The sequence below is a fragment of the Streptomyces sp. NPDC037271 genome (assembly GCF_055603605.1).
The window spans coordinates 1-55408 of sequence record NZ_JBVJVN010000035.1; the positions used below are offsets into that span (position 1 = coordinate 1).

Below are 55408 nucleotides of genomic sequence, written 5' to 3' on the forward strand. Positions count from 1 at the left end.
CGAGGCCCGCGAGGCGGACCTCGGCGTCGCCTCCGGCAACGGCAAGGGGCAGATCTTCGTCAAGGGCGAGGTCATCAAGACCGTCCCCGAGTCCAAGATCGTGGAGACCCTCATCGAGGAGGCCATGAAGATCGCCGAGCAGATGGAAGCCGACGGCGTCACCTCCGGCGAGCCCTCGGTCTCCGTCGCGGGCTGAGTCTCATCGGGCCGAACCGCCCTCTCCTGCCGCGTCGCCCCGGGGGGCGGCGCGGCATATGCATGCCAGGTACAGTGCGGGGACCAGCAGATCTCAGGGTGAGGCCCCCGCACGTGTTGACGCAGACCACCTCCCGCGTGCTCGAACCGAGCGACCTGGACGCCGCGCTCGCCGTCCTCGACCGCGAGCCGGTCGCGAACGCCTTCGTGACCGCCCGGGTGCAGATCGCCGGCCTCGACCCGTGGCGGCTCGGCGGCGAGATGTGGGGCTGGTACGAGCACGGCATGCTGACCTCCCTCTGCTACGCGGGCGCCAACCTCGTCCCCATCTGCGCCACCCCGCGCGCCGTCCGCGCCTTCGCCGACCGCGCCCGGCGGGCCGGCCGCCGCTGCTCCTCGATCGTCGGCCCCGCCGACACGACCGCCCAGCTGTGGCGGCTCCTCGAACCGGGCTGGGGCCCGGCCCGCGAGGTCCGCGCCCGGCAGCCCCTCATGGTCACCGACCGCGTGCCCGCCGACATCGCCCCCGACCCCTACGTCCGCCGGGTCCGCAAGGACGAGATGGAGCGGATCATGCCGGCCTGCGTGGCGATGTTCACGGAGGAGGTCGGCATCTCCCCGATGGCCGGCGACGGCGGCCTGCTCTACCAGGCCCGGGTCGCCGAACTCGTCGGCTCCGGCCGGTCCTTCGCCCGCTTCGACACCGACGGCAGGGTCGTCTTCAAGGCCGAGATCGGCGCCGCCACCGACCGTGCCTGCCAGATCCAGGGCGTATGGGTGGCCCCCGAGTACCGGGGCAAGGGCCTGGCGGCACCGGGCATGGCAGCGGTCCTGCGCTACGCCCTGGCGGACGTCGCCCCAGTGGCCAGCCTGTACGTGAACGACTTCAACACGGCGGCACGAAGGACGTACCGGCGGGTGGGCTTCCAGGAGGCCGGCGCATTCATGAGCGTCCTGTTCTGAAACGCCCCGGGCACGCGGGGCCCGCACCGCCACGTGACTCCACGGCGCAGGCACGGCGCGTTACAGTCCCTCCGCCTCTGTCGTGTGACGTGGTCCACTACGGCCCGTCCGCCCCCGGCGTGCAACGTGACCAGCCACAGCCCCTCCGCCCCCGGGCGTACATCCGGAACACCCCTGTAGGCTCCCGAACATGGACGTCGTGATCGGCCCACTGGACCTCGCCGCGCACGTGGACGAGGCCCTCGCGGTCCAAGCCGCCGCGTTCGGACTCGGCCCGGACGAGGTGGCCGTCCGCCGCCAGATCGTCCTGCGCCACATGACCCACCCCGGCGCGAGAGCTCTCGGCGCCACCGCCGGAGGCGCCCTCGTCGGCTTCGTCTACGGCATGCCCAACGACCGCGCCCACTGGTGGTCCACCGTCGTCGAGCCCTACCTCCGCGCCCGGGGCAACGACGCCTGGCTCGACGACTCCTTCGTCATCACCGAACTCCACGTCCACCCGGCCCACCAGAACCGCGGCACCGGCCGCTCCCTGATCACCACGATCACCGACAGCGCCGCCGAGCCCCGTTCGATCCTCTCCGCGATCGACACCGAGAGCCCCGCCCGCGGCCTCTACCGCTCCCTCGGCTACCAGGACCTCGCCCGCCAGGTCCTCTTCCCCAGCGCCCCCAAGCCGTACGCCGTGATGGGCGCCCCGCTGCCCCTGCGCCGGGCCTAGCCGGGCATAACCGATTTCCGCCGGGCTGGACCCCCCGGTTAACCTCCTGCTGTTACCCTCCCCCGCTCTCGGCGGCGCTCGAGCGGGGGGACCCCCAGCAGCAGGAGACACGAGAACCATGGCCAACGCACCGGTCCAGCGCATGTCGAAGTTGATGGCGAAGACGCTGCGCGACGACCCGGCGGACGCCGAGGTCCTCAGCCACAAGCTGCTGGTCCGCGCCGGGTACGTGCGCCGCACCGCAGCCGGCCTGTGGAGCTGGCTGCCCCTCGGCAAGAAGGTCCTCGGCAACGTCGAGCGCATCGTCCGCGAGGAGATGGACGCCATCGGCGCCCAGGAGGTCCAGCTCCCCGCCCTGCTGCCGCGCGAGCCGTACGAGGCCACCGGCCGCTGGGACGAGTACGGCCCCGAGCTGTTCCGCCTCCAGGACCGCAAGGGCGGCGACTACCTCCTCGGCCCCACCCACGAGGAGATCTTCACCCTGCTGGTGAAGGACCAGGCGTCCTCCTACAAGGACCTGCCGGTCATCCTCTACCAGATCCAGAACAAGTACCGCGACGAGGCCCGCCCCCGGGCCGGCATCCTGCGCGGCCGCGAGTTCCTGATGAAGGACTCCTACTCCTTCGACGTCGCCGACGAGGGCCTCGCCGAGTCCTACGCCCTGCACCGCGCCGCCTACCAGCGGATCTTCGAGCGCCTCGGCCTCGACTACCGCATCTGCGCCGCCACCGCCGGCGCGATGGGCGGCTCCAAGTCGGAGGAGTTCCTCGCCCCGGCCGGCGCCGGCGAGGACACCTTCGCCGACTGCCCGAACTGCGACTTCGCCGCCAACACCGAGGCGATCACCTACGCCCTCCAGCCCGTGGACGCGGCGGACGTGCCCGCCGCCGAGGACATCCCCACCCCCGACACCCCCACCATCGAGACCCTCGCCGCCTCCCTCGGCGTCGAGGCCTCCGCCACCCTGAAGAACCTCCTCGTCAAGGTGGACGGCGAGATCGTCGCCGTGGGCGTCCCCGGCGACCGCGAGGTCGACATGGACAAGGTCGAGGCGCACTTCGCCCCGGCCGCCGTCGAACTGGTCACCGCCGAGGACTTCGTGGGCCGCCCCGACCTGGTCCGCGGCTACGTCGGCCCGCAGGGCCTCGGCGAGAAGGTCAAGTACATCGCCGACCCCCGCGTGGCGCCGGGCACCGCCTGGATCACGGGCGCCAACAAGGAGCACACGCACGCCAAGAACGTCGTGGCCGGCCGCGACTTCGAGGTCGACGCGTACGTCGACGTCGTCGTGGTCCGCGAGGGCGACCCCTGCCCGAACTGCGGCACCGGCCTCAAGCTGGACCGCGCCATCGAGATCGGCCACATCTTCCAGCTGGGCCGCAAGTACACCGACGCCCTCAAGCTCGACGTCCTCGGCCAGAACGGCAAGCCGGCCCGCGTCACCATGGGCTCCTACGGCATCGGCGTCTCCCGCGCGGTGGCCGCCCTCGCCGAGCAGCACGCCGACGACAAGGGCCTCGTCTGGTCCAAGGAGGTCGCCCCGGCCGACGTCCACGTCGTCGCCGCCGGCAAGGCCCTGCAGACCGAGCTGGCCCTGGAGGTCTCCGACAAGCTGGCGGCCGCCGGCGTCCGCGTCCTGGTGGACGACCGCGCCGGCGTCTCCCCGGGCGTCAAGTTCACCGACGCCGAGCTGATCGGCGTCCCGCAGATCCTGGTCGCCGGCCGCCGCTCCGCCGAAGGCGTGGTCGAACTGAAGGACCGCCGCACCGGCGAGCGCGAGGAACTGACGGTCGAGGAAGCCATCACCCGCCTCACGGCCTGACCCCGAGCCCCCAGGAGGCGCCCAGGACCGACGGGCGCCCCCTGCGGGCGGGGCACGACCACGGCATGACGGCCGTGGCAACTCCGTCCTCCGCGGACACCGTTGCCGCCCACGGGCGTGGTGCCCCGTCCGACTCGCGGTGTCCCTGCCCACGGGCGTGGTGCCCCGTCCGACTCGCGGTGTCCCTGCCCACGGGCGTGGTGCCCCGTCCGACTCGCGGCGTCCCTGCCCACGGGCGTGGTGCCCCGTCCGACTCGCGGCGTCCCTGCCCACGGGCGTGGTGCCCCGTCCGACTCGCGGCGTCCCTGCCCACGGACGCGGCGCCCCGCCCGGCTTGCGACATTCCCGGCAGCCGACGCGGTGCCCCCCGACTGCTGGGGACGCCACAACACCGATGCCGGCCGGCGGTCGGCAGACGCCCCCGCGACACATACGGTGACGACCGGCGGCAGTGCGGCCCACCCGCCGCGCACGCCCCGGCGTCCTACAGCCAGCCCGCGAACTCCAGCAGCAGTTCCGCGTCCTGCTCCCGGCCCACCCGACGGGCCCGGACGCCCGACTCGACGGCACGGAACAGCGTCCAGCCGCGCAGTCGTTCCTGGTCGACCTCCAGCGACTCCGCGAGCCGCTTGATCCGCCGCCGGGTCGTCGACGCCCCCGACGGCTGGGCGATGAGGTCCTCCACCCGGTCCCGCACCAGCCGGGCGAGGTCGAAGGCGCTCTCGCCGACCACCGGGTCGGGGCCCACGGCCAGCCACGGCATCCGGTCCCCGGCGAGCACCTTGCTCTGCCGGAACGTCCCGTGCAGCAGCCGCTCCTCGGGCGGTGCGGCCAGCAGTTCCGCGCGGGCCGCGAGCGCCGCGTCGACCAGCGGCGCCACCTCGGGGTCGGCCACCGCGCCCGCCCGCATGGCCTCGGCCTGCCGCCCGGTCCGTCCGGCCACGGTCTCGAAGGGGTGCCCGGAGGGCGGCTCCACCCACAGCCGCCGCAGCGTGCCCGCGGCCTCCAGCAACGCCTTCGCCTCCGGCAGCGACCGCACCGATACGTCCGGATGCAGCCGCTCCAGCAGCAGTACGCCCTCCGTGGTCTCCGCTTCGCGCAGCTGTACGGCGCCCAGCCCGCCCCAGTGGGCGAGTGCGGCCCGCTCACTCTCCGGGCGGGCGCGGCGCGGGGCCAGCTTCAGCACCGCGGGCGTCCCGTCGGCCGTCCGCACCAGCACCACCAGGCTGCTGCGCCCGCCGGGCACCTGTACCCGCTCCACGGTCAGTTCCCGCAGCGCCACAGCCCGTTCCGCCGCTCCGGGCAGGTCCTCCAGCCAGTCGTCACCGTCCGGTGCCGTCTCGCCGAGTGCCCTGACCAGACGCCGCGGCGGTTCGAAAGCCATGCGCGAGCCGTTCCCTTCCCGTACGGGCAGCCGTACGTGTTACGCGGTCGGTGCCGCCGGAGTGGAAGCCGTATCCGAAGCCCGGTCCGACGCCGCGTCCGAGGCGGCGTCCGGCCTCGACGGGCTGCCGGCCCGCTCGGCGAGCCCAGGGAAGGCTACGCTGCCGCCCCGCCAGCGCACCGCCCGGACCGCCGCCTCGCGCAGCGCCCCGGCCGCCGCGGCCCGCCGGTCGCCCTCGGCCGCCCGCACCAGGTCGGAGTAGACCCCGGCCACCCGGTCCTCCAGCTCGGCCGCCAGCCGCACCGCCGCCGCCGGGTCCGGCACGTCGAAGGGCAGCGCGTACCCGGCCGCCGCGGCGACCGGCCTGCCCCCGAGACCGCGCACCTCGCGCTCCAGCGTGTCCCGCCGCGCCCGGTGCGCGTCGTACGCCGTCCGCGCCTCGGTGTGCCGTTCCTCGTCGATCCGTGCGCCGACGACCCCGTAGCCGTACACGGCCGCGTGCTCCGCCGCCAGCGCCGCCTGGAGGGCGTCCAGCGCCCGGTCCTTCGCCTCGCTCACCGGTCACCCTCCGTCAGCAGATACACGTGTGCGGCGCCGGCCGCGGCCACCGAGGCCAGCAGCCGCGCCAGTTCGCCCGGCACCCCCAGCAGCGCCTCGGCCCGCCGGTCGGCCAGCTCCCGCTCGGCGGTGGCGAGCAGGGCCAGGGCGTCCTCCTCGGACGCCGGCACGGTGCCGGGACCGTCCCCCGGACCCGCGGCCCGCGCGGACGCCGAGGGCGACGCCTCCGACGCCTCCGGTGAGGCCGTGCGTACGGCGCCGAACGCCTCCGCGTGCCGTACGGCCGCCGCGTGCAACGGCCGCAGCCGTTCCGCCAGCCCCGGATGGGCGGCCATCACCGCCGCGTACCGCCCGGCCAGCCCCTCGCTGTCCCGGGCCGCACGCGCGCGTGCCCGGTCGGCGGCCGGCGTACCGCCCTCCGTGCCGCCGGAGTCCGACCCGCCGGAACATCCGACGAGCAGGGCGGCCCCGGCGGCCGACGCGAGCAGGCTCCTTCTGCGCGGCCCCGAGGGCAGGCGCGGGGGTGAGACAAACGACACGGCAGACGTCCTCGACGGCTCGTACGGAAGCGACGGCAAAACGACGGGCGACGCGACGGGAACACGCGGTGCGGCCTGCCCGTGATCACGGTACCCGGGCCCCGTCCGGGCACCACTCATCGGCACCGCCGAGCCCGGGGTGGACGGCAACACCCCCTGGGACCGGATACCCTTTGACCAGACACGCGCACCGACCCACAACAGCACACGCGGCCGAGGAGTCACCCGGATGAGCACCACCCAGAGCGAGAGGCTGCGAGAGCTGCTGGAGCCGCTCGTCGCCTCCCAGGGACTGGACCTCGAAGAGATCGCGGTGGACTCGGTCGGCCGCAAGCGTGTGCTGCGTGTCGTCGTCGACTCCGACACCGGCGCGGACCTGGACCGGATCGCCGATGTGAGCCGCGCGCTCTCGGCGAAGCTCGACGAGACGGACGCGATGGGCGAGGGGGAGTACACCCTCGAGGTCGGCACCCCGGGCGCGGAGCGCTCCCTCACCGAGCACCGCCACTACGTGCGCGCCACGGACCGCCTCGTGCGGTTCCAGCTCCGCGAGGGCGGCGAACTGGTCGCCCGCGTCCTCGATGTGGACGACGACGGGCTCGACCTCGAAGTACCCGGAGTGAAGGGCCGCAAGGCCACCACCCGCAGACTCGCCTTCGGCGACATCGACAAGGCCCGCGTCCAGGTCGAGTTCAGCCGCAAGGACACCAAGAACAGCAAGAACGACAACGACACAACGGAAGACGAGGAGGCGTAGCCGTGGACATCGACATGAGCGCCCTGCGGGGCCTGGTACGGGAGAAGGAGATCTCCTTCGACCTGCTGGTCGAAGCCATCGAGTCGGCTCTCCTCATCGCCTACCACCGCACTGAGGGAAGCCGCCGGCACGCGCGCGTGGAGCTCGACCGGGACACCGGACATGTGACCGTGTGGGCGAAGGAGGACCCCGCCGACCTCGAGGAGGGCCAGGCGGCCCGCGAGTTCGACGACACCCCGTCCGACTTCGGCCGTATCGCCGCCAGCACCGCCAAGCAGGTCATCCTGCAGCGGCTGCGCGACGCCGAGGACGACGCGACGCTCGGCGAGTACGCCGGCCGTGAGGGCGACATCGTCACCGGCGTGGTCCAGCAGGGCCGCGACCCGAAGAACGTGCTCGTCGACATCGGCAAGCTGGAGGCCATCCTGCCGGTGCAGGAGCAGGTTCCGGGCGAGACCTACCCGCACGGCACGCGGCTGCGTTCGTACGTCGTCCGGGTGGCGAAGGGCGTGCGCGGTCCGTCCGTGACGCTGTCGCGCACCCACCCCAACCTGGTGAAGAAGCTCTTCGCCCTGGAGGTGCCCGAGATCGCCGACGGTTCCGTCGAGATCTCCGCGATCGCCCGCGAGGCCGGCCACCGCACCAAGATCGCCGTACGCTCCACCCGCTCCGGCCTGAACGCCAAGGGCGCCTGCATCGGCCCCATGGGCGGCCGGGTGCGCAATGTCATGGGCGAGCTGAACGGCGAGAAGATCGACATCGTCGACTGGTCGGACGACCCGGCCGAGATGGTGGCGAACGCGCTCTCCCCGGCCCGCGTCTCCAAGGTGGAGGTCGTGGACATGGCGGCCCGCTCCGCCCGCGTGATCGTGCCCGACTACCAGCTGTCGCTGGCGATCGGCAAGGAGGGCCAGAACGCCCGGCTCGCCGCCCGGCTGACCGGCTGGCGGATCGACATCCGGCCGGACACCGAGCAGCCGTCCGAGCAGTCGTCGGAGCGGTAGTCCGACCTGCCGCCGACGGGGCGCGGGGAATAGATCCAGGCCGCGCGGCGCTGAGATCACGACAGCTTTGCGTGTCACATGTGTTCGATTCTTGCCCCAAAGGGGTGAGGTCGGTCCGGGGAGGTAGACTTAAGAGTGTCTGGCCGGACACGTACCCGAGCATGCCCTGAGCGCACCTGCGTGGGGTGCCGGGAGCGAGCGGTCAAGAGCGAGCTGCTGCGCACCGTGGCGGTCGAGGGTCATTGCACCCCCGATCCACGCGGTACGCTGCCCGGCCGGGGTGCCTACGTGCATCCTGCACCGGTCTGTGTCGACCAGGCAGAGCGCCGCAAGGCGTTCCCGCGGGCGCTCCGCGTCCCGGGACCGCTCGACGTAAAGGCGTTGCGCCGCTACGTCGAGCAGGCACAGGGTTGCTGACAGCAGCATCCAGGCAACGTGCCAAGGAAGACGAGCCGCACGGAACCCCGTGCGGCCTGGTACCTCGCGAAGTGAAAGCAGGTCGAGATTGCGATGAGCACTCGATGAGTACGCGATGAGTACGCCCATGAACTAGCGACGGTCCGGACGCAACCCGGACCTCAGAGGAGCGAAGTGGCTAAGGTCCGGGTCTACGAACTCGCCAAGGAGTTCGGTGTCGAGAGCAAGGTCGTCATGGCCAAGCTCCAGGAACTCGGTGAATTCGTCCGTTCGGCGTCTTCGACGATCGAGGCGCCCGTAGTACGCAAGCTGACAGACGCCTTCCAGCAGGGCAGTGGCAACGGCCGGTCCGCCGGTCGCCCCGCGGCCCCGAAGAAGGCCGCCCCCAGGCCCGCCGCGCCGTCCCCGGCGCAGGCGGCACGTCCGGCTGCCCCGCGGCCGCCGGCCGCACCCAAGCCCGCGGCTGCCCAGCAGCCCGAGGCCCCGTCGGCTCCCGCGCCGGCGCCGTCCCAGGGCCAGCCCCAGGGCCAGCGTCCGACGCCGGGTCCGAAGCCCGCGCCGCGTCCGGCTCCGGCCGCCCCGGAGTTCACCGCTCCGCCGGCTGCTCCGGCTGCTCCGGCCGCCTCGACTCCGGCTCCGGCCGGACCGAAGCCCGGTGGCGCGCGTCCCGGTGCCCCCAAGCCCGGCGGCCGTCCGTCCGGCCCGGGTCAGGACCGGGGCCAGCAGGGCGGCCAGGGCCGTCCCGGCGGCCAGCGTCCCGGCGCTCCGGCGCAGCGTCCCGGCCGTCCCGGCGGCCCGCGTCCGGGTAACAACCCCTTCACCTCCGGCGGCAACGCCGGCATGGCGCGCCCGCAGGCGCCCCGTCCGCAGGGCGGCCCGCGCCCGGGTGGTCCCGGTGCCCCCGGCGCCGGCCCCCGTCCGCAGGCTCCCGGCGGCCAGGGCGGCGGCCCTCGTCCCCAGGCTCCGGGCGGCAACCGCCCGACCCCGGGCTCGATGCCGCGTCCGCAGGGCGGCCAGGGCGGTCCCCGTCCCGGCGGCGGTCCGCGTCCGAACCCCGGCATGATGCCGCAGCGTCCCGCTGCCGGCCCGCGTCCCGGCCCCGGTGGCGGCGGTCGTGGTCCCGGCGGTGCCGGTCGTCCCGGCGGCGGCGGTCGTCCCGGTGGCGGCGGCGGCTTCGCCGGTCGTCCCGCCGGTCCCGGTGGTGGCGGTCGTCCCGGTGGCGGCGGCGGTTTCGCCGGTCGTCCCGGTGGTGGCGGCGGCTTCGGCGGCGGCGGTGGCCGTCCCGGCTTCGGCGGTCGTCCCGGTGGTCCGGGTGGCCGTGGTGGCACGCAGGGCGCCTTCGGCCGTCCCGGCGGTCCCGCGCGTCGCGGTCGCAAGTCGAAGCGGCAGAGGCGCCAGGAGTACGAGGCCATGCAGGCCCCGTCGGTCGGCGGCGTGATGCTGCCTCGCGGCAACGGCGAAGCCATTCGCCTGTCGCGCGGTGCGTCGCTCACCGACTTCGCGGAGAAGATCAACGCCAACCCGGCGTCGCTCGTCGCGGTCATGATGAACCTCGGCGAGATGGTCACCGCGACCCAGTCCGTCTCCGACGAGACGCTCCAGCTCCTCGCCGGCGAGATGAACTACACGGTTCAGATCGTCAGCCCGGAGGAGGAGGACCGCGAGCTGCTCGAGTCCTTCGACCTGGAGTTCGGCGAGGACGAGGGCTCCGAGGAGGACCTGGTCGTCCGTCCGCCGGTCGTGACCGTCATGGGTCACGTCGACCACGGTAAGACCCGACTGCTCGACGCCATCCGCAAGACGAACGTCATCGCGGGCGAGGCCGGCGGCATCACCCAGCACATCGGTGCCTACCAGGTGGCGACCGAGGTCAACGAAGAGGATCGCAAGATCACCTTCATCGACACCCCGGGTCACGAGGCGTTCACCGCCATGCGTGCCCGTGGTGCGCGGTCGACCGACATCGCGATCCTGGTCGTCGCGGCCAACGACGGCGTCATGCCGCAGACGGTCGAGGCGCTCAACCACGCCAAGGCGGCCGAGGTCCCGATCGTCGTCGCGGTCAACAAGATCGACGTCGAGGGTGCTGACCCGACCAAGGTGCGCGGTCAGCTGACCGAGTACGGTCTGGTGGCCGAGGAGTACGGCGGCGACACCATGTTCGTCGACATCTCCGCCAAGCAGGGTCTGAACATCGACTCGCTGCTGGAGGCCGTGGTCCTCACCGCGGACGCCTCGCTCGACCTGCGGGCCAACCCGAACCAGGACGCGCAGGGCATCTCGATCGAGTCCCGTCTCGACCGCGGCCGCGGTGCCGTGGCGACGGTCCTCGTGCAGCGAGGCACCCTGCGGGTCGGCGACACGATGGTGGTGGGCGACGCCTACGGCCGCGTCCGCGCCATGCTCGACGACAACGGCAACAACGTCGCCGAAGCCGGTCCGTCGACGCCGGTCCAGGTCCTGGGCCTGACCAACGTCCCGGGTGCCGGTGACAACTTCATCGTGGTCGAGGAGGACCGTACGGCCCGCCAGATCGCGGAGAAGCGCGCCGCCCGCGAGCGGAACGCCGCGTTCGCCAAGCGCACGCGCCGTGTGTCGCTGGAGGACCTGGACAAGGTGCTCAAGGCCGGCGAGGTCCAGCAGCTGAACCTGATCATCAAGGGTGACGCTTCCGGTTCGGTCGAGGCCCTCGAGTCCTCGCTGCTCCAGCTGGACGTCGGCGAAGAGGTCGACATCCGCGTCCTGCACCGCGGCGTCGGTGCGGTCACGGAGTCCGACATCGACCTGGCGATGGGCTCCGACGCCATCGTGATCGGCTTCAACGTGCGCGCCGCCGGGCGTGCCGCGCAGATGGCCGAGCGCGAGGGTGTGGACGTCCGGTACTACTCGGTCATCTACCAGGCGATCGAGGAGATCGAGGCGGCCCTCAAGGGCATGCTCAAGCCGGAGTACGAAGAGGTCGAGCTCGGCACGGCGGAGATCCGCGAGGTCTTCCGCTCGTCCAAGCTGGGCAACATCGCGGGTGTCCTCATCCGCTCCGGCGAGGTCAAGCGCAACACCAAGGCGCGCCTCCTGCGCGATGGCAAGGTCATCGCGGAGAACCTCAACATCGAGGGTCTGCGTCGCTTCAAGGACGACGTCACCGAGATCCGCGAAGGCTTCGAGGGCGGTATCAACCTCGGAAACTTCAACGACATCAAGGTCGACGACGTCATCGCGACGTACGAGATGCGCGAGAAGCCGCGGGTGTAAGCACCCCGACTTCCGAGGCGGTCCGGTCCGGGGCCGGTCGGCGGAGAGCAATATCCGTCGATCGGCCCCGGCCGTTCGTTGTACGGTTCTGATGTCCCCGCCCCATGGATGGCGGGGCCATCGATCCCGGACCGGCGGGTGAACCGGTTACACATGTATGTGGGGACGCTGTCCTTCGACCTCCTCCTCGGCGACGTACATTCGCTGAAGGAGAAGCGCTCCGTCGTCCGCCCGATCGTCGCCGAGCTCCAACGGAAGTACGCGGTGAGCGCGGCCGAGGTGGACCACATGGACCTCCACCGGCGGGCCGTCGTCGGCCTGGCCATGGTGTCCGGCGACGCGGGGCACCTCTCCGACGTACTCGACCGGTGCGAGCGGCTGGTGGCCGGCCGCCCCGAAGTGGAGCTGCTGTCCGTCAGACGGCGCTTCCACGGCGACGACGACTGACCAGAAACGCACGAGAAGCGCAGCACAAGCGCAGAAGCAGAAAGAACGGGAGACGGACCAGTGGCCGACAACGCGCGGGCGAAAAGGCTGGCGGACCTCATCCGAGAGGTGGTGGCCCAGAAACTGCAGCGCGGGATCAAGGACCCGCGGCTCGGCTCGCACGTCACCATCACGGACACCCGGGTCACGGGTGACCTGCGGGAGGCGACCGTCTTCTACACGGTGTACGGGGACGACGAGGAGCGCGCGGCCGCCGGCGCCGGCCTGGAGAGCGCCAAGGGCGTCCTGCGCTCCGAGGTCGGCAAGGCGGCGGGCGTGAAGTTCACGCCGACCCTGACCTTCGTCATGGACGCCCTGCCGGACACCGCCCGGAACATCGAGGACCTCCTCGACAAGGCGCGCCAGTCCGACGAGAAGGTGCGCGAGGCGTCCGCGGGCGCCGCGTACGCCGGTGAGGCGGACCCGTACCGCAAGCCGGGCGAAGAAGACGAGGCCGCCGAGGCCGACGAGGCCGACGAGACGGACGACACCGCTAAATGACCGACAAGCACCCCACGCCCGACGGCCTTGTCATCGTCGACAAGCCGTCGGGCTTCACTTCGCACGACGTCGTCGCCAAGATGCGGGGCATCGCCCGCACCCGGCGCGTCGGGCACGCCGGCACGCTCGACCCGATGGCGACGGGCGTCCTGGTCCTCGGTGTGGAGCGGGCGACCAAGCTCCTCGGGCACCTCGCCCTCACCGAGAAGGAGTACCTGGGCACGATCAGGCTCGGGCAGACGACGCCGACCGACGACGCCGAGGGCGAGATCACGGGGTCGGTGGACGCCTCGAAGGTCCCCCGGGACGCCATCGACGCGACCGTCGCCAGGCTGACCGGCGACATCATGCAGGTGCCGTCCAAGGTCAGCGCCATCAAGATCAACGGCGTGCGCTCCTACAAGCGGGCGCGCGAGGGCGAGGACTTCGAGATCCCCGCCCGTCCCGTCACCGTCTCCTCCTTCGCGGTCCACGACGTCCGGGACGCCGTCGCCGAGGACGGCACCCCGGTGCTGGACCTGGTGGTCTCGGTGGTCTGCTCCTCCGGCACCTACATCCGGGCCCTGGCCCGTGACCTGGGCGCCGGCCTCGGTGTCGGCGGCCACCTCACCGCCCTGCGCCGCACCCGCGTCGGCCCGTACAAGCTGGATGCGGCGAAGACGCTGGACCAGCTCCAGCAGGAGCTGACCGTCATGCCGGTCGCCGACGCGGCCACCGCCGCCTTCCCGCGCTGGGACGTGGACGCCAAGCGGGCCCGGCTGCTCACCAACGGAGTACGGCTGGAGATGCCCGACACGTACGCGGGCGTCGGCGCCGTCGCCGTCTTCGACCCCGAGGGCAGCTTGCTCGCACTCGTGGAGGAGCACAAGGGCAAGGCGAAGAGCCTGGCCGTCTTCGGCTGAGCCGGCGCACCGGCCAGAGCCTGGCCGTCTTCGGCTGAGCCGACGCGCCGTCACCTTCCGCCCGTGGAGCGGCGACCACGGGGACCCCACTGTCGCCGCTCCACGGTCCCCCTCGGTTCCCCCGTCCTCAGGGTGTATCCAACTCCGCCCTCCTGTTCACCCGTCCGGGCAGGCGCTCGGAGTGAACCGGGGGAGTGGAAGGGGGCGCGTTCGCCAGGGGATCTGTCCCGCTGATCATCACGTGCCTACCGTCGAACGCACAGCACGGGTGTACGGCGGGGAGGTTCGACGATGGCGTCGCGCAACCGGTCCCGGGAGGCGACGGGCGGCAGGGCAGGACAGCGGACCCGGGACGGCTCCCGGGACCCGCGCGGTGGGCTCCTGGACGTCCGGGACGCCGACCCGACGCGACGCGCGCCCGACGACGCGCTGATCAGCGTCCACGACCTCGCCGGCCGCCCGCGCGGCACGGGCTTCGCCGCCGACCACCACGGCACGGTGATCACCAGTCACGAAGCGGTCGACGGTCTGCCCCGGCTGGTGCTGAGCTCCGCCGACCACCGCCGCCGCGTCGTGGCCGCCGCCGACGTGACCCCGCTGCCCGCCCTCGGCCTGGCTCTCGTACGCACCGAGGGCCTCGGTGTCGGGCCGCTGCCCGTCACCGTGCGGGACAGGGTCGAGGCCGGCACCTACGTCCGGATCGCCGCCGGCGGCTGGCGCGAGGCCCGCGTCCTGGGCACCACCGACGTCCACTACGCGGCCACCGACCGCTTCCACGTCCTCGGCGACGCCCTGGAGCTCGCGCTCGGCACATCGGGGAGGGACGCGCTGCGCCTCGGAGGCGGCGCGGCCGGCGGACCGGTGCTCGACATCGCGACCGGCGCCGTGCTCGGCGTCGTCGGCACCGCCCTCAGCTCCGGACACAGCGACGTCGGCTTCGCCGTGCCGCTGCGTCCGGCCCCCGGTCCCCTCGCCGACCTCCTCGCCGAGAACGCGGCGACGGTCCCGGCGTACGGCGCCGACCTCAATTTGGCGGGCGTACTCGCACTCGCGGCGACTTCGGTGGGGCAGGACGGTCCGCCGGAGATGCCGACGGGGGGCGGGGGCGGGGGCGTGGTCCTCGACGATGGGCTCACAGTCGGTGCGGGTGCGGGTGCGGGTGCGGGTGCGGGTGCGGGTGCCGGTGCAGTCCTCGGCCTCGGTCGCCATGCCGGTTCCGACGCCGGCCCGGACACCGGCCCGGGGCCTGTGGTGCCGGTCGAGCGGGCGGGCGTGACGCGGGAGTTCGCCGCCTTCGCCGCGAGCCGCGCCAGTGTGCTCGCACTGGTCGGCGCGCCCGGAAGCGGCCGTACGACCGAGCTGGCGGCGCTCGCCGACCGCCGCTCCCGTGGCACGGAACCGGCGCCCACGCTGTGGCTGCGCGGCGCCGATCTGCGCGACGACGACATGTCGCTGGCGGACGCGGCACGCAGGACGTTGGCCCGGGCCGCCCGCATCGTGGCCGCCTCGGACCGCTCCCGCCCCGCCGGCCTCGGCGACATCACCCCGGAGCGCCTCGCCCGCCTGGCCCGTTCCGCCGGGCGGCCTCTCCTGCTCCTTCTCGACGGCCCCGAGGAGATGCCGCCCGTCCTGGCCCACCGCCTTCCCGAGTGGACCGAGGGCACGGCGACGTGGCTGCGGGAGACGGGGGCACGGCTCGTCGTGGCATGCCGGGCGGAGTACTGGGAGCGGGCGGGGGCCGAGTTCCCGCGGGAGCTGTTGTACGGGGCGGGGACGGGGGAGTGGGCCGCCGGGCGCGGCGCCGGGCGTGTTGCCGGGCCGTCGCCGTCCGGGCCGTCGTCGTCCGGGCAGGCTGTGGGCGGGGCGGCGTCGTCCGGGCGGGGCGTGGGCGTGCCGTCGCCTCGGACGGTCCCCACCGGGGAGCTCCGGTGCGAGTCGGTCCTCGAAGGGCCGTGCCCGTGGCCTCACGTCACCGGGGGACTGCCGCCCGGGGTGGCGGGCGGTGGGAACTGTTCCGCCCCCGGGGCGGGAGAGGCGCAGTGCGCGGGGCCGGTCGGTGAAGCACCTCGGCCGGGTCCCACGGCCGGTGGCCAGGGTCCCGCGGCCGGTGGGCAGGGTCCCGCGGCCGGTGAGCCGGGTCCCTCCTCCGGGGTGGCCGACGGGGTGCCCCGGCCGAAGGGGACGACCGTCGCGAGACCAACGTCCGGGCCGGATGCCAGTGGTCCTCGGCCGGATGCCGGTGGTCCTCGGCCGGATGCCGGTGGTCCTCGGCCGGATGCCGGTGGTCCTCGGCCGGATGCCGGTGGTCCCCGGCCGGATGCCGGTGGCCACCGGTCGCATGCCGCCGGCCACCGGCTGGAAGCAGCCGATCACCGGCCGGATTCCGCCGAGCCCGGGGCCGGCGCCCTGGGCGCGGGCCTTCCGCCCTGCGTCCGGCTCGGCGACCTGCGGGACGACGAGGCCAGAGAGGCGCGCGCACGCTACCGCGTACCGGAAGGCGCCCTCGCCGACCCGGACGGCCGGCACCCCCTCACCCTCCGCCTGCTTTCGGAGGTCCGCCGCGCCCTCCCCGGCTCACCACCCCCCGTCCGCGTCGACCGGGAGACGGTCTTCACGGTTTACCTGGACCTGATGTGCCTGCGCGTCGCGACCCGGCTGGCCGGGGAGAACGGCCTGCGCGGCAGCGCCGTACGCCGACTAGCCGCCAAGGTCTGCGGGCAGGTCCACGAGGCGGCCCGGCGCAGTCTCGGCCCCGGGCAGGGCGAGCTCGACCGGGAGTCGTTCGAGGCGGTGTTCCCGTGGGGGCCCGCCCCCGCCCGGCTGGGCGGCGGCACCGGATGGGCGACCGCGGTGCTCGCCGAAGGCCTCCTCGTACCCGCCGGTGACGGCTACCGCTTCGCCCACGAGGAACTCGCCGACTGGATCCAGGGCACCCACCTCGACCTGGACGAAGCCTTGCGCGCCCTCGTCCACCGCCGCGGCGCCCCGCACGACACGCGCACCCTCTCCGTGCCGCACCACCGCATCGGCCCCGTCACCGAGGCCGTGCTGCTCCTGGCCCGCCAGCACGGCATCCCCCAGCTCGCGCTGACCCTCGAAGAACTGGTGACCGCCCTCGACGCCGACCCGCACTCCTGGTGGGCCGCCCGGCTCCTCGCCGAAGTGCTGACGCGCGTGCCCGACGCGACGCCGTACACGGACGTGCTGCGGCTGCTGGCCGACGGCATCGTGGACCGGCGGGGCGAAGGAAGGGCCGCGCCCGGGGAGTTCGGACCCGACTTCTGGACGGCGCTGCGACTGCCGGAGGCCACGCTCCTGGACCTGCTGCGCCGCCTCGTCCTCGCGGACGGCCCCCCGCACGAGCCCGGACCCCGCCACCTCGACACCGTCGCCGGACTCCTCGCGACCGACACGGCGGCCGTACAGCCACTCCTCGTCCGCTGGTTCGACGACGAACGTCCGCTGCCCGCCACCCCGCACGCGACCGTCGCGACCGCCGCGCAGGCGCTGCTGCACACGCACCGCCACCGTGGCCTGGACGGCCTCACCGAGGTACTCGTCGACAGTACGCACCGGCGGGCCGACGAACTGCTCGCCGTCCTGGCCGAGGAGGAGCCGTCCGCGCTCTGCCGGGCCGTCGAGCGGTGGGCGCGCGACGAGCGGCCGGCACGGCGGGCGGCGGCCGTGACCCACGGCCTGCGCACCGCCCCGCACGGACGCACCGCCGCCGACCGCACCCTGCTCCGCCACGCCGCCCTGGTCCTGCTCGCCGACCCCGCCGACAGCCGCCTGCGCGGCGGGGCGCTCGCCCTGCTCGTCCAGGACCCCGGCAGCCGCGACCGCCACCTCCCGCGAGCGCTCGGCCACTTCGCGGCGGGCGACCCCTGCATCCCGCCGAGTGCGGTGGCCGCCGCCCTGCCGACCCATCCGGAGCCCGTCCTCGACGCCTTCCGGGCCCGGTTGCGGGGCCCGGACGCGGGGGAGGCGCTGCGCAGACTCGCCGACGCCACCACGCCCGCGCTGGCCCGCCGGGTCGCCGTACTCGTCGGGGAGGCCGTGGCGGAGCGCCCCGGTACCGCCGGGCACGTGGCCGCGTACGTCGACCGGCGCCTCGACCGGGACCTGGTGGCCCGCGCCGTACTCCACCCCCTGGTCACCGGCCTGCTGGACGACGGTCCCGGGGCCGTGCGGGCCGCGCTCGCCGGTGTTCTCGCCGTCGACGGCGCCCCCGGCCGCGCCTCGCTCCGCCGCGAGCTGCGCGAACACCTCCTCGCCCACGAGGACGACCCCGCCGTCATCGAGGCCCTCCTGCGCGCGGCCGCCCAGTGCGGCCGGGACGACCTGCGCGCCCTCGTCCACCGCACCGGCCTCCTCCTGCTCCGCACCCCGGACGGCGCCACCCGCTTCGACCACGCCCTGGTCGACCTGGCCCGCCACCTCCCGGGTTTCGCCGCCCGCGTCACCGGCTGGCTGGCCGACGCACCCCAGGACTGGGCCGCGCTGGTGGGCCCCAGCGCCCGCCGCACGATCGAGAACCTGGCGGGCGCACGGGTCCCCGCCTGAGGGCGACCCGGTCCGCGCGGCGTGCATCCGGCCCGCGCCGCGTGCACCCGGTCACAGCACCGATGCCGATGCGGGCGGGTGCCGCGGGGCATGGCACCCTTAGACCTGCGTAAGAGGCACCCACGGAACCACCGAGGAGCAGACACAGTGCAGCGCTGGCGTGGCTTGGAGGACATCCCCGAGGACTGGGGACGCAGCGTCGTCACCATCGGCTCCTACGACGGCGTCCACCGCGGGCACCAGCTGATCATCAAGCACGCCGTGGACCGCGCCCGCGAGCTGGGTGTCCCCGCCGTCGTCGTCACCTTCGACCCGCACCCCAGCGAGGTCGTCCGCCCCGGCAGCCACCCGCCGCTGCTCGCCCCGCACCACCGCCGCGCCGAACTGATGGCGGACCTGGGCGTGGACGCGGTGCTGATCCTCCCCTTCACCACCGAGTTCTCGAAGCTGTCCGCGGCCGACTTCGTGGTCAAGGTCCTGGTCGACCGGCTGCGCGCCAAGGCGGTCGTGGAGGGCCCCAACTTCCGCTTCGGCCACAAGGCCGCCGGGAACGTCGAGTTCCTCGTCGGACAGGGCAAGGTCTACGACTTCGAGGTCGAGATCGTGGACCTGTACGTGACCGGTGACGCGGGTGGCGGCGAACCCTTCTCCTCGACCCTGACCCGCCGCCTGGTCGCCGAGGGCGACGTCGCGGGCGCCGCGGAGATCCTGGGCCGCCCGCACCGTGTCGAGGGCGTCGTCGTCCGGGGTGCCCAGCGCGGCCGTGAGATGGGTTTCCCCACGGCCAACGTCGAGACCCTCCCGTACACCGCCGTCCCGGCCGACGGCGTCTACGCCGGCTGGCTGCACGCCCAGGGCGAGGCGATGCCGGCCGCGATCTCCGTCGGCACCAACCCGCAGTTCGAGGGCACCGAGCGCACGGTGGAGGCGTACGCCATCGACCGTGTCGGCCTCGACCTGTACGGCCTGCACGTCGCCGTGGACTTCGTGGCCTTCGTACGCGGACAGGCGAAGTTCGAGACTCTGGACGCGCTTCTCGAGCAGATGGCCGAGGACGTCGACCGGTGCCGGGAGCTGGTCGCGGCGGCGTCCTGACGCCTTCTCTTCCCCGCCGGCGACGCTGCGTCGCCACCACGCCGAAGGGCGGCCGGTGCTGGTGAGCACCGGCCGCCCTTCGGCGTCAGGGGTTACTGCTGCGGTGGCAGGGGAGGCGTCTGCCCCGGTTGCGGATATCCGTAACCGGGCTGCTGCGGGTACGGCTGTCCCGGCTGCTGCGGGTACGGCTGCCCGGCGGGTTGCTGCGGGTAGTGCTGTCCGGGCTGGGGTGGTCCGGGCTGAGGCTGCCCGGGCTCGGCGTACTGGCCAGGCTGTCCGGGCACACCGGGCTGTCCCGGCATGGGCTGCTGTCCCGGCATGGGCTGCTGTCCCGGCACGGGCTGTTGACCGGGCATGGGCTGGCCGGGCATGGGCTGATCCGGGAAGTTCTGGCCCGGGAAGTTCTGGCCCGGCAGCGGTGGTGCGGCCACCGGCGGCGGGTTGCCGTTGGACGTCCACAGGCCGTGCGACTGCTGGTGCCGTACGAAGTCCTCGGCGACCATCGCCGAGAGGTTGAAGTACGCCTCCCGCACCTTCGGCCGCATCATGTCCAGGTCGACCTCCGCACCGGCGGCCAGGTGCTCGTCGAACGGCACCACGACGACGCCCCGGCACCGCGTCTGGAAGTGGGCGACGATGTCGTCGACCTTGATCATCTTTCCGGTCTCGCGGACCCCCGAGATGACGGTGATGGACCGCGAGACGAGGTCGGCGTACCCGTGCGCGGACAGCCAGTCCAGCGTCGTACTGGCGCTGCTCGCACCGTCCACGGACGGCGTCGAGATGATGATCAGCTGGTCGGCGAGGTCGAGCACGCCGCGCATGGCGCTGTAGAGCAGGCCGGTACCCGAGTCGGTGAGGATGATCGGGTACTGCTTGCCCAGCACGTCGATCGCGCGCCGGTAGTCCTCGTCGTTGAAGGTCGTGGACACGGCCGGGTCGACGTCATTGGCGATGATCTCCAGCCCGGAGGAGGCCTGGGAGGTGAACCGCCGGATGTCCATGTACGAGTTGAGGTGCGGGATCGCCTGGACGAGGTCGCGGATGGTGGCCCCGGTCTCCCGGCGCACCCGGCGGCCGAGCGTGCCGGCGTCCGGGTTGGCGTCGATCGCGAGGATCTTGTCCTGCCGCTCGGTGGCGAGCGTGGAGCCGAGCGCGGTGGTGGTTGTCGTCTTGCCGACGCCGCCCTTGAGGCTGATGACGGCGATGCGGTAGCAGGACAGCACCGGGGTGCGGATCAGCTCCAGCTTCCGCTGCCGCTCGGCCTCCTCCTTCTTGCCGCCCAGCTTGAAACGCGAACCGCCGGCCGCGGGACGGCTGCTCTTCGCCTTCTGCTTCTTGTTGTTGAGCAGCCGGTCGGACGACAGCTCCACGGCCGCGGTGTAACCCAGCGGTGCGGCACCCGGGTTGGTGGGCTGACGCTGGTCGTGCTGCATGGGCTGGGGCCAGGCGGCGCCGAGACGCGGGTCGGCGGGCTGCTGATACTGCGGGGACTGGTCCGGCTGACCGGGCTGACCGGGCTGCATCGACTGCGGCGCATGAGGCGCCTGATGCGGCTGCTGGGCGGAGGGGACCGGCGGGACGTGGCCCTGCGCGGGCATCGGCTGGGCCTGCGGAGCCTGCGGGGCGAAGCCCTGCTGAGCGGCCGGCGGCATCTGGGCGCCGCCCTGGGGCTGCGCCTGGTGCGGTACGCCGGGCTGCGGCTGCGGCTGCGGCTGCGGCTGCTCCGGCGACTGGCCGTACGGCGCGGGCCCCTGCGGGAAGCCGTAACCACCCGGCTGCGCCGGGGGCTGTGGGGCCGACGCACCGGGCTGCGGGAACCCGTAACCGGCGGCGTCTGACGCCGGGGCGGGAGCACCGCCCGGCTGCGGGGCCGGAGGCTGCGGGGCCACCGGAGGCGTCGCACCCGGCTGCGGGAAGCCGTAGCCCGGCTGCGAGGGTGCCTGGCTCGGCGGCATCGGCGCGGCGGCCGGCGGGTTCCACGCGGCGGGCGCCGGCTGCGGAGCCTGCGGCTGGAAAGGAGGCTGCTGGGCCGGTACGCCGTGCTGCTCCGGTACGGCGGGGGCAGACTGCGGCTGCGCGGGCCACTGATACGCAGGCGCGGGCGCTACCGGAGGGTACGCCGGAGCCAACGGCGGAACTCCGCCCTGAGCCGCAGGCGGTACGTCGGCCGGAACGACGTCTTCCGGCACGCTGTCGGCGGGGGCGGCGTCGGTCAGTACGGCCTCCACGGACTCCGCGGTGGGCGTCGTGACGTCCGGCGAGGGCTGGGCGTCCTCGGGGTGGGGCACCGCGTCCTCGGGCTCGGGCGCGGCCACCGGAGCGGCCTGAGCAACCGGCCCGTGCCCTACGTCTTGGGCGGAACCGGCGAGGCCGGACCCGCCCATGCCGTTCTCCGCAGCGTCGGAAGAGTCGGAAGCGTCGTCGGCGTCGTCGGGCACGTCGGAGTCGAAACCACCGTCGCCCGCCGCACCGGGCCCGCCGGCCGCGACGGCCTCGACCGCCGAGCCGTCCTGTCCGCCGGTGTCGGCGTCGGCGAGTCCGGGACCGTCGGCACGCTCGTGTTCCACGGCGTCGTCCGCCCCGGCGAAGGTCTCGTCCGGGGTGTCCACACCGGCCTCGTCCGAAGCGATCGCCGCGTCGCCCTCGTACGCCGGCTCGGGTACGTCGGCCTCGTGATCGTCGGCCTCGGGTGCACCGGCCGCGGCTACGCCGGCCGCGGGCTCCGGCCGCGTGTCCCGCCCGGCGTCGTCCGCCGCGGCACGCTCGGCGATCTCCCGCTTCAGGGCGACCGCGGAGAACCGCATGGTGGCGCCGCTCTCGAGGTCGCCGTTGTCGGGCTCCGGTTCGCCGGCGGGCGGGGGAGCGGGGGCCTGGAGCTGGAACCCGCCGGCCGGAAATGCCGGAACGGCCGTGGGATAGACCGGATCCGCGGCAGGAGCCGGGGCCGCCGCGGCCTCCGGTTCGGACCGCACCTGCGGTTGCGGCTCGGGCTCGAACTCCGGCCGCCCCTGCGTCTGCTGCGGTTCGAACCCACTCCCGACAGGCAACCGGGGCACCCCGGTCGGCGGCGCGGGCGGCGTGAACGGCGCTCCCGGACCCGGCGGGGGCGGCGGAGTGAACGGCGCCCCCGGGGCCGGAGTCGGAAAGGCGGAAGGGGCGTTGGACGCAGCCGCGTGCGGCGACGGAGTCAGCCCCGGCAGCGGCGGAACCGGCCCACGAGGAGCAGGCGGAGCCGAAGGAGTGGAAGAAGCGGACGAAGTGGTAGCAGAAGTAGCAGAAGGATTGGAAGAAGGAGTAGAAGAAGGAGCGGCAGCAGAGGAACCGGCACCCGAACTCTCCGCCGAGCCCGCCCCCTGCCCGTGAGCCTGCCCCTGAGCCGAGTCGCCCGACGCGTTCTGGGTGTACCAGGCGGGCGGCGCGTAGTCGATGGTGAACTCGCCAGTCGTCTCAATCGCTGACTCCGCGTCGGGTTGGTCATCGCCGGGTGTAGCCCAGCCCCCGCGGTTCCCGTCCCGATCGCTGCTCACAGTTCCTCCTGGTGTGGTCGAGCACCCTCATGCCGTGCTTGCACGACCGTTTTTGTCGTCCGACGTTGTCCGAAGTGAAACGAGGTCGTCCGATCGTCGGCCCTCCCCGTACGACGTCGACGCCCGGTCCACGGGTCTGGCGTCGCGCCGGACACCAGCCTAATCACGAGTGGCCCGACATCGTCAGGCCCCTTCCCCCTGCGCGCTCCAGCACCCAGCGTCACAACTCACGCAGAAAGCGTCGGCTTTCATGCGATATTTAGCGAAATTGGACATGCAGGTCAATGTGCTGTGTCAGTCCATCCGCCGAGGCATACCGAGGAGGCCGGTCTCCGTATCGGTCGGCTGCGTCATCACGTACTGCCGGTCCCTGTCCGTGCACCACAGGGTGACTCCGTCGGCGAGTGTCGGCAGTGCCTCGTATTCGGATCGGGACAAGCCGGTCAAGCGTCCGACCTCTACCGATTCGTCCGGCGAGATGCGCTGCACACCCACCAGGCGTGCCTGCCGTATCAACCGCGGTGCGACCGGACTCAGGTAGGGCAGCAGCGTCAGTACCGACTGCCAGGGCGCCGAGACCACCCGTCCACGCGGCGGACGCATGCCGCAGTCCCGGACGACCAGGACCGGACTCGTCGCTGTGGCGCCCAGTGGAGGCACCCGGCCCACATCGTGCACGGTTATGCCGGCCTGGCCACCCCCGACGGCCTGGACCACTTGCGCCCAGTGCCCCGGGCGGCCCGTCTCGACGACCACTCTCGCTCCGGTCGCCGCCACCCGCAGCGCCAGAACCTGCGCGGTCCACAGCCCCCCGATGAACAGGACATCGAACGGCGTCGGCCGGTTCACTCCGAGCACGGCCGGCCGGCCGTCACTGTTGACGCCCACCACGACGCCGTCGTCCCCGATGGGCAGGGCGAGCGAGTCGAGCTGGTCCTTGGACAGTGTGTGCCGAGAATGACGAGGGCCCAGCAGGCCGAATCCAGTGCGCAGACGCTCCCGCAGGTCCGTGACCGGCTGCCCGGAGGTAGCGACCGGACCAGTGGGAGTGGTGGACGGCGTAGAGACCATCAGCGGGCACCTCCGAGCGGCAGGGTGGCGAGCATGCCGGGCAGTTGCTCGCGATCCAGACGTACGATCCCGGTCCGCGCCTGGCGCGCGGCATCTTCCAGACCTCGGCGTGCGTCGGCCAACTCCGTGCTGCTGCGGCCGGTGACCCGTACGTGTCCCGCGATCGCCACGTCCTGATGGCCACTCGGGGCCAGGGTGAGGCTGAACGTGGTCGCCAGCGCGGGCACCGCCGTCAACTTTGCCACCAGCTGGGGCAACCCGACATCCTCACCGCCCAATTGGGGCCAGCGACGCACCCAGTACGTGGTGTGCCGCCGGTTGTCGCAACGCCAGCTCCGGCTCGACTCCTCCGTCCGCCGCCGGGGTGCGTCGCCCTGCCCCGCCTGGACGGTCACCATCGGGTTGGCACACATCGAGGTGGCGAGGGCGGACGACAGCTCCTCCTCGGTCAGCAGGTTCACCCGAAACGCGGCACCTGTCAGACGGCTGGACAGGTGATCCGCCGACCGCACCAGACACTTCTGCGCCCCTGACAGCCCGCCGCCGCGCGCGGCCACGGCGTCGGGACACAGCTCGGGATCGAGCTTCAGCGCGATCCACATGATGCGGACGGCGGGGGACGCGACATCGGACTGCAACTGCGCGTAGTTGGTCACCACGACCGACTGCCGCGGCAGGTGGGGCGCGGGCGCGGTCTGCGTGTGCAACACGATCTGCGCCGATTCCAGACGAATGCCGTCCACGTCGAGCGCGTCCCGGACCAGGGCGAGCGGGAGGGGTCGGTGGCCGCGCTCGGCACGCAGCGCCCCGGCATCGGCCTCCACCTGAAGCACGGCGGTGAGGAAGCCCCCGTCACCCACCATGCCCACCGGCCGACGGTCGCGCTCGTCCCGGTGGACAAAGCTGTACGTGCGCAGGTTCGGCTCACACTCCACCGCCGGGAGCAGGCCGGCGTCGATGCCCTGCGGTACCGGAACCCGCGCTGCGCTGCGGCGGCGGGCACGCAACGCGAGGTGGCTGGCCAGCCACTCGGGCAGCGAGCGCCGCCGACGACGTACCACCGCCAGAAGCACCAGCACCACGGCGACGGCCACTGACGGCACCATCGCCACCGGCCCGATGAGCCAGCCGCACACAGCGAGCGCGGCGGCCAATTCCAGCAGCACCAGCCGCTGCAGGGTGGAGGAACCGCCGCGTGCCGGACGCGCCTGCAGATGCGGTGTGACAGAGGTCCGGACAGCCGACGCTGTGCGTCCGGCGTTCGGCGGACCGTCGGGACGGCGGGACGCCGAATGCGTGCGTGACCGGGCCCGCGACGCGGAAGCCATCACTTCAAATCCCCCGAACTCTCACCGAAGATATTGTGCTCAGCACACGGCAGGCTTCGGAAGCCTACCCGTGCCCCATGCACCGGACGGCAACAGGCATAGTAGGGGCCGGGTCTGACAGCCGGGGTTCTACAGGCATCCGGAGCGGGAGAGGGACAAGTGGCGATCACTTCCCCCCCCCCCGGCTCCGCCACGCCCTCGTACGGGGAGATAACGAAGACACATGGCATCACGGCGCGATGAACTGAACGCCTACACCTTCGCGAAGCGCCGCACACTCGCGTCTTTTCTGCAGCCGTCACCCTCCGGTTCGGAGGAAGGCGCCCCCAGACCGCTGCGGGCGATCGTCCCCGGTGCGGTCGTCGGCATCGTCGTCCTCGCCGTGTTCGGTGCGATCGGTCTGTTCAGCCCGACCGCACCGAAGGGCTGGGACGAGGCCGGAGGCCACGTGATTGTGGCCAGCGACTCCACGACGCGGTACGTCGTCCTGAAGACCGACGGGAAGAAGCAACTGCATCCCGTCCTGAACATGGCCTCCGCCAAACTCCTCCTCGACCCCGACAAGGACAACGTCATCACGGTCGACGAGGGCGTCCTCGACAGCGGCGATCCACCCCACGGCGCCACGATCGGCATTCCTTACGCCCCCGATCGGCTGCCGGGCCCCGACGAGGCCGGACAGACCAAGCATTGGGCGGTCTGCGAACGACCCGGCCCCGGTGGCCGGGCCATCCAGAAGGCGGCGTTCGTACTCGCCGAGAAGGAGTGGCATCGGACGGAGGGCAAGAACAAGCTCAAGGGGGGCGACTTGATGTACGTCGTCGGACCGGACGGTACCTCCGAGTACGTGGTCGACTCCCGCGGCTTTGCCTACCCGCTGGCCGACCCGGCCGACAAGGAACTCCTCAAGGCTCTGGACACCCAGGGCCGGGCCCCCCAACGCGTGTCCCAGCAATGGCTGGACACCCTCCACAAGGGCGACCCGATCGACATCCCGGAGATCAAGGGCACGCCCGGCGCGACTGCCGGTGCCTCCGACGCGCTCGGGCAGTACGACAAGGTGGGCATGGTCATCAAGGCGTACGACGGTCGGCGCATGCAGTACTACGTTGTGCAGAGCGGCGCCGTGGCCCGCGTCTCGGAGTTCACGGCCACCCTGTTCCTCAACAGCGGCGCCCTCGTCGACGTCGGGCAGGCAGGTGAGGCGCAACAGGTCAGCCCTGGCGCGGTCGTCGACAGCGTCGAGTTCGAGGGCCAACGCAACTGGCCGTCGTACCGCCCGAAGACGGTCAACGACGGCACCTCCTCGACCTCCGGCCGCAACACCGTCTGCAACATCTTGCGCTCGGTGGACGCCAAGAACGGCACCACCACCCTCTCCACCTGGGCGAGCACCGACTTCCCCGCCCAACTGCCCACCGGCTCCTCCAGCGCGTACGTGACCCCGGGCTCCGGGCAGCTCTACCGCCAGTTCCAGGGCAGCGAGACGAAGGCGGGCGGCGTCTTCCTGGTCACCGACACCGGACTGCGCTACGCCCTGCAGTCCAACAGCGACAGCGCCGACGATGACAAGGGCATCGGCACCTCCGACAAGAAGCGCGAGCAGCAACTGAGCGAGTCCCGGATCGCCCAGACGAGGCTCGGTTACGAGGACGTGGACCCCTCACCCGTTCCGGTGCAGTGGTCGACGTTCCTGCCCACCGGCCCACGCCTGTCCGAGGCGGCAGCACGGCAGCCGCAGGGCTCGTGACGCCAGTGTCCGTCCAGAAGAGCGAAACCATGCAGAAGCAGAAGACTAGACACCCGATCCGGACACTGGCGACCGCCGTGCTCGCCGCCTCGGTGCTCACCGCGCCGACCGTGCTCACGCTCCTGACCGCAGCCCCCGCGGCACGGGCGGCCGACGGCGGGCAGTGCACGTTTCCCTCCAAAGACTACGAGGGAAGGCCGTGGGCCCTCCAACGCGTCAACCTGGACGAGCTGTGGGCGCAGTCGAAGGGCAAGGGCGTTCAGGTCGCTGTGATCGACACGGGTGTCGACATGAAGCACCCGCAGCTCACTGACGCCGTGGACGCGTCCAAGGGCAGGAACTACCTGCCGGAGAAGGACGACAAGGGCGAGAAGATCGAACGGGGTAACGCCCACGGCACCACCGACACCGTCGGCCACGGCACACGCGTGGCCGGCATCATCGCGGCCCGCCCCGCCAAGGGCACCGGGTTTGTCGGCCTGGCCCCAGAGGCCACGATCATCCCCATCAAGCAGAACGACGCTGAGGGCAACGGCACGGCCGACACCCTCGCGACGTCGATCCGGCACGCCGTGGACGCGGGCGCCGACGTCATCAACATCTCCCAGGACACGGCCAAGGCGGTGAAACCCGCCTCGACCCTGGAGTCGGCCGTTGACTACGCCCTGGACAAGGAGGTCGTGGTCGTCGCGTCGGCGGGCAACGACGGCCTGGGAGGCAAGGACAAGACGACATACCCGGCCTCCTACGACGGCGTCCTCGCCGTCGCCTCCTCCGACCGCAACAACGAACGCGCGTCCTTCTCCCAGGCCGGCGAGTTCGTGGGCGTGGCGGCCCCCGGCGTCGACATGATCTCCACCGTCCCCGGTGGCGGCCACTGCTCCGACAACGGCACCAGCTTCTCCGCTCCCTACGTGGCGGCGGTGGCGGCGCTGCTGAAGTCGGCGCACCCCAAGTGGACGGCCGAGCAGATCGTCGCCCAGATCGAGCAGACCGCCGAACGCTCCATCCCCGGTCACGACCGCCTCGTCGGCTGGGGCGTGATCGATCCGGTCAAGGCCCTGACGGACGTGAATCCGACCCACCCGGTGGAGTCCCCCACGGCCGAGAAGCCAGACACCCACGCCAAGGCCCCCGACGTCCCTCCCCTCCACCTCGGCGAAACCGCCAAGGAACGTAACACCCGCCTGGGCACCTACGTGGCCGTCGGCGCCCTGGTCCTGGCCGCTGGCCTCGGCGGCACGGCGGTGGCGGTACGGGACTCACGGCGGCGCGGAGACACGACGCGGTCGAACTGACGGCGTCGATCACGCCGCCCAACGAGCTCGTTAGGCGGGATCCAGCACGGGCTTCGCGGGAAGCCCGCCATTCTTCTCACAGCCTAGTTCCTTGGCCATGGCCAGCGAAAAGGAGTGCGCCACGGTCGCGTAGGCGTCCTTCAACGCCTTGACGTTGCCTTCGGGCTCCGTCGGCATGCCCCAGTGCTCCACGCCGATGGTGACGTGAGCCGTACTCGTGGAGTTGGGGAACCTGTCGCTCCGGCATGAGAACCAGACCGACGCCCTGTTCGCCGCTGCCAGGGTGCGCTCCCCCATCTTCAGCACGGTGAGATCGGAGGCCGGAGTTCCTGTCGGGAGGGCGTCGGTTAGCCCCCAGGTGACACGGACCGCGAAATCTGACGTACCGTCGTCCGTGTAGATGCGGCAGACGTCGTCGCGCCCGTCGGTGGCGACGGGAAACGCCTTGACGAGGTCCGTCGCGGCTCGCGCGACGGTGGACCTCTCCGCCGTCGTCCCGAACCGTGATGAGCCCGTGATCACCTTCAGTGCCTTGGATGCCTGGGAGGACACGGCGTCACCACCGCACAGTTGTGTCCCCACCAGAGCCTTGTCGGTCGCCTCGTCGTCTCCGCCCCCACCGCAACCTGTGGCCCCGAGACATAGCAGACCGGCCACGGCCGTGGTAAGGAGTCCAACGCGCACTGGCCTACGACTGATCACTATCCGCATCCTTACGTGTCCGGTCCTCGCCCCCGGCCTCAGCCGGTCTGCGGGCGGTTGCCCTGCTGGTTCTCCCGGTCGTTGCCGACCCCGTAGCCGATCAGCATCGATTCGCGAAGGTCCTGTGCGAACGTGCTGTTACTGGGGTCCGGGACGTGGCGCCCCAGAAACTCCTCCATCGGTGCCTCGGCCAGGGTCTCACCGGCAGTGAAGATCGTCATTCTCTCCTCGTCGGTGAGTTCCTCCATCTTCTCCTTGTGCCCATCCACGGCGTTGTCGGATATGTCGCCGACCAACTGGCCGATGAGCTGTTCGGCAGCGCCACTGGCGGTATCGGTCGCCAGCGGGATGAGCACCGCGGCCGTGCCCACGGCAGCGGTTGCGGGAAGGAAGGCGACGCCCGCCGCGATGCCAGCTGCGGCTCCGAACTCGACCCAGCCCGCCCGCTCGGCGACCGCCTTCTCGTAGTCCTCGTGCGTCTTGAGGTTGGTCGCCTCCACCTGGTCGGCCCGGGACTGGTCGAGCATGCCCTGTACCTCGGCGCCCGTGCGCACGGCCGCCCTGGCCCTGGCCTCGACCTCCTCGGTGATCTTTCCGTCGGGGCCCACTGACCCTTCGAGCACACTGCGGGTGTAGACCTGCTCCGCGGTCGCGACCGTCGCGTAGGCGTCCGGATGCTGGCCGAGGGTGCTGAGGAAGCCCCGTACGACGCTCCGCCCGTTCCCGTCCACGGTGTCCGAGAAGTCGATGTGCCCGTCCAGGTTCTTGCCCGGCGCGAACACGCTGTCCGCATCGTTCTTGGCCAGCGCCCAGTTGATGTCGTCGATGTAGCCGGCACCCATGACACCCAGGCTGTCGGCCATCGCCTCGTGGCGCTCCTTGAGGAGGCCCGGGTCATCGGCGTACTTCTCCATGACCTGCTGCATGACCGCGGCGTTGTCCTCGTCCCGCACCACGCCGGTGTCCGGGTGCCCGGCCGGGTAACCGAGGGTCGCTGCCTCCAAGGCGTGACCGAGGGCGTCGGGCATGTAGTCGAGAGACGCCTCGAGCTCCTTCGGGTCCAGCGAGTTGACATCGCCGAAGGACTCCCACTTCTCGTTGGTGAAGAAGTCGAGGTAGTTGTCGATCACCTCGCCGTCCTTGTCCTTGCCGAGGTCGGCCGTGGCACCGCGGTTGACCGTACCGTCCTCGTTGTACGCGGTGGGGGGGTCGGTGAAGAACATCTTCGCCGCTTCCGGGCTGTTGCCGAGCGCCTCCAGCATGGCGGTGGTCGGCTCGTAGCCGGCGCCGTTCACTCCCGAGGGGTTGTACGGGTTCTTGAGCCAGCTGTTCACCATCTTGGTCTCGGCGAACAGGTCAGGCTTCTTCGCGTGCAGTTGCGCCACGTGTTCCGCGATCGGGTTGAGGAATTTCGCGTCGTAGTTCCCGTACCGCATGATCCCGCCGAGCAGCTGATATCCGAAGGGCCCTCCCGGGTCGTGCTTGGACAGCGCGATGTGCTCCGTGCCCAACTTGCGAAGCTCCGGGCCCCACTTGTCGGTGAACGCCTTGTCGTGGGAGGCGGTGGCCAGGTTGAGGCCGAGGTTCTTCTGGAGCTCCTGGACGTCCTTGAGGCGCTCCGCGTCGACCTTGCTGTAGTCATACGTGTCCGTGGCGAGCTGACCGAAGAACGCGAGAGACTTCTCGGGGCCGAGTTTCTCGTAGAAGTACTTGGAGAACTCCACCGACGAACTGTTGTCCTTCAACAGCTCGTTGAGCCTCACCAGGTCCTTGTGGGAGATGTCCCGGCCCTGCGCTGCCAGGGCCGCGGCACGGGCGGCCTCCTCTTGGTCCAGCTTCGTGTACTTGGGGGCGCCGAAGTCCTTGCGGCCGGTGGCGTTGGCCGCAAGGGTGTTGTTCAAGGAGACGTCGGTGTCGTTGCAGTTGTCGACGATGAGGTCGATCTTCTTCTGCCACGACTCGATGTTCTTCTTCTCCTCCTGCAGGAGCTTGCTGTAGTCGGGGTCGTGGCGCGCCGCGGGGATCTCGGACAACGGCTGCTTCGCCGCGACCTTGCCTTTGCCGTCCACGCGGATGCCGGCCTCGGGGCCCTCGTGGTCCCTGATACTGACCAGGTCGTCCTTGGCCTTCTTGATGGCCGTGTAGCCCTCTTGAAGGATCCGGTGCACGCCCTTGGCCTCGACCACGGCGTCCGCGAACTCCTTGACGGTCTTGCCGATGAACGCCTTGGTGACACCTGCGTTGACGCCCTCCCAGGCTGCCTTGTCCGCCTTGGCCTTCATTCCATCGGTGGCGTCGGTGGCGAGAGTGTCCAGTTTTCTCGCCATTTCCGACCAGTCGTCGACCGCGGTTTTCAGCTTCCCCAACGGGGCGTCGATGATGTCCTCGTACTTCAGCATGCTGCGTGCTCCCCCGAGCGCTACTTCATGTATTCCGTGAGCACGGAGATCCGGGTCAGATCCCCCTCGACCTTCGCCTCGTCCTTGGCGTGCCGGGCCTTGCTGTAATCGAGGTGATTCGAGATCTGCGCGCAGGCGTCCAGCAACGTCCTCAGATGGGTCTGCCAGTTGTCGTGCACCTTCAGCAACCCCGAACCGCTCACGAAGTTCCCGTTGGTCAGCGCCGTCGCAGCGTCGAACGTGGAGGCACGGGCGTGGTCACCGTCCTTCGTCAGCCGTCCCAGCAGGTCATACGCGTCGTTGCCGATGGCGCCGAGGTCGTCCCGGTGGACCACCAGGCCCTTCCCGCCGCCACCTCCGCCACCCTCGGCCGGAAGGCTGTCGATCTGCATGGCAGTCCGCTCGGCCACCGCCTCGCGCAGTTGGGCCCATTCTTGCTGGAACGTCACGAATCCCCCAATTCCATCCGGGCAGGCCACTGCGCCGTACCCGCTCGCCCATGGACCTGATCACCTGACGTATATCATCACTCGGCCGCGGGGTGACCGGTAGCCGAGAGCCCGGCCGCGCCTCTGGCTGGGTTGGGGGCCGCGTGGGCAGCGGTGGGAATGTTGCGGGTCCTTGGCGTGGCCCTGATAGCCCCCGCGCTGCGGGCCGCGGTGGGCCGGGATCGGCTGACGACGACGCCTCCCACCCCGAGACCACCGCGTCGCCGACGAGCGGCAAGGAAGTCCCCGTCGCGATCACCTCGGTCGAGCCCCGACTCCTGCCGGCGAAACCGCTGCTCGGCGCTCTGCCGCCGGAGCCCACAGACAACGCTGCGTTCACCGAACGGGCGCCATGGCCACGATGGGTAAACGCAGCGTGGCCATGCCGGGCCGCCGCGGAAGACCAGTGCCGCGTGCGAGGGCGGCAAGGTTACGCGGGGCTGCTCAGGAGCGAATCGGACGAGGTCGGGGTGGGAGGTCGACCCCGACGGCGAATGGGGCGTCGTGGTCATCGGGCCCCTGGGTGACCGCTGAAGCTGCAGGCGGCCGGATGCGGCCAGGACCTGGTCTGAAGAAATGTGCCAATTGCGGGCGAAGGCCTTGATGTTCGGGCAAGCGGTGTGCGGCTTTGCGGCCGTTGGGGTCGGGAGGGGCGTAGACGAGGGAGGGTGCTGCCTCGATGGTTGAACGTCGAAACCGGTGTCCGCGACCGCAACAGGGCTGGCGCAAATAGAGGTTGGGGGTCGCCTACCCGATGGCTACAGTGGCGATCTCTTGCAGTTACGATCAGTTGTACGCGCGAGCGGCTCAGTCTGGCTCGGGCGATGGATGTACGGGGAAGCGGGGGAGGTAGCAGCATGCTTCCGGTGGAAATGGTGGGAGGGGCGTCCGCCGGTAGGGCGGCCGACTTGGAGGTCACTGGTGAGGCGCTCTCGACGTTCGTGAAGCGAGTGGACAGCGCACTCCGCAATCTTGAAGGTTCGGCCGGCGATCCGTCACGCATCGGTGCACAGAGGATCAAGCCCTCTTCGCTCAGCAGCGGCAGCGCGGCCGCATTCCCGGAGGCCCACGCGTTGTACCTCCAGTACAACCGGGTCCACGAAGAGCTCACCAGCCTCTCAAAGACGCTGCACCTTCAGATCGAGGCGATCGGCATCGCCGTCAGGGGTGCGCACGTGGGCTTCGACAACCTCGAAGAGGAACAGCGCCTGCGCTTCGCGCAGATCCAGACGCAGATCAAGCAGATCGAGGACGCCAAGGGCGAGACTCTGCGCAGCAACCAGACGGCTACCAGCGGGAGTCTTTAACGATGTCCGACAAGCAGCACGAGGCGGACTACGACCGAGTCTCGCAGCAGAACGCCGTTGCGGACTTCACTCGAGGCCTGGAAGAACGTCCTTCGTTCGGGATCTTCGGCCGGATGCTGCAGTCTGCTGTGCAATCGTCACCGCTCGGCCCGGCCTTGCAGGGTCGGACAAACTTCGAAGACCACGACCTCAACGAGATGGTCGACCTCGTCGAGCAGACGAATCCGGAAGACCTGGAGAGCTCCGGCAAGGCGCTGTGGGATGCTCGGGACGCCATCAAGGAGGCCGCCAAGGAACTGGACGGTCACATCGGAAATGTTCGCTGGGTGGGTGAGGCGGGCGAAGCCTTCCGTAAATGGGGGAGCTCACTCGTCACCAGTACACACGGGTTGAGCGCCTTTGCGGGCGGAGCGGGTGACCAGATCACCGCTGCTGCCGTGGGCCTGTCCAATGTACGCACGGCCATGCCGCAACGTGATACGAGGCCGGCGAGCAAGGCGCTGCGGCCCGAGCAGCTCCCGACTTCTATGCAGGTCGAGAGCAACAGCGAGTATGCGGAAGCCGTGCTGGTCGAGAAGAATCGCCAAGAGGCGATCAATCAGATGAACCGGTTGTCTTCCTATTATGCCGTATCGGAGGAGCTGCTCGCGGGACTGGAGCCTCCAGCGTTCACGGCTATGCCGGATGTGGGGGTTCCGGCGCCCAGTAGAGATCCCTTCGATGGGGGACAGACAGCCTCTCCAGCTCATGGTGTTCAGGGAGGGGAGACAGGGAGCGTCTCAGGCACTCGCTCGACCACGGCCTCGGAAGGCTTGGTCCCTCCTCCCCAGGGCTCAAGAAGCACGGTTGATGCGCCTGATGGCATTACACAGCGCACTATCCACACCGACGTTCCTGTCGCGACGACTATTGACAGTGCTGGCACGCCGACGCTTCCCAAAGCTCCTGTTCAGGGGCACACGTTGCCGAGCGCGCTGCCTCCGGCCGACGGCGGTGGACCGAGCGTGCCGTACGGTCCGGGTTTCGGCAATCCACTGCCTCCTGGACGTCCCGGTCGGGCCGCTGGTGGGAGTGACCGTGCCAGGGCGCCGTTCTCCACGCAGGGGCGAGTGACGCCCGGCCCGGGAGGCGGCGGAAGCTCTGGTCCGGGGCGTCCGGGCCAGGGTCCCTTGAACCAGGTCGTGCGTCCGGCGCCTGCTGGGCAGCCTGGAGCAACAGGAGTCACGTCAGGAACTAAGCCGTCCCCCATTGGGCACGGCGTGAGCGGCGGTACGCCGCGTGTCAACCCCACGACGGCGCCGAGGCCGACGAGTGGTCCGGTTACGGGTGCCGGCGGCTCCGGTGGTGTAGTCGGTGGTCGGCCGTCGAGCACAGGTGTGGCAGGTCGAAGTGGCCCGAAACTTCCGCGTGGCACGGTCGTCGGAGCCGAAGCCGGGTCCCAGTCGGGCAAGGGCCGATCCGCGACGAAGCCTGGCATCACAGGTGTGCCTACAGTGTCGAGGTTCGCTGCCGGCGCCGAGCGGAACGGCATGACCCGTGGCGGTACGGGCCTTGTGCGGGGACCAGGCGAGCGCGAGCGGCGTCGTGACGAACGCAGGGAAGAAGGAACGCAGCGTCCCGATTACCTGGTCGAGGACGAAGAGACACACCTGCCCACGAATACGCGGCGCGATGTGCCGCCGGTTGTCAACTGAGCGCGAGCGAGGACTCACTCCATCATGAACTCAGCAACACGTCGCGGGCTACGAGTACGCGTAGGGGGTGCTGTCGCAGGCGCTCTGGTCGCAGTCGGAGTGACCTTCGCTCCGGGCGCCACTGCGGCCGACGTGGAGTCGGAGCAGTGGTACCTGGGGCCGATGCAGGCCGAGGAGATGTGGAAGGCCAGTACGGGGGAGGGCATCAAGGTCGCTGTAGTCGACACCGGAGTGAACCCCAGCACGCCCTCCCTCAAGGGCCAGGTTCTGGCGGGTGAGGTGCCGGAGCAAGTCGCGTACGGTGCCACGGACGACTACGACGGCCACGGGACGACCATGGCGGAGTTGATCGCCGGTACTGGTGCGGATGGAGGAATCCAAGGACTGGCGCCCGGAGCGGAGATCGTGCCATACCGAATCGCATTGGGAGACCGGATCGACGCCGAGGAAGAGAAACGTGCACCCACCCCGTGGGCGGTGATCAGGGCAGCCGCGGACAGTGATGTGCGCATCATCAACATGTCCATGGGAGCCCCGCTTTACGAGCCAGAGTTCGAAGCGGCGGTGAGATACGCGGCATCCAAGGGGAAGTTGTTGATTGCAGGCGTGGGGAATGAGGGGCAGGACAGCGGATACATCGCCTACCCCGCAGCCTATCCGTACGTTGTCGGCGTGTCATCCATTGACAAAAAGAGCAACATTTCGGACTTCGCCCAGTCGGGCAATTACGTCGACTTGGTGGCACCGGGTGAGAACATCCCTGGCTATTGCAGGCCGAGCTTCGACCAGTACTGTCACGACATGGTAGGCACTAGTTCCGCCACCGCCATCACCTCCGCCGCAGCCGCGCTCATCTGGTCCGCGCACCCCGACTGGACGGCCAACCAGGTCACCCGCGCCCTGATCGACACAGCCGGCCGCAAGTGGCCCAGGGACAAGCCGACCGCGACCGCCGGCTACGGAACTATCCGTCCCCGCTCGGTGCTGGCGAACCCGGACTACGACCCCGGCGAGCCGTACTCCGACCCGCTCCGGAAGGAGAACACGCAAGAAGGGGAGAAGTTGGTGACGGAGATCCCCCCGGCGTCCGCCTCCTCGAAGCCATCAGAGCCGTCCGCCGGTGCAACAGCCGCGTCCCAAGGTGCGGCAGGCTCTTCCAAGGACAAGCAGGCGGCTGCAGGATCGGACGACGCGAAGGCCGTGGCGGCCGACGCGCCGAACGACGACAGCGGCACGCTTTGGATCGCTCTTGGCGCCGCCGCAGCCGTGGTCGTGATCGGCGGCGGCGCCTTCGCCGTACTGCGGGCGCGGCGCGCGAACTGACACCGGCGTCGTCGGTGTCGAATTGAGAGAAGGAACAGGGAGGGCAGGGGCGGATCATGGCCGTCGACCAGAAGCTCGAAGACGCAGCGGTAGTCAAGCTGCAGAAGGACATGTACGAAAAGTTCGAGAGCATCCGCAAGCGGGTCCACAACCTGCAGGGTGTGATCGACAGTCTCGAAGGTCAGTGGCAGGGCATCGGCCGAGCCGCGTTCGACAAGAAGCAGTACGAGATCAACACGTCGCTGCAGAACATGGGCCGCATTCTCGCGGACGTCGTGGACGCGATGACCGCGACGCGGAACATCAAGGACAGCAAGGAAGACGAAGTCCGTGCTGCCGTGAACAAGATCGATATTCACGACGGTGCTCCCACGGTGCAGTCGTCCCCCTTCAGCTCGTTCTGAGGCGGGCGGCAGACATCAGCCCCAGCCACAGCACATCCGGAACGAAACGAGGTAGGCAGAGATGAGCCGTAACGCTGACGGCCTGCAGGTGACGTACGACGGACTCGACTTCGCGGCGACCAACCTCGCCAACGAGGCGAAGCTGCTCGACGAGGACATCCAGCAGCTCACCAAGATGGTGGAAGGCAGCAAGCAGTACTGGGCGGGCAAGGCTCAGGACGCCTATGCGGTGAAGCTGGAACTCTGGCGCAAGGAAACCAGCGACATCCACCAGGCTCTCATGGGCATCGGACACGTCGTCGGCTCGTCCGGCGGTACGTACATGGAAGGCGACTTGGCGGCGTCCAGGTACCTGCAGTAGTTGCAGGTTCCGTAAGCGAGGCAGTAGCCGTAGAGGCAACGAGGGTGGGCGTGCGCGGGAGACGCCCACCCTCCGGCGTGTCTGGGGAGTTCACCCGAAGGCGGTCTTCTGGTCCGGACCGGTCTCCGTCACCACCTGTCCCCGTCCTCCACCAACCCCACCTGAACCAACGGCCTGCCCCGCCTCCGCGAGACGAACACGCCCCGGCCCGGCGGCATCGGACGTGGGCGCACCCCGCCCAGCAGGTCGCCCTCGGCCGGGTCGCCGCTGAGGACGACGCCCTGGGCGCCGAGTTCCTTGAGGCGCTGCATGAAGGCCTCGTAACCGGCACGGCCCGCGCCCGCGGTCGAGCGGGCGATGATGAAGCGCACGCCGACGTCCCGGGCGAATGGCAGGAGTTCGGTCAGCCCGGCCAGCGGGTTGCCGCTGGACGTGGCGACCAGGTCGAAGTCGTCGATGATGACGTACACCGTCGGCCCCTGCCACCAACTGCGGTCGCGCAACTGCTCCGGCGTGACGTCGGCCGTCGGTGTACGGCGCTGGATCAACTCGGCCAGCGCGTCCATGTGGTGTTGCATCTGGTTCGACATGGGAACGTACTCGGCCAGGTGCGACGGCGGGGTGACTCCCAGCAGCGTACGGCGGTTGTCGATGACGAACAGCTTGCACGAGTCGCCGTCGTAGCGCTCGGAGAGCCGCCGGATGAGGAGTCTCAGCAGGTTCGACTTGCCGGACTCGCTCTCGCCGAAGATGAGGAAGAACGGGTCCTGCTCGAAGTCGACGAACACCGGCTCCAAATTGTCCTCGTCGAGCGCGAAGGAGACCCCCCGCCGGGGGAACCTGTCACCCGGGGGAAGCTGGTGCGCCGGGTACTCGCGCGGCAGGAGCCGCACCGCGGGCGCACCCGGCTGCTGCCAGTGCCGCACGACCTCGGTCGCGAGTGCCTGGGTGGCCTCGGCGAGGTCTGTGTCGGAGGACAGCCCGTCGATGCGCGGGACCGCCGCCATGAAGTGCTGTGTCTGGGGCGTCTGGCCGCGCCCGGGCACGCCCGTCGGCACATTCGCTGCGACCTTGCGGTCGAACTCCGAGTCCATGGTGTCCCCGAGCCGCAGTTCGAGGCGGTTCATCAGGTGGTCCTTGAGGTTACTGCGGACCTCCATGGAGCGCGAGGCCGTGAGAATCACGTGGATGCCGTAGCCGAGGCCGCGTGCCGCGATGTCCAGCACCACCGACTCCAGCGCCTCGTAGTCCGCGCGGAAGTTTCCCCATCCATCGATGACCAGGAAGACGTCGCCCCACGGCTGATCGGTCACCGAGATGTCGCCTCGCGCTCGGCGCGCCCGGAACTCCGCGATCGACGAGATGCCGGCCGTGCGGAAGTACTCCTCGCGGCGGGTCAGCACACCGTAGACCTCGGCCGTCGTACGCCGTACCTTCTCTGGGTCGAGGCGTGAGGCCACGCCTCCGACGTGGGGCAGACCGGCCACCGCCGACAGACCGCCACCACCGAAGTCCAGTCCGTAGAACTGCACTTCGTGCGGGGTGTGCGTGAGCGCGAAGGACGCGACGATCGAGCGCAGCAGCGTCGACTTTCCGGACTGCGGTCCGCCCAGGATCTGCATGTGGCCGGCCGCGCCGCCGAAGTTCACCCAGAGCGGGTCCCGACGCTGTTCGTACGGCTTGTCGACGATGCCGACGGGCACGACGAGCTGCCCCGCGCCCTCGTAATCGGGCTGCGTCAGGCCGCGCCCCGCCACCTGGGCGAGGCCGGGCAGCAGTGTGTCGAGCGACGGCGGGCTGTCCAGAGGCGGCAGCCACACCTGGTGGGCTGCCGGGCCCTGCGCCTCCAGGCGTCGGACAACGACGTCGAGCACCGTGTCGGCGAGGGAGTCGCCTGCCTCGTCCGGAGTCTCCTCGCGCTGGGGCGGAACCGCCACGTACCGCACCGGGACCTCGGCGGCGGTGAACAGCGCGGGCCGCCGGTCCACCGGTCGAGGGCCGCCGGAGGGCGCTGCCTGCTGAGCACTCGTGCGGTACACGCCTGAGACGTACGCGGCTTTGAAGCGCACCATTTCGTCCGTGCCGAACTTGAGGAAGCCGGAACCGGGGACGTTAGGCAGTTCGTAGGCGTCCGGGACGCCGAGCGCGGACCGGGACTCGGCCGCGGAGAAGGTGCGCAGACCGATCCGGTACGACAGGTACGTCTCCAGGCCGCGCAGGCGGCCCTCCTCCAACCGCTGCGAGGCGAGAAGCAGATGGACGCCCAGCGACCGACCGATACGGCCGATCTGGACGAACATCTCGATGAAGTCCGGCTTCGCCGAGAGCAGTTCGCTGAACTCATCGATGACCAGGACGAGGGAGGGAATGGGCTGCAGCGCGGCGCCGGCCGCGCGGGCCTTCTCGTAGTCGTGGATGTTGGCGTAGTTGCCGGCGTCCCGGAGCAATTCCTGACGGCGGTTGAGCTCACCGCGGATCGAGTCACCCATCCGATCGACCAGGGTCAGGTCGTCGGCGAGGTTGGTGATCACGGCCGCCACGTGCGGCAGTTGCGCCATGCCGGCGAACGTCGCTCCGCCCTTGAAGTCGGCGAGTACCAAGTTGAGTGTCTCGGAGGAGTGGGTCACAGCCAGGCCGAGGACCAGGGTGCGCAACAGCTCCGACTTGCCGGACCCGGTCGCGCCCACGCACAGGCCGTGTGGACCCATGCCTTCCTGCGCCGCCTCCTTCAGGTCGAGCATCACGGGCCGGCCGTCCTCACCGACACCGATCGGCACCCTCAGCCGTTCGGACTGGGAGCGTGGCCGCCACGTCCGCCGCGGATCGACGGATGCGGCGTCGCCGAGGTTGAGGAGATCGGTGAACTCCAGGTTGGCGAGGAGTGGCTCGTCGTCGTCCCCGCCCGTTCCCACACGCAAGGGCGCGAGCTGCCTCGCCAGCGCCTCCGCGCTTTCCTGGGAGAGGACATCGGGTGTGCCCTCGTAGACCGCACCGTGTACGGCTTCCAGGCGCAGTTGATTCGGCTGCACGAAGACCGAGAGGTCCCCCCGTCCCGTGGTGAGGGTGCCGGGAACCAGCTCGAGGACGGTCACCCCTTGCAAGCCCTCGGGACTGGCCAGCAGCGACGTCGGCGGCAGGGAGACTCCGTCGAGCACGACGACCAGGTGCGGTTGGTCGGGTACGGGGCGGGCCTCCGGGTGGAACCGGGGTCGGCCCTCGAGACGGGCGCCCAGCAGTTCCTCGAGTGCCGTCGGATCAGCGGTCATCAGACGCCGGGAGCCCACACCGTCCGCGGTGCCCACTGCCTGTGCGTGCGGGAGCCACTTCGCCCACTCCCATTCCGCCGTCGCCTCGTGCCCGGTGGCGACGGCGATCACCAAGTCCTCGGGGGAGTGCAACGCGGCGAGCGAGGCGATGACGGCCCGGGCAGTGCCGCGCACGGTGGCTGGTGCGCCGCTGATCGTCAGGTGGTAGAACGCCCGCAGGGAAACCGCCATCGGGAGTTGCTCGAGTGTGCTGTGGGTGGCGAGGAAGCGGTGCATGGCACCCGCGGTCAGCGGCTCCAGTTCGTCCACCGGCGCCGTCTGCGGCGGCACCAGAGGAGTGGCCAGGGCCTGCGGGCCGAGACCCACGCGAACCTGAGCGAAGTCCTCGTCGCCCGTACGCCGTTCCCAGAGACGGCTGCCCTCGGCGACCAGTGCCCATAGCTGGTCGGGTGAGGGGTGCAAGTAGTACTGCGCGTCGCGCTGGGCCTTCGCCGTCTCGTGGGCGGTGCGCCTGGTCTGTGACAGATAGCGGAGGTAGTCCCTGCGCATGTCGGCCATCTGGCCTTGGTTGCCGCGGCGGTAACGCACCAGCATGGCGATGCCCATGGCGATCGTGGACGCGATCATCACCATGCCCATGATCTTCATGATCGGCTGGGCCGAGGGGTTGAAGAAGAACACCACGGACCCGCCCATGCCGAGCATGGGCAGGAGTTGCATCCACGCGCCCTCCTGCTGCCCGCGCGGCAGCTCCGGCGGCGACTGCAGATGGACCTCCTCCATGGGCACGTTCTTCGGCAGCGTCCGAGGCGGACGCTTGACGACGATGTGGCTCACTTCGCACCAATTCCCTTGCCGGCCCGAACTGTTCCGTCCACCGTCCGTCTACCGGTGCACGTCGATCGCGAAGAGCGATCCTACTGACACACATGGACAGCAGTGGGCGGTAGGGTGCCCGTGAGATGCGTGAGCAGTTGCGCACTCCGGGACCGAGTGCCCCGCGGAGAGCGTGACGCCGCACGTGAGCAACCCCCGAGCCCCGCAGTGGTGAAGGGGGCGTCACGGAACAACCAAGAAGGATCGTTGTCAAGAGGCGGGGCGCTGATGCCGCACCTTGCCGACGTCGCCTATGAGGGGAACAACGGGTGAGCATGACGGCCTCCGCGCCGATCGGCGCGACAGGTGGCGCGGGGGCGGGCTCCGGGGCTCCGGCCACAGTGGGTTCGGGGCTCGGTTTCTGTCGGGTCACGATCGTGGCGCCCGACAGCCGCATCGACGTGGCCCTGCCCGATGACGTGCCGGTCGCGGACCTGTACCCGGAGATCCTGCGGTTCTCCCGTCAGAGTCCCGCCGAAGGTGCGCCGGTCGGTTATCACCTCGTTCGCCGTGACGGGACCGTCCTGGACAGTGCCCGGTCCTTCGCGGCGCAACGCATCCTGGACGGCGAGTTGCTCACGCTGCGTCCGTTCGCCGACTCGCTGCCCCCGGCGGTCTTCGACGACGTCTCGGAGGCAGTCGCCTCCGCAGTCACCCACGACCGCACCTTGTGGGACGGCGCACTCACACGTGTGGCCGGCCTGGTCGGGGCGGGCGTGCTCCCCGTGCTGCTGGCTTTCGTCGCCTGGAACTCCCAGGTCCGTCACGACATGCACAGCCTCCAGGGCGTACTCGCCGCGGTCGCCGGCGTCCTGCTCGTCACCTTCGCGTGTGTCCGGGGACGTGTGTACAAGGATCGAGGCTCCGCGGTCGCCCTCGGTCTGGGTGCGCTCCCGAACATCGCCGTGGCGGGATCGGGACTTGTCCCACTCGCCGAGGGACAGGGCATCGGACGACTCCAGTTCCTGCTCGCGTGTGCGGCGGTCCTGGTCGTCTCGGTCCTGCTCACTCTTGTGTCACCGAGCGGCGACAGTCCTTTCGTGGCCTTCATCTTCGCCGCCGCCGTCGGCCTGCTGGTGACGTTCGTGGCGATGCTGACGCACCTGGAGCCCATGGAGACGGCCGCGGTCTGCGCAGTCCTGTCGGTGTCCGCCCTGGCGTTCCTGCCCGGCCTGTCCCTGCGTTTCGCCCGGCTTCCCATCGGTTGGGAACCCCCCAATCAGCCGAGAGGCGCCTACTCCGCGGACGAGACCGACTCCCCGGAACCCGTGGACGTCGAGCGCATCACCGCTCAGGCCCGTCGCGGCCACGAACTCCTCGCGGGACTGGTCGGAGGCTGCGCGCTGGTCTCCGTGGGTGCGTCGATCGTCCTGGCCTTCACGGGCAATGTGTGGGCGCAGCTGTTGACGCTTGCCACCGGCATCGCGATGGTGATGCGGGCGCAGCTGTTCCGCTACACCGCACAGGTCGCCGCCACGCTGGCCGCCGGGCTCGCCTGCCTGGTCTCCCTCGGCCTGGGACTGGCGATGACCCCGCCGGCGGAGTACTGGCACGACGCGCTCCGGGGAGACACCAGTGGTCTGGACATTCGCAGCGTGTGGCTGGTGGCGGCGGTCGCCACAACTGTGGCCCTGGTCACCGCGGTCGGCCTGATCACTCCGCGTCGCGGTGGGACGCCGTTCTGGGGGCGCTTCGTGGAGATCGCCGAAGCTTTCGTGCTCCTGACGTTGATCCCCCTGGCCCTCGCCGTGTTCGACGTCTACGCTGCGGCACGGTCGATGACAGGCTGAGGGCACTCCGCGCAGCGCGGCCCGACAGCGCGTTGTACCGATGGATGGCCGGGCGGCACGTGGCGTGCCGCCCCCGGTGTCCTACTCGGCGCCGTTCTCGGCGTCCTGCGGCGCCGGCTCCAGATCGAACTCCCCGTCCCGCGCCCCCAGCACGAACGCCCGCCACTCCGCCTCCGTGTACCGCAGCACGGTGTCCGGATCGAGCGACGACCGCATGGCGACGGCGCCGGCGGGCAGGTAGGCGATCTCGACCCGCTCCTCGTGCTCCTCGGTGCCGGGAGCGCTGTGCCATTCCACTCCGGAGATGTCGAGGGAGTAGAGCTCGTCCCTCTCCCGCTCCTTGCGCGCCTTGAGTTCGAGGTCCTCGGCATCGGCCATGGCGGGTCCGGTCCTTCCTGTTGTGCCAACGAGCTGTGCGGCTACCCTACTTGCTGCCGTTGTCCCTGATCAGCGGTTCGCGGATGTACCCCCGGCGGGCTGACGCCGCCTTCGCCCCGCCGTCGTCACGACTGCCCGCCCCTCGACTTCCGAGGCCGAGAGGTGTCCGCCGTGAGTTTCGGGCTCCCGCCCTCCCCCTGCAACGCCCCCGCCCCGAAACCTCGACCCCGTTCCTCGGACCCAGGATGCCGGACGCCGCAGGGCGGGCGTCGGCGTGACAGCGCCCCTCGTGCTCGTGGCGCTGGCCGCCGGGCTGTGGGCGTACGGACCGGGAGGCGCGGGTGACGACCCCGCGTCGGACGGCCGCCCGGTGGCCGTCCGTCAGGCACCGGACGAGATCCGGGAGACCGTCGAGACCCGGCCGTCGTCACCGGAGGGCAGGATGGCCGTGTCCTACACCGAGACCCTCCGTACCGTGGGGCAGAACGTCCCGGCGATGGGCACCTGGGCGACGGACAAGGTCTTCGCGAAGGGCTTCGGCAGCGAACTCAAGAGCTTCCGGCGCGGCGCGTCCGAGGCATCCACGCCCGCCTGGGACCTTCCCCTTCCCGGCCCGCTCTGCGCCGTGATCCGACACGTCGGCGCGGACGGCCGTACCGCCTTCGCCGACGCCGGCGGGGGAGACGGCCCGGACGGGGACCCCCCTCACGCTCCCCTGCGACCGGCTCGCGGTGGTGGACATCCACACCGGCGAGAAACCGTGGGACGCGGAGCTTCCCGGCGCAGGCTCCTCCCTGGCCGTCAACGTCACGATGACGGACGGCACGGTCGCCGTCGCCTGGGGGCAGGGCTCGGCCGGGTACGAGCTGACCGGCGGGAAGTGCCTGTGGGCGGACGGCGCACCCTCGGCCTGCGAGGACAAGGGCTTCGCCGGCGGACGCGGGCTGCTTGCCCTCCTGTCCTGCGGCGACTCGGCGGCTCGCACCTAACGGGTGGAAAAGGTCGATCCGCGCGCACGGGCGAGGCCCAGCGGACGTACCGGGTGGCGCGGGGAGCGAAGGACGTCTACCTGGTCTCCGCCTCACCGGCCGTCATCGCCGTCGCCGTCGGCGACTACGTCGTCACCGACCTGATCTCCCTCGACGAGCGGGGCGAGGGGCGCGCGACCATCCGGCTCGACCGGGACCATCAGGTCCTCGACTGCGACCGGACCTTCAGCGCCGTGGTCGAGAGCTGCGGCGCGATCGTCGTCGGCGGCGAGCGGCTCTACCTCTCGGAGGAGGACCACATCGTCGCCTCCGACCTGGCCACCAGCCGGCCTGCGGGGAAGTTCGACGCTCCCACCGGTGGCGAGATGCACCCCCTGCGCATGAGCGGGGAAGAGCTGATCGCCTTCCGTCCGGGTACCGGCCTCGCCCCCGACGCCGTCGTGGCCATCGACCCGGCCTTCCGGAAGGAGACCGTCCTGCTGCTCTTCGCCGGGGGCCAGGAGGTGCACGCGCTCGACGCCCCGACACTCGATGACATCCTGTACGAGCACGAACGCGTGTTCTTTTGCCGCGCGCACCGTCGCGGGTCCCGCCACCGCCACCGAGGGCGAGGTCGGCGAGTTCGACCAGGTGACGGTGGGTGTGGAGAGCGCGGGCTGAGCGGCGTACGCGGCGGTGACCCGGCCCGGAGCGCACGGCTCGGGGCCTGCGGGCCGGGCCGTCCGCCCAGGCTGGTACGCTGTGTGACGGCCGTATGTGTACGCGCCCCCGGAGCCAGGAGCCCTGGAGGTCGCGCCCAGCGGATCCTCGCCTTCCGAGTCACGGAAGACCCCCCGAGACGTAGACCGGGGGCACTCGGTGGGCACTCACGGACCAAGAGGAGTACGCGTGTCGCTCGACGCCGCAGTGAAGAAGCAGATCATCACCGAGTTCGGTACCAAGGAGGGCGACACCGGCTCCCCCGAGGTCCAGGTCGCTCTGCTGTCCCGTCGGATCTCCGACCTGACCGAGCACCTCAAGACCCACAAGCACGACCACCACTCCCGTCGTGGTCTGCTGATCCTGGTCGGCCAGCGCCGCCGGCTGCTGCAGTACCTCGCCAAGAAGGACATCCAGCGCTTCCGCGCGCTGGTCGAGCGCCTCGGCATCCGCCGCGGTGCGGCGGGCGCCAAGTAAGACGCCGTGAAGGGAGCGGTTCCCATCGTTCGGGGGCCGCTCCCTTTGCTGTACGTGCGCACTGTCGCCACCGCTTTGTAGTGTGGTAACAGAACACAAGACGCACGACGTACGACACAACGAACGAAACGAGGAGGAGCGTGCCTCGCCGCCGCCGGTCCTCGGTAGTGGCCCCCGGGTGCAGAACCCGGGTGCTTCGATCGAAGACCGGCCCGCATTGCACGGAGCGCTTCTCCGCCACCGTCCCCCCGCCACACGGGCGAGGAGGGACGAAAGACGACAAGCAACGGAGAAAACACTAGTGGAGAACGAGACCCACTACGCCGAAGCCGTGATCGACAACGGCGCGTTCGGCACCCGCACCATCCGCTTCGAGACGGGCCGCCTGGCCCGTCAGGCCGCCGGTTCCGCCGTGGCGTACCTGGACGACGACACCATGGTGCTGTCGGCCACCAGCGCCTCCAAGAACCCCAAGGACCAGCTCGACTTCTTCCCCCTCACGGTGGACGTCGAGGAGCGGATGTACGCCGCCGGCAAGATCCCCGGCAGCTTCTTCCGCCGTGAGGGCCGGCCGTCCGAGGACGCCGTCCTCACCTGCCGCCTGATCGACCGCCCGCTGCGCCCGTCCTTCAAGAAGGGCCTGCGCAACGAGATCCAGGTCGTCGCCACGATCATGGCCCTCAACCCCGACCACCTGTACGACGTCGTGGCGATCAACGCCGCCTCCGCGTCCACGCAGCTGGCCGGTCTGCCCTTCTCCGGTCCGATCGGCGGCGTCCGCGTCGCGCTGATCCGCGGCCAGTGGGTGGCCTTCCCGACGCACACCGAGCTCGAGGACGCCGTCTTCGACATGGTCGTCGCGGGCCGCGCCCTGGAGGACGGCGACGTCGCGATCATGATGGTCGAGGCCGAGGCCACCGAGAAGACCGTCAAGCTGGTCGAGGGCGGCGCCGAGGCGCCCACCGAGGAGGTCGTCGCCGCCGGTCTGGAGGCCGCGAAGCCCTTCATCAAGGTGCTGTGCCGCGCCCAGGCCGACCTCGCCGCGAAGGCCGCCAAGCCGACCGGCGAGTTCCCGATCTTCCTGGACTACCAGGACGACATCCTGGAGGCGCTCAGCGCCGCCGTCCGCCCCGAGCTCAGCCAGGCGCTCACCATCGCCGGCAAGCAGGAGCGCGAGGCCGAGCTGGACCGCGTCAAGGCGCTCGCCGCCGAGAAGCTCCTGCCGGAGTTCGAGGGCCGCGAGAAGGAGATCTCCGCCGCGTACCGCTCGCTGACCAAGTCCCTGGTCCGTGAGCGTGTCATCAAGGAGAAGAAGCGCATCGACGGCCGCGGTGTCACCGACATCCGCACCCTGGCCGCCGAGGTCGAGGCCATCCCGCGCGTCCACGGTTCCGCGCTGTTCGAGCGTGGCGAGACCCAGATCCTGGGCGTCACCACCCTCAACATGCTCCGCATGGAGCAGCAGCTGGACACCCTCTCGCCGGTGACCCGCAAGCGCTACATGCACAACTACAACTTCCCGCCGTACTCCGTCGGCGAGACCGGCCGCGTCGGCTCCCCGAAGCGCCGCGAGATCGGCCACGGCGCCCTCGCCGAGCGCGCCATCGTGCCGGTGCTGCCGACGCGCGAGGAGTTCCCGTACGCGATCCGTCAGGTGTCCGAGGCCCTCGGCTCCAACGGCTCGACGTCCATGGGCTCGGTCTGCGCCTCCACCATGTCGCTGCTGAACGCCGGTGTGCCGCTGAAGGCCCCCGTCGCCGGTATCGCCATGGGTCTGATCTCCCAGGAGATCAACGGCGAGACGCACTACGTCGCCCTCACCGACATCCTCGGTGCGGAGGACGCCTTCGGCGACATGGACTTCAAGGTCGCCGGCACCAAGGAGTTCGTGACCGCCCTCCAGCTCGACACCAAGCTGGACGGCATCCCCGCCTCCGTCCTGGCCGCCGCCCTCAAGCAGGCCCGTGACGCCCGCCTCCACATCCTCGACGTGATGATGGAAGCGATCGACACGCCGGACGAGATGTCCCCGAACGCGCCGCGGATCATCACCGTGAAGATCCCGGTCGACAAGATCGGCGAGGTCATCGGCCCCAAGGGCAAGATGATCAACCAGATCCAGGAGGACACGGGCGCCGACATCACGATCGAGGACGACGGCACCATCTACATCGGTGCCGCCCAGGGCTCGCAGGCCGAGGCCGCCCGCGCCACGATCAACGGCATCGCCAACCCGACCATGCCCGAGGTCGGCGAGCGCTACCTGGGCACGGTCGTCAAGACGACCACCTTCGGCGCGTTCGTCTCCCTGCTGCCCGGCAAGGACGGTCTGCTGCACATCTCGCAGATCCGCAAGCTGGCCGGCGGCAAGCGCGTGGAGAACGTCGAGGACGTCCTCGGCGTGGGCCAGAAGGTCCAGGTCGAGATCGCCGAGATCGACTCCCGCGGCAAGCTCTCCCTGATCCCCGTGATCGAGGGCGAAGAGGGCGACGACGAGAAGAAGGACGACACCGACCAGTGACGTCCCGCGGCTCCAAGGCGACGGCCCGCACCTCCTCGGAGGCGCGGGCCGTCGCCCGTACCCAAACCCTGATCAAGGGCGAGCACGGCATCGGTACGGTCCGCAAGACCACCCTCCCGGGCGGCCTGCGGATCGTCACCGAGACCCTGCCCTCGGTCCGCTCGGCGACCTTCGGCATCTGGGCGCACGTCGGCTCCCGCGACGAGACCCCGGCCCTGAACGGCGCCACCCACTACCTGGAGCACCTGCTCTTCAAGGGCACCCGGGGGCGCAGCGCCCTGGACATCTCCTCCGCCATCGACGCGGTCGGCGGCGAGATGAACGCGTTCACGGCGAAGGAGTACACGTGCTACTACGCACGCGTACTCGACACCGACCTGCCGCTCGCCATCGACGTGGTCTGCGACATGCTCACCGGCTCGCTCATCCGCGAGGAGGACGTGGACGTCGAGCGCGGCGCGATCCTCGAAGAGATCGCGATGACCGAGGACGACGCCGGCGACTGCGTGCACGACCTGTTCGCGCACACCATGTTCGGCGACAACGCGCTGGGCCGTCCCGTCCTCGGCACGGTCGACACGGTCAACGCCCTCACCGCCGACCGCATCCGCCGCTTCTACAAGAAGCACTACGACCCCACGCACCTCGTGGTCGCCTGCGCCGGCAACGTGGACCACAACAAGGTCGTACGCCAGGTCCGTGCCGCCTTCGAGAAGGCCGGAGCCTTCAAGGAGCCGGTGGCGGCGCCCCTCGCCCCGCGCGACGGCCGGCGCACCCTGCGCACCGCCGGCCGCGTCGAGCTGGTCGGCCGCAAGACCGAGCAGGCCCACGTCATCCTCGGCATGCCGGGCCTCGCCCGCACCGACGAGCGCCGCTGGGCCATGGGCGTCCTCAACACCGCCCTCGGCGGCGGCATGTCCTCACGCCTCTTCCAGGAGGTCCGCGAGAAGCGCGGCCTGGCCTACAGCGTGTACTCGTACACCTCGGGCTTCGCCGACTGCGGCCTCTTCGGCGTCTACGCGGGCTGCAGGCCCTCCCAGGTGCACGACGTGCTGAGGATCTGCCGGGACGAGCTCGACCACGTCGCCGAGCACGGTCTGTCCGACGAGGAGATCGGTCGCGCGATCGGCCAGCTGCAGGGCTCCACGGTCCTCGGCCTGGAGGACACCGGCGCGCTGATGAACCGTATCGGCAAGAGCGAACTGTGCTGGGGCGAGCAGATGTCCGTCGACGACATGCTGGCCCGGATAGCCTCGGTCACGCCGGACGACGTCCGCGTGGTCGCCCGCGACGTCCTGGGACGGCGGCCCTCGCTGTCGGTCATCGGCCCGCTGAAGGACAAGCAGGCGTCCCGGCTGCACGACGCCGTCGCCTGACGGTCCCGTTTCGAGAAGGAAGCATGTGACATGAGCAAGCTGCGCGTGGCCGTCCTCGGCGCCAAGGGCCGGATCGGCTCCGAGGCGGTACGGGCGGTCGAGGCCGCCGGGGACATGGAGCTGGTCGCCGCCCTCGGCCGGGACGACAGCCTGGACACGCTGGCCGAGACCGGCGCCCAGGTCGCCGTCGAGCTGACCACCCCGTCCTCGGTGATGGACAACCTCGACTACTGCGTACGCCACGGCATCCACGCCGTCGTCGGCACCACCGGCTGGACCGACGAGCGTCTCGCGCAGCTGACCGGGTGGCTCGACAAGTCCCCGCGGACGGGCGTTCTCATCGCGCCGAACTTCTCCATCGGCGCCGTGCTGACCATGAAGTTCGCGCAGATCGCCGCCCCGTACTTCGAGTCCGTCGAGGTCGTCGAGCTGCACCACCCGAACAAGGTCGACGCCCCCAGCGGCACCGCCACCCGCACCGCCCAGCTGATCGCCGAGGCCCGGCAGAAGGCAGGCGCCGCCCCGGCGCCCGACGCCACTGCCACCGCCCTGGACGGCGCCCGCGGCGCGAACGTCGACGGTGTCCCGGTCCACGCGATCCGGCTGCGCGGCCTGCTGGCTCACCAGGAGGTCCTGCTGGGCGGCGAGGGCGAGACCCTCACCGTCCGGCACGACTCCCTGCACCACAGCAGCTTCATGCCGGGCATCCTGCTGGGCGCCCGCCGGGTGGTGGCCACCCCGGGCCTCACCTTCGGCCTGGAACACTTCCTGGACCTGAACTGAGGCCGGAACCGACACGCGAACCGAGTCCCTGACCCTCATGCGCGCGAAAATCTCCTACGTCATCACGGCCGCCGTCCTGGTCTTCTACTTCGTCCTGGTCGGCAGCCGCGGCGTCATGCTCATCGACACCGGCACACCCCTCACCGTCACCTTCGGCGTCGCGGTGCTGATCCTGCCGGTGATCGGCGTGTGGTTCCTCTGGAAGAACACCCAGTTCGTCCGCAAGGCCAACCAGCTCGCCGCCGAACTCGACGCCGAGGGCGGACTGCCCGTCGACGAACTGAAGCGCACCCCCAGCGGTCGCGTCGACCGGGACTCGGCCGACGAGGTCTTCGCCCTGCGCAAGGCCGAGGCGGAGGACGCCCCCGGCGACTGGCGCAGCTGGTTCCGCCTCGCCGTCGCCTACCACGACGCCCGCGACACCCCGCGCGCCCGCAAGGCGATGCAGCGGGCGATCGCCCTGCACGACGGCAAACACGTCGAGACCGTCTGAGCAGACCGCAGACGCCGGGGCCCGTCCTCGGCGCTCAGCCCCGCCGGTACTCGCCGGCCCACGCCTCCACGGCGTCGGCCGCACGGTCGAAGGCGTCCTCCCGGGCGAGGAAGTCGGCGTTGTGCGTGGTCAGCAGCGGAGGCGTGGTCTCCGCGGACTGGCCCTGCCGGACGAGGAGCAGCGCCTGCCCCTGCACCGTGCGCGGCAGCCCGAGCCAGCGCACCGGCTGCTGCACCGTGCGCACGCCGGCGACCTGCTGCCAGGCCACCGTGCGCGTGCTGAGGAAACTCACGTGACGCACCCCGTGGGCGCTCACCCACGCGCCCATGCGGAGCAGCCGCAGGGCGCAGGCGATCACGGCCATCGCGACGCCGAACACCACACCGGCGGAGGACAGCGAGTCCGTCGCCGCGATGATGATCGCCGAGAACAGTACGAACGAGGCGAGCAGCAGCATCAGTGCCGCCACCCCCACGCGCCACGGGCCCGGCCGGTAGGGCCGGCGCCAGAGGTCACGGTCGTCGTACGGCAGCGCGACGTCGTCGGCTGCGTCGAAGGCGCGGTCGGCCGTCAGGAAGGACAGGGGCACGGCTGGTCCTCACTCGTTCCATGGCGTGTGCTGTGCCCGGTGAGGCTACCGACCTGTGTCCCCGGTCACCACCATCGGGGGTCCGGATGGCGTCGGAGATGACCCGACGACGCCCTCAGCGCCGGTCGGACGCCTGCGACGGCTGTTTGTGCGGGTCGGGCTGGTCGGCCGACAACGCGGGCATCCCGATCACCAGGGAGCCCACTATTCCGGCGACGACGGTGAGACCGAGCAGCCAGCGCCCGGCCAGCTGGCCGAAGGACGCCCGCTCACGCGGCGGGGGTGTGACATTGCTGCGGAACCTGTCGGCTTCGGCGACGAAGGCGAACGGCACGGGTTCACGCCGGCGGATCATGGAGGCTGCGTCTCCCTTCAGGGATGAATGCTTCGCTGTTACTCATACAGACGAACGAACAGCCCCTCGGGTGCCCTGTTTCACCGATTTCATCGCGGCACGGCACCGAACGCCCCGTTCGCCGGGCCGTAGAGTGGCCTCGCCAAGCGACAAGATGGGAAGGCCCTGCACCCGTGACCGACACCCCCGCCGACGATTTCAAGATCGACCTCCGCAGTGACGTCACCGTAGAGCTGGTCAAGAGCAGCGCGACCGACTCCGACGTCCTGTTCGCCGCCCGTGTCTCCACCGTCGGGGAGCAGTCCCTGGACGAGCTGAAGAAGGACCCGGAGCGCTCGAAGGGCCTGATCAACTACCTCATGCGGGACCGGCACGGCAGCCCGTTCGAGCACAACTCGATGACCTTCTTCATCAGCGCCCCGATCTTCGTCTTCCGCGAGTTCATGCGGCACCGCGTCGGCTGGTCCTACAACGAGGAGTCGGGCCGCTACCGGGAGCTCCAGCCGGTCTTCTACGTGCCGGGCGAGGACCGCAAGCTGGTCCAGCAGGGCCGCCCGGGCAAGTACGTCTTCGTCGAGGGCACCGCCGAACAGCACGGCCTGGTGAGCCGGTCGATGGAGGACTCCTACCGCCAGGCCTACCGGACGTACCAGGAGATGCTCGCCGCCGGCGTCGCCCGCGAGGTGGCCCGAGCGGTGCTCCCCGTCGGCCTGTACTCGTCGATGTACGCCACCTGCAACGCCCGCTCGATGATGCACTTCCTCGGCCTGCGCACCCAGCACGAACTGGCCAAGGTCCCGTCCTTCCCGCAGCGGGAGATCGAGATGGTCGGCGAGAAGATGGAAGAGGAATGGGCCCGCCTCATGCCGCTCACCTACGCGGCCTTCAACGCGAACGGCCGGGTGGCTCCGTAGCCGATCCGGCCTGCCCGACGGCACAGATGTGCGCATCAGCCGCGCGAAGTGTCCGTATTGCGGCGTTTGGAGAAGTTCATCTAGCCTGATCAGAGGGACCCGGCACTGCTTGAACCCCCGAGCAGGCAGTGCCGGGCTCCACCTCCCGTCCGACCTGCCGCCTCCCCCGAGGGCAGACCCCGCCCTGAGCAACGAGTAGCGTGTAACCCATGGCTCCGACCTCGACTCCGCAGACCCCCTTCGGGCGGGTCCTCACCGCCATGGTCACGCCCTTCACGGCGGACGGCGCACTCGACCTCGACGGCGCGCAGCGGCTCGCCGCCCACCTGGTGGACGCAGGCAACGACGGCCTGATCGTCAACGGCACCACCGGCGAGTCCCCCACCACCAGCGACGCGGAGAAAGCGGACCTCGTACGAGCCGTCCTGGAGGCCGTCGGCGACCGGGCACACGTCGTCGCCGGAGTCGGCACGAACAACACCCAGCACAGCATCGAGCTGGCCCGCACCGCCGAACGCACCGGCGCACACGGCCTCCTCCTCGTCACGCCGTACTACAACAAGCCCCCGCAGGAGGGCCTGTACCAGCACTTCACGGCCATCGCCGACGCCGCCGGACTGCCGGTCATGCTCTACGACATCCCCGGCCGCAGCGGCGTCCCGATCAACACCGAGACGCTGGTCCGCCTCGCGGAGCACCCGCGGATCGTCGCGAACAAGGACGCCAAGGGCGACCTCGGCCGCGCGAGCTGGGCCATCGCCCGCTCCGGCCTCGCCTGGTACTCCGGCGACGACATGCTGAACCTGCCGCTGCTCTCCGTGGGCGCGGTCGGCTTCGTCTCGGTCGTCGGCCACGTCGCCACCCCCGAACTGCGCTCCATGGTGGACGCGCACGTCGCGGGTGACGTGCAGAAGGCACTGGAGATCCACCAGAAGCTGCTCCCGGTCTACACCGGCATGTTCCGCACCCAGGGCGTCATGACCACCAAGGCCGCACTCGCCCTCCTGGGGCTGCCCGCCGGACCGCTGCGCGCGCCCATGGTCGGCCTCACGCCCGAGGAAACCGAGCAGCTCAAGATCGATCTTGCCGCGGGCGGGGTACAGCTCTGACAACAGACTTCGCACGACCGCACCACCGCACGATCCGCACGACCGGACTTCACAACTGAATACGCGGGCCACCGGTGCCCGCACCACCCCATACGACAACTGCTTCTGCACGAACGTCATGCGCGCCACGTGCCCACCGGTACGTGGCGCGTGTGGTGAGGAGAGTCTTTTGAGTCATCCGCATCCTGAACTGGGCCGTCCCCCGGCGCTCCCCAAGGGTGGCCTGCGGGTCACGCCCCTTGGCGGCCTCGGCGAGATCGGCCGCAACATGACGGTCTTCGAGTACGGCGGCCGTCTGCTGATCGTCGACTGCGGAGTGCTCTTCCCCGAGGAGGAGCAGCCCGGAATCGACCTGATCCTGCCGGACTTCTCGTCCATCCGGGACCGCCTCGACGACATCGAGGGCATCGTCCTCACCCATGGCCACGAGGACCACATCGGCGGCGTCCCCTTCCTCCTCCGCGAGAAGCCGGACATCCCGCTGATCGGCTCGAAGCTGACCCTCGCGCTCATCGAGGCCAAGCTCCAGGAGCACCGCATCCGTCCGTACACCCTCGAGGTGGCGGAGGGGCACCGCGAGCGCGTCGGCCCGTTCGACTGCGAGTTCGTCGCGGTCAACCACTCCATCCCGGACGCCCTGGCCGTCGCCATCCGCACCCCCGCGGGCATGGTCGTCCACACCGGCGACTTCAAGATGGACCAGCTTCCGCTGGACGGCCGCCTCACGGACCTGCACGCCTTCGCGAGGCTGAGCGAGGAGGGCATCGACCTCCTCCTCTCCGACTCGACGAACGCCGAGGTTCCCGGGTTCGTCCCGCCCGAGCGCGACATCTCCAACGTCCTGCGCCAGGTCTTCGCCGGCGCCCGCAAGCGGATCATCGTGGCGAGCTTCGCCAGTCACGTCCACCGCATCCAGCAGATCCTGGACGCGGCGCACGAGTACGGCCGCAGGGTCGCCTTCGTCGGCCGCTCCATGGTCCGCAACATGGGAATCGCCCGGGACCTCGGCTACCTGAAGGTTCCGCCGGGCCTGGTCGTGGACGTCAAGACACTCGACGACCTGCCGGACAGCGAAGTGGTCCTGGTCTGTACGGGCTCCCAGGGTGAACCGATGGCCGCCCTGTCCCGCATGGCCAACCGCGACCACCAGATCCGCATCGTCAACGGCGACACGGTGATCCTGGCCTCGTCCCTCATCCCGGGCAACGAGAACGCGGTGTACCGCGTGATCAACGGCCTGACCCGCTGGGGCGCCAACGTCGTCCACAAGGGCAACGCCAAGGTCCACGTCTCGGGCCACGCCTCGGCCGGCGAGCTGCTGTACTTCTACAACATCTGCCGGCCCAGGAACCTGATGCCGGTCCACGGCGAATGGCGCCACCTGCGGGCCAACGCCGAACTGGGCGCCCTCACCGGTGTCCCGCACGACCGCATCGTCATCGCCGAGGACGGCGTCGTCGTCGACCTCGTAGAGGGGAAGGCGAAGATCTCCGGCAAGGTGCAGGCGGGATACGTCTACGTCGACGGCCTCTCGGTCGGTGACGTGGGCGAGCCGGCCCTCAAGGACCGCAAGATCCTCGGCGACGAGGGCATCATCTCGGTCTTCGTGGTCATCGACTCGTCCACCGGCAAGATCACCGGAGGTCCGCACGTCCAGGCCCGGGGCTCGGGCATCGAGGACTCGGCCTTCGCCGCGGTGCTCCCCAGGGTCACGGAAGTACTGGAACGCTCGGCCCAGGACGGAGTCGTCGAGCCGCACCAGCTCCAGCAGCTGGTGCGGCGGACCCTCGGCAAATGGGTGTCGGACACCTACCGTCGCCGGCCGATGATCCTCCCTGTCGTCGTGGAGGTCTGACGGCCCGTCGGGCCTTCGGCAGCGCCAACCTGGAGGGGGGGGGGGGGGGGGGGGGGGGGGGGGGGGGGGGGGGGGGGGGGGGGGGGGGGGGGGGGGGGGGGGGGGGGGGGGGGGGGGGGGGGGG

Annotated in this window: 44 protein-coding genes and 1 pseudogene; 31 read left to right on the plus strand and 14 right to left on the minus strand. The window is 70.7% G+C overall.

Annotation, left to right across the window (positions count from 1 at the left end; translation table 11 throughout):
• The 4 genes and pseudogenes from ACZ7G3_RS33955 to ACZ7G3_RS33970 all read left to right on the plus strand — a co-directional run.
• Nucleotides 1-196 (plus strand): annotated as a pseudogene (locus ACZ7G3_RS33955) (flavodoxin-dependent (E)-4-hydroxy-3-methylbut-2-enyl-diphosphate synthase); the annotation flags it as partial.
• Nucleotides 197-309: 113 nt separating this feature from the next.
• Nucleotides 310-1158, plus strand: a complete 849-nt coding sequence (locus tag ACZ7G3_RS33960; protein WP_426602168.1) for a GNAT family N-acetyltransferase — start codon at nt 310-312, stop codon at nt 1156-1158.
• Between the two features lie 190 nt (nt 1159-1348).
• The gene (locus ACZ7G3_RS33965) at nt 1349-1879 is read left to right on the plus strand and encodes a GNAT family N-acetyltransferase (RefSeq protein ID WP_426525298.1); all 531 of its coding nucleotides are present in this window, start codon (nt 1349-1351) and stop codon (nt 1877-1879) included.
• Nucleotides 1880-1997: 118 nt separating this feature from the next.
• Nucleotides 1998-3701, plus strand: a complete 1704-nt coding sequence (locus ACZ7G3_RS33970) for a proline--tRNA ligase (protein WP_426602167.1) — start codon at nt 1998-2000, stop codon at nt 3699-3701.
• A 484-nt stretch (nt 3702-4185) separates the two neighbouring features.
• On the opposite strand, the gene ACZ7G3_RS33975 is transcribed toward ACZ7G3_RS33970, so the two are convergent.
• Genes ACZ7G3_RS33975 through ACZ7G3_RS33985 form a run of 3 tightly spaced genes read right to left on the minus strand, consistent with a single transcriptional unit; the run spans nt 4186 to nt 6182 of the window.
• Nucleotides 4186-5085, minus strand: coding sequence for an aminoglycoside phosphotransferase family protein (locus ACZ7G3_RS33975; protein WP_470930362.1), 900 nt, complete (start codon nt 5083-5085; stop codon nt 4186-4188).
• Nucleotides 5086-5124: 39 nt separating this feature from the next.
• The gene (locus ACZ7G3_RS33980) at nt 5125-5643 is read right to left on the minus strand and encodes a ferritin-like domain-containing protein (protein WP_470930364.1); all 519 of its coding nucleotides are present in this window, start codon (nt 5641-5643) and stop codon (nt 5125-5127) included.
• The gene (locus ACZ7G3_RS33985; RefSeq protein WP_470930366.1) at nt 5640-6182 is read right to left on the minus strand and encodes a hypothetical protein; all 543 of its coding nucleotides are present in this window, start codon (nt 6180-6182) and stop codon (nt 5640-5642) included. The genes ACZ7G3_RS33980 and ACZ7G3_RS33985 overlap by 4 nt, the downstream gene beginning before the upstream one ends.
• A gap of 229 nt (nt 6183-6411) precedes the next feature.
• On the opposite strand from ACZ7G3_RS33985, the gene rimP reads away from it, so the two are divergent.
• The 9 genes from rimP (at nt 6412) to ACZ7G3_RS34030 (ending at nt 19159) form a co-directional block, all read left to right on the plus strand.
• A complete protein-coding gene (gene rimP, locus ACZ7G3_RS33990) occupies nt 6412-6939 on the plus strand; it encodes a ribosome maturation factor RimP (protein WP_470930368.1) in 528 nt (175 codons plus the stop codon).
• A 2-nt stretch (nt 6940-6941) separates the two neighbouring features.
• Nucleotides 6942-7943 carry a transcription termination factor NusA gene (nusA, locus tag ACZ7G3_RS33995; RefSeq protein WP_426602162.1) on the plus strand — a complete coding sequence of 334 codons (1002 nt, stop codon included), beginning with the start codon at nt 6942-6944 and terminating at the stop codon, nt 7941-7943.
• A 135-nt stretch (nt 7944-8078) separates the two neighbouring features.
• Nucleotides 8079-8360, plus strand: coding sequence for a YlxR family protein (locus ACZ7G3_RS34000; RefSeq protein ID WP_426602161.1), 282 nt, complete (start codon nt 8079-8081; stop codon nt 8358-8360).
• A gap of 174 nt (nt 8361-8534) precedes the next feature.
• Nucleotides 8535-11612, plus strand: a complete 3078-nt coding sequence (gene infB, locus ACZ7G3_RS34005) for a translation initiation factor IF-2 (RefSeq protein WP_426602160.1) — start codon at nt 8535-8537, stop codon at nt 11610-11612.
• Between the two features lie 153 nt (nt 11613-11765).
• Nucleotides 11766-12059, plus strand: a complete 294-nt coding sequence (locus ACZ7G3_RS34010; protein ID WP_215164473.1) for a DUF503 domain-containing protein — start codon at nt 11766-11768, stop codon at nt 12057-12059.
• Between the two features lie 60 nt (nt 12060-12119).
• A complete protein-coding gene (gene rbfA, locus ACZ7G3_RS34015) occupies nt 12120-12599 on the plus strand; it encodes a 30S ribosome-binding factor RbfA (RefSeq protein WP_470930370.1) in 480 nt (159 codons plus the stop codon).
• A complete protein-coding gene (gene truB / locus ACZ7G3_RS34020; protein ID WP_470930372.1) occupies nt 12596-13501 on the plus strand; it encodes a tRNA pseudouridine(55) synthase TruB in 906 nt (301 codons plus the stop codon). The genes rbfA and truB overlap by 4 nt, the downstream gene beginning before the upstream one ends.
• A 291-nt stretch (nt 13502-13792) precedes the next feature.
• Complete coding sequence (locus ACZ7G3_RS34025; RefSeq protein WP_470930374.1) at nt 13793-18064, plus strand: hypothetical protein; 4272 nt, start codon at nt 13793-13795, stop codon at nt 18062-18064.
• A gap of 147 nt (nt 18065-18211) precedes the next feature.
• Entirely contained in the window at nt 18212-19159 is a 948-nt protein-coding gene (locus ACZ7G3_RS34030) for a bifunctional riboflavin kinase/FAD synthetase (RefSeq protein ID WP_426602156.1), read from the plus strand.
• Nucleotides 19160-19251: 92 nt separating this feature from the next.
• On the opposite strand, the gene ACZ7G3_RS34035 is transcribed toward ACZ7G3_RS34030, so the two are convergent.
• From ACZ7G3_RS34035 to eccE, 3 genes are all read right to left on the minus strand, one after another.
• The gene (locus tag ACZ7G3_RS34035) at nt 19252-22689 is read right to left on the minus strand and encodes an SCO5717 family growth-regulating ATPase (protein ID WP_470930376.1); all 3438 of its coding nucleotides are present in this window, start codon (nt 22687-22689) and stop codon (nt 19252-19254) included.
• 294 nt (nt 22690-22983) lie between these two features.
• On the minus strand, nt 22984-23760 hold the full coding sequence (locus tag ACZ7G3_RS34040) for a hypothetical protein (RefSeq protein WP_470930378.1): 777 nt from the start codon (nt 23758-23760) through the stop codon (nt 22984-22986).
• Nucleotides 23760-25088 (minus strand): type VII secretion protein EccE, encoded by a 1329-nt coding sequence (gene eccE / locus ACZ7G3_RS34045; RefSeq protein ID WP_470930380.1) that lies wholly within the window; start codon nt 25086-25088, stop codon nt 23760-23762. Before eccE ends, ACZ7G3_RS34040 begins: the two co-directional genes overlap by 1 nt.
• A gap of 223 nt (nt 25089-25311) precedes the next feature.
• Here eccE and eccB point away from each other — a divergent pair, with 223 nt between their 5' ends.
• Nucleotides 25312-26838, plus strand: a complete 1527-nt coding sequence (eccB, locus tag ACZ7G3_RS34050) for a type VII secretion protein EccB (protein ID WP_470930382.1) — start codon at nt 25312-25314, stop codon at nt 26836-26838.
• A gap of 29 nt (nt 26839-26867) precedes the next feature.
• Nucleotides 26868-28136, plus strand: a complete 1269-nt coding sequence (gene mycP, locus ACZ7G3_RS34055) for a type VII secretion-associated serine protease mycosin (protein ID WP_470930384.1) — start codon at nt 26868-26870, stop codon at nt 28134-28136.
• Between the two features lie 30 nt (nt 28137-28166).
• Here mycP and ACZ7G3_RS34060 read toward each other — a convergent pair whose 3' ends face one another.
• The 3 genes from ACZ7G3_RS34060 to ACZ7G3_RS34070 all read right to left on the minus strand — a co-directional run bounded on the left by ACZ7G3_RS34060 (nt 28167) and on the right by ACZ7G3_RS34070 (nt 31686).
• Nucleotides 28167-28688, minus strand: coding sequence for a hypothetical protein (locus tag ACZ7G3_RS34060; RefSeq protein WP_470930386.1), 522 nt, complete (start codon nt 28686-28688; stop codon nt 28167-28169).
• Nucleotides 28689-28876: 188 nt separating this feature from the next.
• A complete protein-coding gene (locus ACZ7G3_RS34065) occupies nt 28877-31237 on the minus strand; it encodes a hypothetical protein (protein ID WP_470930388.1) in 2361 nt (786 codons plus the stop codon).
• 20 nt (nt 31238-31257) lie between these two features.
• A complete protein-coding gene (locus ACZ7G3_RS34070) occupies nt 31258-31686 on the minus strand; it encodes a hypothetical protein (RefSeq protein WP_470930390.1) in 429 nt (142 codons plus the stop codon).
• A gap of 896 nt (nt 31687-32582) precedes the next feature.
• Between ACZ7G3_RS34070 and ACZ7G3_RS34075 the strand changes: the two genes are divergently transcribed.
• The 5 genes from ACZ7G3_RS34075 to ACZ7G3_RS34095 all read left to right on the plus strand — a co-directional run bounded on the left by ACZ7G3_RS34075 (nt 32583) and on the right by ACZ7G3_RS34095 (nt 36814).
• On the plus strand, nt 32583-33032 hold the full coding sequence (locus ACZ7G3_RS34075) for a hypothetical protein (RefSeq protein ID WP_470930392.1): 450 nt from the start codon (nt 32583-32585) through the stop codon (nt 33030-33032).
• A 2-nt stretch (nt 33033-33034) separates the two neighbouring features.
• A complete protein-coding gene (locus tag ACZ7G3_RS34080) occupies nt 33035-34726 on the plus strand; it encodes a WXG100 family type VII secretion target (RefSeq protein ID WP_470930394.1) in 1692 nt (563 codons plus the stop codon).
• A 24-nt stretch (nt 34727-34750) separates the two neighbouring features.
• Nucleotides 34751-36049, plus strand: coding sequence for a S8 family serine peptidase (locus ACZ7G3_RS34085; RefSeq protein ID WP_470930396.1), 1299 nt, complete (start codon nt 34751-34753; stop codon nt 36047-36049).
• Nucleotides 36050-36105: 56 nt separating this feature from the next.
• Complete coding sequence (locus tag ACZ7G3_RS34090; protein WP_470930398.1) at nt 36106-36453, plus strand: WXG100 family type VII secretion target; 348 nt, start codon at nt 36106-36108, stop codon at nt 36451-36453.
• A 61-nt stretch (nt 36454-36514) separates the two neighbouring features.
• Nucleotides 36515-36814, plus strand: coding sequence for a WXG100 family type VII secretion target (locus tag ACZ7G3_RS34095; RefSeq protein ID WP_383846949.1), 300 nt, complete (start codon nt 36515-36517; stop codon nt 36812-36814).
• Nucleotides 36815-36942: 128 nt separating this feature from the next.
• Here the strand turns inward: ACZ7G3_RS34095 and eccCa are convergent, their stop codons facing one another.
• The gene (eccCa, locus tag ACZ7G3_RS34100; protein WP_470930400.1) at nt 36943-40917 is read right to left on the minus strand and encodes a type VII secretion protein EccCa; all 3975 of its coding nucleotides are present in this window, start codon (nt 40915-40917) and stop codon (nt 36943-36945) included.
• A gap of 314 nt (nt 40918-41231) precedes the next feature.
• On the opposite strand from eccCa, the gene eccD reads away from it, so the two are divergent.
• Complete coding sequence (gene eccD, locus ACZ7G3_RS34105) at nt 41232-42746, plus strand: type VII secretion integral membrane protein EccD (RefSeq protein ID WP_470930420.1); 1515 nt, start codon at nt 41232-41234, stop codon at nt 42744-42746.
• Between the two features lie 81 nt (nt 42747-42827).
• Here eccD and ACZ7G3_RS34110 read toward each other — a convergent pair whose 3' ends face one another.
• Nucleotides 42828-43124 (minus strand): DUF397 domain-containing protein, encoded by a 297-nt coding sequence (locus ACZ7G3_RS34110; RefSeq protein ID WP_470930402.1) that lies wholly within the window; start codon nt 43122-43124, stop codon nt 42828-42830.
• Nucleotides 43125-43855: 731 nt separating this feature from the next.
• Here ACZ7G3_RS34110 and ACZ7G3_RS34115 point away from each other — a divergent pair.
• Complete coding sequence (locus ACZ7G3_RS34115; protein WP_470930404.1) at nt 43856-44113, plus strand: hypothetical protein; 258 nt, start codon at nt 43856-43858, stop codon at nt 44111-44113.
• Nucleotides 44114-44205: 92 nt separating this feature from the next.
• Here the strand turns inward: ACZ7G3_RS34115 and ACZ7G3_RS34120 are convergent, their stop codons facing one another.
• Nucleotides 44206-44664, minus strand: coding sequence for a hypothetical protein (locus ACZ7G3_RS34120; RefSeq protein ID WP_470930405.1), 459 nt, complete (start codon nt 44662-44664; stop codon nt 44206-44208).
• On the opposite strand from ACZ7G3_RS34120, the gene ACZ7G3_RS34125 reads away from it, so the two are divergent.
• From ACZ7G3_RS34125 to ACZ7G3_RS34150, 6 genes are all read left to right on the plus strand, one after another.
• The gene (locus ACZ7G3_RS34125; protein ID WP_470930407.1) at nt 44645-44773 is read left to right on the plus strand and encodes a hypothetical protein; all 129 of its coding nucleotides are present in this window, start codon (nt 44645-44647) and stop codon (nt 44771-44773) included. The two genes, ACZ7G3_RS34120 and ACZ7G3_RS34125, sit on opposite strands and share 20 nt — an antisense overlap.
• A 228-nt stretch (nt 44774-45001) precedes the next feature.
• A complete protein-coding gene (gene rpsO, locus ACZ7G3_RS34130; protein ID WP_019330982.1) occupies nt 45002-45289 on the plus strand; it encodes a 30S ribosomal protein S15 in 288 nt (95 codons plus the stop codon).
• Nucleotides 45290-45590: 301 nt separating this feature from the next.
• Nucleotides 45591-47810: a polyribonucleotide nucleotidyltransferase gene (locus tag ACZ7G3_RS34135; RefSeq protein ID WP_426602138.1), complete on the plus strand. Its 2220-nt coding sequence runs from the start codon at nt 45591-45593 to the stop codon at nt 47808-47810.
• Nucleotides 47807-49186 (plus strand): M16 family metallopeptidase, encoded by a 1380-nt coding sequence (locus tag ACZ7G3_RS34140; RefSeq protein WP_470930409.1) that lies wholly within the window; start codon nt 47807-47809, stop codon nt 49184-49186. The genes ACZ7G3_RS34135 and ACZ7G3_RS34140 overlap by 4 nt, the downstream gene beginning before the upstream one ends.
• 30 nt (nt 49187-49216) lie before the next feature.
• Complete coding sequence (gene dapB / locus ACZ7G3_RS34145) at nt 49217-49969, plus strand: 4-hydroxy-tetrahydrodipicolinate reductase (RefSeq protein WP_470930411.1); 753 nt, start codon at nt 49217-49219, stop codon at nt 49967-49969.
• Nucleotides 49970-50006: 37 nt separating this feature from the next.
• Nucleotides 50007-50462 carry a hypothetical protein gene (locus ACZ7G3_RS34150; protein WP_470930413.1) on the plus strand — a complete coding sequence of 152 codons (456 nt, stop codon included), beginning with the start codon at nt 50007-50009 and terminating at the stop codon, nt 50460-50462.
• A gap of 34 nt (nt 50463-50496) precedes the next feature.
• On the opposite strand, the gene ACZ7G3_RS34155 is transcribed toward ACZ7G3_RS34150, so the two are convergent.
• Both ACZ7G3_RS34155 and ACZ7G3_RS34160 read right to left on the minus strand, forming a co-directional pair.
• A complete protein-coding gene (locus ACZ7G3_RS34155) occupies nt 50497-51051 on the minus strand; it encodes a hypothetical protein (protein WP_470930415.1) in 555 nt (184 codons plus the stop codon).
• A 115-nt stretch (nt 51052-51166) separates the two neighbouring features.
• Nucleotides 51167-51406: a hypothetical protein gene (locus ACZ7G3_RS34160; protein ID WP_426602134.1), complete on the minus strand. Its 240-nt coding sequence runs from the start codon at nt 51404-51406 to the stop codon at nt 51167-51169.
• 173 nt (nt 51407-51579) lie between these two features.
• On the opposite strand from ACZ7G3_RS34160, the gene thyX reads away from it, so the two are divergent.
• The 3 genes from thyX to ACZ7G3_RS34175 all read left to right on the plus strand — a co-directional run bounded on the left by thyX (nt 51580) and on the right by ACZ7G3_RS34175 (nt 55284).
• Entirely contained in the window at nt 51580-52320 is a 741-nt protein-coding gene (thyX, locus tag ACZ7G3_RS34165; RefSeq protein WP_426602133.1) for an FAD-dependent thymidylate synthase, read from the plus strand.
• A 209-nt stretch (nt 52321-52529) separates the two neighbouring features.
• Nucleotides 52530-53429 carry a 4-hydroxy-tetrahydrodipicolinate synthase gene (gene dapA, locus ACZ7G3_RS34170; protein ID WP_470930417.1) on the plus strand — a complete coding sequence of 300 codons (900 nt, stop codon included), beginning with the start codon at nt 52530-52532 and terminating at the stop codon, nt 53427-53429.
• Nucleotides 53430-53598: 169 nt separating this feature from the next.
• Nucleotides 53599-55284 carry a ribonuclease J gene (locus tag ACZ7G3_RS34175; RefSeq protein ID WP_426525379.1) on the plus strand — a complete coding sequence of 562 codons (1686 nt, stop codon included), beginning with the start codon at nt 53599-53601 and terminating at the stop codon, nt 55282-55284.
• Nucleotides 55285-55408: the final 124 nt, after the last annotated feature.

What these genes read in the sequence shown, in the direction of transcription:
- ACZ7G3_RS34095 (WP_383846949.1), top strand. Translation starts at nt 36,515, where the DNA reads ATGAGCCGTAACGCTGACGGCCTGCAGGTGACGTACGACGGACTCGAC.
- ACZ7G3_RS34110 (WP_470930402.1), bottom strand. Translation starts at nt 43,124, where the DNA reads ATGGCCGATGCCGAGGACCTCGAACTCAAGGCGCGCAAGGAGCGGGAG.
- eccD (WP_470930420.1), top strand. Translation starts at nt 41,232, where the DNA reads ATGACGGCCTCCGCGCCGATCGGCGCGACAGGTGGCGCGGGGGCGGGC.
- ACZ7G3_RS34040 (WP_470930378.1), bottom strand. Translation starts at nt 23,760, where the DNA reads ATGGTCTCTACGCCGTCCACCACTCCCACTGGTCCGGTCGCTACCTCC.
- dapA (WP_470930417.1), top strand. Translation starts at nt 52,530, where the DNA reads ATGGCTCCGACCTCGACTCCGCAGACCCCCTTCGGGCGGGTCCTCACC.
- ACZ7G3_RS34150 (WP_470930413.1), top strand. Translation starts at nt 50,007, where the DNA reads ATGCGCGCGAAAATCTCCTACGTCATCACGGCCGCCGTCCTGGTCTTC.
- ACZ7G3_RS34160 (WP_426602134.1), bottom strand. Translation starts at nt 51,406, where the DNA reads ATGATCCGCCGGCGTGAACCCGTGCCGTTCGCCTTCGTCGCCGAAGCC.
- ACZ7G3_RS33970 (WP_426602167.1), top strand. Translation starts at nt 1,998, where the DNA reads ATGGCCAACGCACCGGTCCAGCGCATGTCGAAGTTGATGGCGAAGACG.
- truB (WP_470930372.1), top strand. Translation starts at nt 12,596, where the DNA reads ATGACCGACAAGCACCCCACGCCCGACGGCCTTGTCATCGTCGACAAG.
- ACZ7G3_RS33975 (WP_470930362.1), bottom strand. Translation starts at nt 5,085, where the DNA reads ATGGCTTTCGAACCGCCGCGGCGTCTGGTCAGGGCACTCGGCGAGACG.
- mycP (WP_470930384.1), top strand. Translation starts at nt 26,868, where the DNA reads ATGCAGAAGCAGAAGACTAGACACCCGATCCGGACACTGGCGACCGCC.
- ACZ7G3_RS33965 (WP_426525298.1), top strand. Translation starts at nt 1,349, where the DNA reads ATGGACGTCGTGATCGGCCCACTGGACCTCGCCGCGCACGTGGACGAG.
- ACZ7G3_RS34075 (WP_470930392.1), top strand. Translation starts at nt 32,583, where the DNA reads ATGCTTCCGGTGGAAATGGTGGGAGGGGCGTCCGCCGGTAGGGCGGCC.
- ACZ7G3_RS34080 (WP_470930394.1), top strand. Translation starts at nt 33,035, where the DNA reads ATGTCCGACAAGCAGCACGAGGCGGACTACGACCGAGTCTCGCAGCAG.
- dapB (WP_470930411.1), top strand. Translation starts at nt 49,217, where the DNA reads ATGAGCAAGCTGCGCGTGGCCGTCCTCGGCGCCAAGGGCCGGATCGGC.
- ACZ7G3_RS34010 (WP_215164473.1), top strand. Translation starts at nt 11,766, where the DNA reads ATGTATGTGGGGACGCTGTCCTTCGACCTCCTCCTCGGCGACGTACAT.
- ACZ7G3_RS34125 (WP_470930407.1), top strand. Translation starts at nt 44,645, where the DNA reads ATGACATCCTGTACGAGCACGAACGCGTGTTCTTTTGCCGCGCGCACC.
- ACZ7G3_RS34025 (WP_470930374.1), top strand. Translation starts at nt 13,793, where the DNA reads ATGGCGTCGCGCAACCGGTCCCGGGAGGCGACGGGCGGCAGGGCAGGA.
- rimP (WP_470930368.1), top strand. Translation starts at nt 6,412, where the DNA reads ATGAGCACCACCCAGAGCGAGAGGCTGCGAGAGCTGCTGGAGCCGCTC.
- ACZ7G3_RS34065 (WP_470930388.1), bottom strand. Translation starts at nt 31,237, where the DNA reads ATGCTGAAGTACGAGGACATCATCGACGCCCCGTTGGGGAAGCTGAAA.
- eccE (WP_470930380.1), bottom strand. Translation starts at nt 25,088, where the DNA reads ATGGCTTCCGCGTCGCGGGCCCGGTCACGCACGCATTCGGCGTCCCGC.
- eccB (WP_470930382.1), top strand. Translation starts at nt 25,312, where the DNA reads ATGGCATCACGGCGCGATGAACTGAACGCCTACACCTTCGCGAAGCGC.
- ACZ7G3_RS34090 (WP_470930398.1), top strand. Translation starts at nt 36,106, where the DNA reads ATGGCCGTCGACCAGAAGCTCGAAGACGCAGCGGTAGTCAAGCTGCAG.
- ACZ7G3_RS34085 (WP_470930396.1), top strand. Translation starts at nt 34,751, where the DNA reads ATGAACTCAGCAACACGTCGCGGGCTACGAGTACGCGTAGGGGGTGCT.